General features: G+C 51.5%; 50 protein-coding genes and 1 tRNA gene (1 of these 51 running past the window's edge). 12 read left to right on the forward strand and 39 right to left on the reverse strand.

The features are described 5' to 3' along the window. Window positions 1–151 precede the first annotated feature (151 nt). The 13 genes from T504_RS0108250 to T504_RS0108310 all read right to left on the reverse strand — a co-directional run bounded on the left by T504_RS0108250 (window position 152) and on the right by T504_RS0108310 (window position 14977). Window positions 152–228: transfer RNA gene (locus T504_RS0108250), tRNA-Arg, on the reverse strand. Window positions 229–363: 135 nt separating this feature from the next. Next, window positions 364–2043: a carbon starvation CstA family protein gene (locus tag T504_RS0108255; RefSeq protein WP_033170605.1), complete on the reverse strand. Its 1680-nt coding sequence runs from the start codon at window positions 2041–2043 to the stop codon at window positions 364–366. Between the two features lie 220 nt (window positions 2044–2263). Beyond that, window positions 2264–3367: an NADH:flavin oxidoreductase gene (locus T504_RS0108260; RefSeq protein ID WP_033170606.1), complete on the reverse strand. Its 1104-nt coding sequence runs from the start codon at window positions 3365–3367 to the stop codon at window positions 2264–2266. Window positions 3368–3471: 104 nt separating this feature from the next. Beyond that, window positions 3472–4737, reverse strand: coding sequence for a UDP-N-acetylglucosamine 1-carboxyvinyltransferase (gene murA / locus T504_RS0108265; protein WP_033170607.1), 1266 nt, complete (start codon window positions 4735–4737; stop codon window positions 3472–3474). A gap of 89 nt (window positions 4738–4826) precedes the next feature. Further along, complete coding sequence (locus tag T504_RS0108270; RefSeq protein WP_231473882.1) at window positions 4827–6797, reverse strand: SpoIVB peptidase S55 domain-containing protein; 1971 nt, start codon at window positions 6795–6797, stop codon at window positions 4827–4829. 783 nt (window positions 6798–7580) lie between these two features. Then, window positions 7581–9056 carry a phosphodiester glycosidase family protein gene (locus tag T504_RS0108275; protein WP_033170609.1) on the reverse strand — a complete coding sequence of 492 codons (1476 nt, stop codon included), beginning with the start codon at window positions 9054–9056 and terminating at the stop codon, window positions 7581–7583. Window positions 9057–9110: 54 nt separating this feature from the next. Continuing rightward, the gene (locus T504_RS0108280; RefSeq protein WP_081823410.1) at window positions 9111–9596 is read right to left on the reverse strand and encodes a rod-binding protein; all 486 of its coding nucleotides are present in this window, start codon (window positions 9594–9596) and stop codon (window positions 9111–9113) included. Between the two features lie 16 nt (window positions 9597–9612). Then, window positions 9613–10725 (reverse strand): flagellar basal body P-ring protein FlgI, encoded by a 1113-nt coding sequence (locus T504_RS0108285; RefSeq protein ID WP_033170610.1) that lies wholly within the window; start codon window positions 10723–10725, stop codon window positions 9613–9615. 15 nt (window positions 10726–10740) lie between these two features. Next, on the reverse strand, window positions 10741–11349 hold the full coding sequence (locus tag T504_RS0108290; RefSeq protein ID WP_033170611.1) for a flagellar basal body L-ring protein FlgH: 609 nt from the start codon (window positions 11347–11349) through the stop codon (window positions 10741–10743). A 14-nt stretch (window positions 11350–11363) separates the two neighbouring features. Beyond that, window positions 11364–12110: a flagellar basal body P-ring formation chaperone FlgA gene (flgA, locus tag T504_RS0108295; protein WP_173664172.1), complete on the reverse strand. Its 747-nt coding sequence runs from the start codon at window positions 12108–12110 to the stop codon at window positions 11364–11366. A 5-nt stretch (window positions 12111–12115) separates the two neighbouring features. Continuing rightward, window positions 12116–12907, reverse strand: a complete 792-nt coding sequence (gene flgG, locus T504_RS0108300; RefSeq protein ID WP_033170613.1) for a flagellar basal-body rod protein FlgG — start codon at window positions 12905–12907, stop codon at window positions 12116–12118. A gap of 125 nt (window positions 12908–13032) precedes the next feature. Next, window positions 13033–13833, reverse strand: coding sequence for a flagellar hook-basal body protein (locus T504_RS0108305; RefSeq protein ID WP_033170614.1), 801 nt, complete (start codon window positions 13831–13833; stop codon window positions 13033–13035). 121 nt (window positions 13834–13954) lie between these two features. Then, window positions 13955–14977 (reverse strand): rod shape-determining protein, encoded by a 1023-nt coding sequence (locus tag T504_RS0108310; RefSeq protein WP_033170615.1) that lies wholly within the window; start codon window positions 14975–14977, stop codon window positions 13955–13957. A 336-nt stretch (window positions 14978–15313) separates the two neighbouring features. Between T504_RS0108310 and T504_RS0108315 the strand changes: the two genes are divergently transcribed. Then, a complete protein-coding gene (locus tag T504_RS0108315; protein ID WP_033170616.1) occupies window positions 15314–16270 on the forward strand; it encodes an L-lactate dehydrogenase in 957 nt (318 codons plus the stop codon). A 77-nt stretch (window positions 16271–16347) separates the two neighbouring features. Here T504_RS0108315 and T504_RS0108320 read toward each other — a convergent pair whose 3' ends face one another. Both T504_RS0108320 and T504_RS0108325 read right to left on the reverse strand, forming a co-directional pair. Then, complete coding sequence (locus tag T504_RS0108320) at window positions 16348–17667, reverse strand: sensor histidine kinase (protein WP_033170617.1); 1320 nt, start codon at window positions 17665–17667, stop codon at window positions 16348–16350. Between the two features lie 8 nt (window positions 17668–17675). Further along, window positions 17676–18401 carry a LytR/AlgR family response regulator transcription factor gene (locus tag T504_RS0108325; protein ID WP_033170618.1) on the reverse strand — a complete coding sequence of 242 codons (726 nt, stop codon included), beginning with the start codon at window positions 18399–18401 and terminating at the stop codon, window positions 17676–17678. Between the two features lie 188 nt (window positions 18402–18589). Between T504_RS0108325 and T504_RS0108335 the strand changes: the two genes are divergently transcribed. From T504_RS0108335 to T504_RS13875, 3 genes are read left to right on the forward strand one after another with little or no spacing between them, the layout of a single operon-like run. Beyond that, window positions 18590–19645: an HD domain-containing phosphohydrolase gene (locus T504_RS0108335; RefSeq protein WP_033170620.1), complete on the forward strand. Its 1056-nt coding sequence runs from the start codon at window positions 18590–18592 to the stop codon at window positions 19643–19645. Beyond that, complete coding sequence (locus tag T504_RS0108340; RefSeq protein WP_051635277.1) at window positions 19642–20760, forward strand: BMP family ABC transporter substrate-binding protein; 1119 nt, start codon at window positions 19642–19644, stop codon at window positions 20758–20760. The genes T504_RS0108335 and T504_RS0108340 overlap by 4 nt, the downstream gene beginning before the upstream one ends. Next, window positions 20753–23263, forward strand: a complete 2511-nt coding sequence (locus tag T504_RS13875; RefSeq protein WP_051635278.1) for an ATP-binding protein — start codon at window positions 20753–20755, stop codon at window positions 23261–23263. Before T504_RS0108340 ends, T504_RS13875 begins: the two co-directional genes overlap by 8 nt. Before the next feature lie 684 nt (window positions 23264–23947). Here the strand turns inward: T504_RS13875 and sucD are convergent. Genes sucD through T504_RS0108365 form a run of 4 tightly spaced genes read right to left on the reverse strand, consistent with a single transcriptional unit; the run spans window position 23948 to window position 28297 of the window. Further along, window positions 23948–24853 (reverse strand): succinate--CoA ligase subunit alpha, encoded by a 906-nt coding sequence (gene sucD / locus T504_RS0108350; protein ID WP_033170621.1) that lies wholly within the window; start codon window positions 24851–24853, stop codon window positions 23948–23950. 3 nt (window positions 24854–24856) lie between these two features. Further along, on the reverse strand, window positions 24857–26047 hold the full coding sequence (gene sucC / locus T504_RS0108355; RefSeq protein ID WP_033170622.1) for an ADP-forming succinate--CoA ligase subunit beta: 1191 nt from the start codon (window positions 26045–26047) through the stop codon (window positions 24857–24859). Window positions 26048–26074: 27 nt separating this feature from the next. Then, a complete protein-coding gene (locus T504_RS0108360; RefSeq protein ID WP_231473883.1) occupies window positions 26075–27139 on the reverse strand; it encodes an iron-containing alcohol dehydrogenase family protein in 1065 nt (354 codons plus the stop codon). A 30-nt stretch (window positions 27140–27169) separates the two neighbouring features. Further along, window positions 27170–28297, reverse strand: a complete 1128-nt coding sequence (locus T504_RS0108365) for an aldose epimerase family protein (RefSeq protein ID WP_033170624.1) — start codon at window positions 28295–28297, stop codon at window positions 27170–27172. Between the two features lie 249 nt (window positions 28298–28546). On the opposite strand from T504_RS0108365, the gene T504_RS0108370 reads away from it, so the two are divergent. Continuing rightward, entirely contained in the window at window positions 28547–28819 is a 273-nt protein-coding gene (locus tag T504_RS0108370; protein ID WP_033170625.1) for a hypothetical protein, read from the forward strand. Between the two features lie 169 nt (window positions 28820–28988). Here the strand turns inward: T504_RS0108370 and T504_RS0108375 are convergent, their stop codons facing one another. The 3 genes from T504_RS0108375 to T504_RS0108385 form a co-directional block, all read right to left on the reverse strand. Next, entirely contained in the window at window positions 28989–29642 is a 654-nt protein-coding gene (locus tag T504_RS0108375) for an HAD family hydrolase (RefSeq protein ID WP_255327121.1), read from the reverse strand. 12 nt (window positions 29643–29654) lie between these two features. Beyond that, the gene (locus T504_RS0108380; RefSeq protein ID WP_033170626.1) at window positions 29655–31361 is read right to left on the reverse strand and encodes a two-component system response regulator; all 1707 of its coding nucleotides are present in this window, start codon (window positions 31359–31361) and stop codon (window positions 29655–29657) included. Between the two features lie 215 nt (window positions 31362–31576). Next, window positions 31577–32857 (reverse strand): NCS2 family permease, encoded by a 1281-nt coding sequence (locus tag T504_RS0108385; RefSeq protein ID WP_033170627.1) that lies wholly within the window; start codon window positions 32855–32857, stop codon window positions 31577–31579. A gap of 214 nt (window positions 32858–33071) precedes the next feature. On the opposite strand from T504_RS0108385, the gene T504_RS0108390 reads away from it, so the two are divergent. Further along, window positions 33072–33728: a Crp/Fnr family transcriptional regulator gene (locus T504_RS0108390; protein ID WP_033170628.1), complete on the forward strand. Its 657-nt coding sequence runs from the start codon at window positions 33072–33074 to the stop codon at window positions 33726–33728. Window positions 33729–33755: 27 nt separating this feature from the next. Continuing rightward, window positions 33756–34235, forward strand: a complete 480-nt coding sequence (locus T504_RS0108395) for a hypothetical protein (RefSeq protein ID WP_033170629.1) — start codon at window positions 33756–33758, stop codon at window positions 34233–34235. 45 nt (window positions 34236–34280) lie between these two features. Here T504_RS0108395 and alr read toward each other — a convergent pair whose 3' ends face one another. Beyond that, a complete protein-coding gene (gene alr / locus T504_RS0108400) occupies window positions 34281–35390 on the reverse strand; it encodes an alanine racemase (protein ID WP_033170630.1) in 1110 nt (369 codons plus the stop codon). Window positions 35391–35480: 90 nt separating this feature from the next. Here alr and T504_RS0108405 point away from each other — a divergent pair, with 90 nt between their 5' ends. Both T504_RS0108405 and T504_RS0108410 read left to right on the forward strand, forming a co-directional pair. Beyond that, entirely contained in the window at window positions 35481–35855 is a 375-nt protein-coding gene (locus T504_RS0108405) for a NusG domain II-containing protein (RefSeq protein ID WP_173663719.1), read from the forward strand. 12 nt (window positions 35856–35867) lie between these two features. Continuing rightward, window positions 35868–36356 carry a Gx transporter family protein gene (locus T504_RS0108410; RefSeq protein ID WP_033170632.1) on the forward strand — a complete coding sequence of 163 codons (489 nt, stop codon included), beginning with the start codon at window positions 35868–35870 and terminating at the stop codon, window positions 36354–36356. A 16-nt stretch (window positions 36357–36372) separates the two neighbouring features. On the opposite strand, the gene T504_RS13880 is transcribed toward T504_RS0108410, so the two are convergent. The 11 genes from T504_RS13880 to T504_RS0108465 form a co-directional block, all read right to left on the reverse strand. Continuing rightward, window positions 36373–38511, reverse strand: a complete 2139-nt coding sequence (locus tag T504_RS13880; protein WP_051635279.1) for a SpoIIE family protein phosphatase — start codon at window positions 38509–38511, stop codon at window positions 36373–36375. Between the two features lie 96 nt (window positions 38512–38607). Continuing rightward, entirely contained in the window at window positions 38608–40194 is a 1587-nt protein-coding gene (locus T504_RS0108420) for a dicarboxylate/amino acid:cation symporter (RefSeq protein WP_033170633.1), read from the reverse strand. Window positions 40195–40230: 36 nt separating this feature from the next. Beyond that, on the reverse strand, window positions 40231–41838 hold the full coding sequence (locus tag T504_RS0108425) for a dicarboxylate/amino acid:cation symporter (RefSeq protein WP_033170634.1): 1608 nt from the start codon (window positions 41836–41838) through the stop codon (window positions 40231–40233). A gap of 24 nt (window positions 41839–41862) precedes the next feature. Then, window positions 41863–42318, reverse strand: coding sequence for an ATP-binding protein (locus tag T504_RS0108430; protein ID WP_033170635.1), 456 nt, complete (start codon window positions 42316–42318; stop codon window positions 41863–41865). Next, window positions 42318–42650 (reverse strand): STAS domain-containing protein, encoded by a 333-nt coding sequence (locus T504_RS13885; protein ID WP_156033504.1) that lies wholly within the window; start codon window positions 42648–42650, stop codon window positions 42318–42320. Before T504_RS13885 ends, T504_RS0108430 begins: the two co-directional genes overlap by 1 nt. 223 nt (window positions 42651–42873) lie before the next feature. Next, window positions 42874–44199: an S-layer homology domain-containing protein gene (locus T504_RS0108440; protein WP_033170636.1), complete on the reverse strand. Its 1326-nt coding sequence runs from the start codon at window positions 44197–44199 to the stop codon at window positions 42874–42876. 299 nt (window positions 44200–44498) lie between these two features. After that, the gene (locus T504_RS0108445; RefSeq protein ID WP_033170637.1) at window positions 44499–45845 is read right to left on the reverse strand and encodes an S-layer homology domain-containing protein; all 1347 of its coding nucleotides are present in this window, start codon (window positions 45843–45845) and stop codon (window positions 44499–44501) included. Between the two features lie 278 nt (window positions 45846–46123). Beyond that, window positions 46124–47401: a putative porin gene (locus T504_RS0108450; RefSeq protein ID WP_033170638.1), complete on the reverse strand. Its 1278-nt coding sequence runs from the start codon at window positions 47399–47401 to the stop codon at window positions 46124–46126. Window positions 47402–47681: 280 nt separating this feature from the next. Then, window positions 47682–48995 carry an S-layer homology domain-containing protein gene (locus T504_RS0108455; protein WP_033170639.1) on the reverse strand — a complete coding sequence of 438 codons (1314 nt, stop codon included), beginning with the start codon at window positions 48993–48995 and terminating at the stop codon, window positions 47682–47684. Between the two features lie 364 nt (window positions 48996–49359). Further along, window positions 49360–50658 (reverse strand): S-layer homology domain-containing protein, encoded by a 1299-nt coding sequence (locus T504_RS0108460; protein ID WP_033170640.1) that lies wholly within the window; start codon window positions 50656–50658, stop codon window positions 49360–49362. A 297-nt stretch (window positions 50659–50955) separates the two neighbouring features. After that, window positions 50956–51159, reverse strand: coding sequence for a DUF951 domain-containing protein (locus T504_RS0108465; RefSeq protein ID WP_033170641.1), 204 nt, complete (start codon window positions 51157–51159; stop codon window positions 50956–50958). A gap of 31 nt (window positions 51160–51190) precedes the next feature. On the opposite strand from T504_RS0108465, the gene T504_RS0108470 reads away from it, so the two are divergent. Next, window positions 51191–51988 (forward strand): carbon-nitrogen family hydrolase, encoded by a 798-nt coding sequence (locus T504_RS0108470; RefSeq protein WP_033170642.1) that lies wholly within the window; start codon window positions 51191–51193, stop codon window positions 51986–51988. 91 nt (window positions 51989–52079) lie between these two features. Here the strand turns inward: T504_RS0108470 and T504_RS0108475 are convergent, their stop codons facing one another. The 3 genes from T504_RS0108475 to T504_RS0108485 form a co-directional block, all read right to left on the reverse strand. Further along, window positions 52080–52676 carry a TorD/DmsD family molecular chaperone gene (locus T504_RS0108475; protein ID WP_197018698.1) on the reverse strand — a complete coding sequence of 199 codons (597 nt, stop codon included), beginning with the start codon at window positions 52674–52676 and terminating at the stop codon, window positions 52080–52082. Window positions 52677–52820: 144 nt separating this feature from the next. Then, window positions 52821–54005 (reverse strand): PucR family transcriptional regulator, encoded by a 1185-nt coding sequence (locus T504_RS0108480; protein ID WP_033170644.1) that lies wholly within the window; start codon window positions 54003–54005, stop codon window positions 52821–52823. Next, complete coding sequence (locus T504_RS0108485; protein ID WP_033170645.1) at window positions 53995–54555, reverse strand: 4Fe-4S dicluster domain-containing protein; 561 nt, start codon at window positions 54553–54555, stop codon at window positions 53995–53997. The genes T504_RS0108480 and T504_RS0108485 overlap by 11 nt, the downstream gene beginning before the upstream one ends. 105 nt (window positions 54556–54660) lie before the next feature. On the opposite strand from T504_RS0108485, the gene T504_RS0108490 reads away from it, so the two are divergent. Further along, window positions 54661–56625 (forward strand): molybdopterin-dependent oxidoreductase, encoded by a 1965-nt coding sequence (locus T504_RS0108490; protein WP_072022722.1) that lies wholly within the window; start codon window positions 54661–54663, stop codon window positions 56623–56625. Window positions 56626–56691: 66 nt separating this feature from the next. Here the strand turns inward: T504_RS0108490 and T504_RS14795 are convergent, their stop codons facing one another. Together T504_RS14795 and T504_RS14800 are read right to left on the reverse strand one after the other, a co-directional pair. Further along, window positions 56692–56964: a hypothetical protein gene (locus T504_RS14795; RefSeq protein WP_197018699.1), complete on the reverse strand. Its 273-nt coding sequence runs from the start codon at window positions 56962–56964 to the stop codon at window positions 56692–56694. Window positions 56965–57088: 124 nt separating this feature from the next. After that, complete coding sequence (locus tag T504_RS14800) at window positions 57089–57397, reverse strand: hypothetical protein (protein WP_051635284.1); 309 nt, start codon at window positions 57395–57397, stop codon at window positions 57089–57091. A gap of 141 nt (window positions 57398–57538) precedes the next feature. Here T504_RS14800 and T504_RS0108500 point away from each other — a divergent pair. Then, window positions 57539–57671 carry part of the coding region annotated (locus tag T504_RS0108500; RefSeq protein WP_033170188.1) for a helix-turn-helix domain-containing protein on the forward strand (this coding region is incomplete at its 3' end). Its footprint extends 142 nt past the window's final position, so 133 of the 275 annotated nt are shown.

A 57671-nucleotide genomic window follows, 5' to 3' on the forward strand; every position in this document is an offset into this window, starting at 1 on the left:
GGTACTACTCCCCTACAAACTGTAATTTGTAAAAAATACGTGGATAAATTCGTAGAAGCCTCCATAAGTTCGATTAATCCATCTAACTTATAGAGGCTTCTATATCTGTGTCAATATAAAGGGAATTTCACAGTCCCAATAACATGCGATATGGTGCGATTGGTGAGAGTCGAACTCACGACCTGCCGCTTAGGAGGCGGACGCTCTATCCATCTGAGCTACAACCGCAACAATATAATTTTAGCAGACCAAAGCCATATATGCAAGCTGTCCCCAGCGCAAACAAAAAATCCTCGAAGGACGCCTCGCAAACGTCCTCGAGGATTTCACTTAGGGAATAAACAACAGGGTTAACAAAATCAATTACCACTCCGTTTGTGGCGACTGTTCCTTGCCACAGATGAGCTCTTTGCCGCAATGCTTGACCACCAGCACGGCAAGCGTCATAAGTGCCAACGCCAATACCAGCTGCAGTCCATCGACCATAACGACAAAAGTACCTGCCTGAAGCTTCGTGACAATGCCCACCACGCTCATGACCAGCGCCGTCATGGTGACAATGAACATAAACGTCATCGGCACATAAAGCATCCAGCCTTTGCGGCCAGTGGTACGTAAAAATACAGCCAACGAGATAAGCACCAGCGCGGAAAGCAGCTGATTGCCAGCGCCAAACAGCGGCCAAATATTCATATAGCCGGCCTTACAGAGAAGGAAAGCCAACACCAGGGTAATTGTTGTAGAAAAATACGTATTCATGCAAAGGGAAGCTGCCGGCCCCGCGGTCTCCCCTTCACTGGGGGTAAAGAGCTCCTGAAACGACATGCGGCCAATGCGCGCTACCGAATCAATCGTCGTCATCGCCAGCGCGGACACGCACATCGTAACCACACAGGTCGAAACCGATACCGGCAGGCCAAACATCTGGAAAAAGCCGCCGACCGCATTGCCAAAGATCTGGAACGGTGTCCCCTTAGGCAGAACGCCATTTGACGCAGCAGCACAGGCAATGACCAACGCCACCACGCCCAGCAGCGACTCTACCAACATAGCACCATAACCTACGCAAAGCATATCGCGCTCGCTTTCCACCGCCTTGGATGAAGTTCCCGACGAGACCAAGCTATGGAAGCCCGATACCGCACCACAAGCAATCGTGATAAACAGGATGGGGAACATCGATTGCCCATTGACTTCAAAACCGACAAAAGCCGGCATGTTAAGGGTTGGATTGGCCACCAGCACACCAACTACGCCACCAAACACCATCCCCAGCAAGAGGAACGAAGACAGATAGTCGCGTGGCTCCATCAGCAGCCACATCGGCAATACCGAAGCGATAAAACAATACCCAAAGGTCACATAGCGCCAGGTATCCGCATCAAAGTAAAGCGGGCACTGCATGCCTGCGGCAAACATCGCTACCACCAATACAATCGCCACTGCGAACTTTACCGCCCCAGTCGGCTTAAAACGGCGAATATACTCGCCGAATCCCATAGCCACGACGATATAAAGCATGGATATCGAAGCGGCCTGTGCACCAGCGACATTGAGGTCCCCGGTTTTCGTCATCCCCTGGAACGTATTGGCCAGAATATCCGCAAACGCAGCGAGGACCAATAACGTAAAGAGCCAACAGAAGAGCAGGAACAGGCGGCGTCCCGTCTTGCCGACATACTGCTCAATCAGCATCCCCATGGATTTGCCTTTATTCTTGACCGAAGCGTAAAGGGCGGTAAAATCCTGAACCGCACCGAAGAACACTCCGCCGACCAGCAGCCACAATAGCGCCGGCGCCCAGCCGAACATTGCCGCGATAATCGGGCCGGTCACCGGGCCTGCACCAGTAATCGACGAAAACTGATGCGAAAATACCGTAAACCGGGAAGCCGGCGCGTAATCCTGACCATCTTCGTACTGTACCGCCGGTGTCTTGGCCTTCGGATCGATTCCCCAAGTCTTGACCAGCCAACGTCCATAACCAGCATAAGCTGCCACAAATACGACGATGGCAATCCCCACCAGAGTCAAACCATTCATCATAATCCCTCTTTCTATAACACACAAATAAATCCCGTCCGCATCGCAAGATGCAGACGGGATACATTTGTATTTCGGTCAAGATACAAAATCACAATCCACGTTCATTGCGCCATTGCAATCGGACATTTCTTATGAAATGTATCTTAACACCATCTATTTTATGTGTCAACTTGTAAACCTTAAGAAGTAATTTTCTAAATAGTATTAACTTTTGTCCTTACTCCGCAGACTTTTCTTTTTGCTCACGCTGGCGGGCCTTAGCCGCTTTCCATGCCCAAACACAGCGAATGCCCGGATGCATGTGGGGCAGAACAAAACAACGACTGCAGGACACACAGATTGATTTTTCTGCGCCGGCCAAGGACTTCGTCAAGAAATCCGGCTCAGCAATCAGGGCCCGCCCCAGCGATACGGCATCCAAACCACTTGCCAGAACCTTTTCCATGTCCGCCAGCGAACGAACGCCACCGACTAAACTCATGGGCTGCTGCGGAACTAACTTCTTAAGGCAGGCTGCCTCTTCCAGATAGTAGAGCGTCGCCGTCTTCGGCTGATTGATAAAGTCTACCCCGGAGAGTTCTACCAGTTCCACGCCCAGCTCCTGACAGCGATTCAAGATCCAGACCATGTCGTCATGATAGCCTGCCGCATCCTCATGCTTCGTATCGAGGTTGATTTTTATCAGCACAGGGAAAGACTCCCCACAAACCTCCTTGATGCCGCGAATGATGTTTTCCGTCATGCGGAAGCGATTTTCAACACTGCCGCCATACGCATCCGTGCGCTGATTAAACGTCGGGTCAATAAAACGCGACAAGAGATAGGAATGGGCCGCATGAAGCTGGACGCCATCCACGCCTGCAGACTGCAGGCGTCTAGCCGCATCCACAAAACACTGCTCGATATGATGGATTTCCTCAACGGTCAGTGCTCTAGCCTGCCGGTCTTTTTTCAACGGCCGAGCTACAACATCTGCCAAATCCTCATTATCGATGGCCCGGGGGCCAGCATGCGAAATCTGGGGGATGAATTTTGCCCCTTCGCGATGCGCAATTTCCACCGCCCGACGGAATTGGTCCGTATAACAATCCTCATAGATGTTTACCTGCTCAGGATTAGCCCTGCCCAGCTCATCCACACAACAGTGTCCCGTGATAATCGTGCCCACATGATTCTTGGCCAAAGTATCGTACATCGCATACTCGGCTTCCGTCATATACCCCTCAGGACTAGCCAGGAAACTGTGCACAGCCGAACGAATTACCCGGTTCTTTAGCTGAATATTCGCGAGTTCCAGTGGAACTTCAAATCTGGTACTCATAAAATGCCTCCTGTAATACACAATTACATAAGTTTTTTCTAAACGCAAAAGTATAAAAATAGTGTTGGATGCCAAGCATCCAACACTTGATAACCAAAGATAACTTACTGATCGACGCGGCAGATATCTGCGCCAAGCCCTACGAGCTTTTCTACGAGATTATCATAGCCGCGGTCAATATGGTGGATATACCCCACCTGCGTCTCGCCTTCAGCAACGAGACCCGCTAATACCATAGCGGCACCAGCACGCAAATCGGTTGCCTTCACCTGGCACCCCATCAGCGTTTCCACCCCTTCGACAACCGACGTACGGCCATCGATCTTGATGTTTGCGCCCATGCGTTTGAGCTCGTCCACATGCATGAAACGGTTCTCAAAGACCGTTTCCGTCACCAGACCAGAACCTTCCGATACGGTGAGCAATGCCATGAACTGTGCCTGCATATCCGTCGGGAATCCCGGATACGGCATCGTCTTGATATCCACTGCCTTCGTACGCTTATCGCAGGCTACCCGGATGCCATTGACATCCTCTTCAATCGTTACGCCAGCTTCTTTGAGCTTCGCGATAACCGGCTTTAAATGCTCACTGATGGCATTTTCAATATAGACATCGCCCTTCGTCATCGCCGCGGCAACCATGTAGGTACCAGCCTCGATGCGGTCTGGGATAATGGTATAATCACATCCCATGAGTTTTGGCACACCGTCAATCTTAATGACGTTGGTTCCTGCGCCACGGATTTTTGCCCCCATGACGTTAAGGTAATTGGCCAAATCCACGATTTCCGGCTCTTGCGCCGGGTTCTCCAAGATGGTCTGGCCTTCCGCCATCGAAGCGGCCATCAAGATATTTTCCGTAGCACCAACACTGGGGAAATCCAGATAGATTTTTGCGCCCTTGAGGCCTTCCGGTGCCTTAGCTTCAATAAAGCCATGACCGATATTGATTTCCGCTCCGAGCGCCTCAAACCCCTTGAGATGCAGATCGATGGGGCGCGTGCCAATAGCACAGCCGCCCGGCAGTGAAATCTTCGCCTGACCGCAGCGCGCCAAGAGCGGCCCCATAATCAGGAACGAGGCCCGCATCTTGCGCACCAAGTCATAGGGAGCCTCGCAGCTGCCAATAACGGTACTATCAACTTTCAACTGATGTTTGGACGAATCGAATTCCGCTTTGACACCAAGTTTTTTCAATACTTCCGTAATCGTATGAACATCTTCCAGTGCCGGCACTTCATCGAGCAGGCTTGGGGAATCCTGACCAAGCAGTGTCGCCGCAATAATCGGCAGGACAGCATTTTTGGCTCCGCTGATTTTAACCCGGCCTTCCAGTCGGTTACCCCCATGTATAATCAACTTTTCCATTAAGTTCGTTATCCTCCTATAGTCATGCTTTTTTTAAAGCATCAACACATAGTTTACCATCATATCGGCTCTATGACAATAGTATCGCGTTACTTTCTCTCAATTTGAAGCGTCGAATGCACGACATTTTCGATAATATACTTCGTCGCATATCTCGCCTTGCCCGTCTGGCGTTTTGCCCGCTCTCCTAAAAGATCTACTTTGTGTTCCTTATTCTTCATGCGCTCCTGGGTCTCGCGCAGGATGCGGCGCTGCTCACGCGGCGTCAATTGTTTCTGCACCTGGCTCGGCGAAATAATGATTTCATTGTTGCGGCCGCTCTCCTGCAGCTTCTTCAGCTTGTCCGCAGTAGTCTGTTTCGCTTCCTCTTCGTTGACGACATCCACCCCGGACTGCTGGAGCACCATCAGGGCCGTTGCCGGGACCAGTCCACCACCGCGGATATCGAGGTTTAACGTCCCCGAATGCTGGTTTTCCGGAATCGTATACGGGATGACCACGGTTTCCTTCGGACGGCGGTACGGCTTGATGGTCGTAGTAAAACGTACCGTCTCGCCCGGTTTTACCGTCTTTTTATCCGGGACGGCCGAAATCAGCGAAGCTGTCCGACGCTCAGCTTCCACATCGATATTTACCTGCACGTCGAGAATATCCGATTCCTGTTCCTTATTGGCCGTAATGATATTCATCGCCTGCATGAGCTCAGCCATTGAAATCTGCCCTACATCCGTTGCATTGTAGAACATGTTCTTGCGCTCGATTTTCCCCTCTGGCACGGCATTGGTGCGGATGGTAAATCCGACCTCAGCCGTGCCAGCGCTGACATCATCGGCCGTCTTGCTAAGAGCTGCATAGGCAATGCCGCCACTTACCTGGGACAGGAAATCCTCGTCATAGGCGATACGGGCACCATATTCATCCACGCGTCCCAGCGATTTATCGGTAACCTTAACCTTAATGGGCACCACCATGGGGAAAGATCCCAGGACACCGCCGATTCCCGTTGCTCGGTCCTGATTGATACGGCCGATGATATTGCCGATATTGGCAATCTTCATGCCGTTGCTCTGTCCGCTGATGGTTCCCACTACCTTGGCATCAGTCATAAAATAATTGACATTGCCGCGATGGAGGAACGGATGCCCAAAGCCCAGCACTTTTTTTCCATCGACAGCCGTTACCGTCCCCGTTGCCCCAATGGCAAAATCACCATAAGCCACAGCAACGCCGACAGCCTGACCAGGTTTCAACGTCGCGTCATATACTGTCTTATGAGCCTCGGCAGCCGAAGGCGCTCCCATAGGCAAAAATTCCATCGTGCCCTTCGGGTCTAACTGCTGTTTGAGGAAATCCAAGCTCGCCTGGTTGAATCCAGCAAAATACATGACGGTTTTGGGTACCGCTTTATCGGCTGCATCCTTAGCCACTGGCTTACTTTCCTCTTTGGGCTTTTCGGCCTTTTCTTTATCGGCCTTTACCGCTTCGATGGCACGGGCAATGAGTTCATCGCCATAAACCTTGCCGTCCTTCTTCGCAGCCCGCTCCTTGGCCAGCTTTTCTTTCTCCGCCTTTTTCTTAGCGGCCAACTCTGCCGCCTTCTTGAGATCAATCGAATGCAGACGAGTCTTGTTTTTGCGATCCGGCATCTTCCAAATCGGTGTCATCCGATCAATCGGCGTGATAAAGAACGTATACGGCGTCATTTCCTTAATGCCTGCCGCTACTGCGCCGATTAGATAGCCGTCAACATACACGGGGCTTCCGCTCATTCCCTGTAAAATACCACCGGTCTGAGCAACGACCGGGCCCGACGCCTTAGCCATAATCATCGGCTCAGAGCCCTTGCCATTATCTACCGTGCCAACGATATCGACTTGAAAGTCCCGAAGCTGCCCCGAACTGTCGATAACGGTATACGCCGTACCCGTCATCCCCTCTTTGACCTGATCATGCGTCATAATAGGGTCCATCGCCATACTGGGCGCAATCTGAGCCGACCAAAACGTCATGGCCAAACCCGCTGCCACCAGCTTCTTTATATAAGTGCGCAAAAGTTTCACCTCATTTTACCATCTAAAAATCCGTTATCTATTTATTATAACGCCATTATTCTATATTTGCCATAGGCAAATTTCCGGCAACAATGGCCGCAGTACCAACGATCCGCACGGCAATATTTCGATTGACATAAACGATAGAAGCCTCCATAAGATTGATTCATCTACCTTATGGAGGCTTCTATGAATTTATCCACGCACTTTTTACAAATTACAGTTTGCAGGGAAGTAGCGAGTTTGTATTCGAGGCAAATCGCCGGCGGCGGGGGCCCCAGTACCAACGCTCCACCGGTGACAACCCGCTACAAGAAATTTTTGCCTTTTAATCAAGAGTTGGAAAACAGTTAAACGCGCTTCGCTTGGACGAAACTGCTTTTCCAACGAGAACGCAGGCAAAAATTTCTTGCTTCACGCGGAACGTCAAGGCTACGCTTATGGTACTGGGGCCCCCGCCGCCTCGGTTAGAGCCGGCACGAATTACTGCGCCCTCGGAGGGGGGAGCCCTGCGAAACTTGCCACAGACTCAGCCGCCGCTAGGGGCAGTGCCATAAACGAAGCGTTTGATGTTTTTCGTGAAGAACGAAATTTTTATCCTCACCGTTCGTCGAAAAATTGCTACCGTTCAAGCGAAGCGCGTTTTGCAACTTTTTCGATGCTTAATTAAAGATAAAAATTTCGTTTAGAAAAACATCTCCCGCGTAGTGTTGGCACTGCCCCTAGCGGCGGCGAAGAGCTGCTTCGAATGAGACCTGCAAACTGTAATTTCATAGCCCCTTCTTTACGCTTTTATTTATGTTGAAGGATAAGCGCACTCCCCACATAGCGCTCACTGCCATCGGACGGCGAATTCTGTACCACACCACCGACGACCAGTTCGCTGGAACCACCGCCATCCAAATTGATGGCATCGCGGGCCCCCATCTTCACCAAAAGCTTCGCCCAATCCGTCAGCGTAAGCCCATGACTGCTGGCCTGACGGCCATCCACCACGCCAAAGAGGTAGTTGCCATTCTTGAGCACGGCCACGGCACTGCGCGGAGCACGGCCATAGCGGATATCGCCGGGGAACTCCTCCTCACCAGCAGTCACATTGACCTGTCCGTTTGCCACCAGTCGTGGGCCAGCCCCCATGATTTGCGCAGCCTGATTCCATTTGGCTCCCAAATCCTCTTTGACCACGGCCCGGTCACCGACCTGTGCCCCTTCAAAAGCATCCGCTGCCGTTCCATGAACGGAAATCACATACCCATTTTTCGGGATGATAGAATTTCCCGTCTGGATGTGCGTAATGCGGCCATCCTGCACGGTGTATTCCTTGCCATACTCATTCGTACGCGTGCGGCTGCCATACCATTTGTTGTAGATAATGAGATTATTGGCTCCACGTTCGGCATCCACTCCAGATACCGGCTGCGTCACATCTCCCAGCGTCACCATCCCACTGTAAGACACCTTGCCAAAAAATGGCGTTCCGTTTGGCAGGATACCGATTGCGGAACGATCGAAATACGTAGTCCCTGCCACTACCCCATCGATTTTAACAATGCCGATCATATCGCCATTGCCAGCAAAATAGGTAGCATTTACCGCCGCTACGGCATCCGTCATATCCGACATGCCGCTAGTCCGCTGCAGCCCCGGCACCTGCCCTTTCGCAAGCACGGGTTTCATCGTATAGAGGTCCTTATCCGCCTCCACAAAATACGCCGTCACCTTGCCGACATCATCCCAATAGATATACTGCCGCTTGGCTATTCCGGGTGCGGCCAGCTCCGTATAGAGACCGTCAAAATTCAGCGGCAAAATATTGCCATTACCGCTGCCGGCCGGCTTTGTCTGTTCCTTATTGCTTTTCGCCGCCGGTTTCTTTACGGCATTCTTCGGCAGGAAATCCACATAGACTCTGGCTGGATTATCGAGTTTCCCCACCTTATAGGCCAGTCCTTCTTTAAAGCGCACCTTGACCAAAACGTGACCGTTAAGCGTCGTGTACTTCACAGACTCGATGCGGCTACTGTGGAAAGGCTTTTTCACAAACCCCTTTTCCGTTGCATCATGGAAATCAAACGTGATTTCACGGCCATCTTCTGCCGCCTTCACGGTGTAATTGGGCATCGCAGACCAATCAAACACCACGCGATCATGTTCTTCACCGCTGTGATAGCGCACCGATGTCAAATCCGCCGCTGCGGCCATCGTTACAGCCTGCAGGGAAAATACTGCTGTCAGCAGTGTCGTCGAAATCTTTCGTTTTAAATCCATAATGAATAAACCTCCCAAAAAAGCCTTCCTCAAAGAGGAAGGCTTTGTCCGATTTTACTTACGATGTACCTGCGCCGCAGCTTCCTGGGCTTTTAACATCCCCTGCTGACGTGCCTGTTCCTGCAGCTTGATCTGCGGGGACAGCTGACGATACATCATATCCGCCAGCCCTACGCCGCCGGACTCTGCTACCGTCTTCATCAGTTCATTATCGCGCATATCCTTGAAAATATTCTGGGCATTGGATTCGCCAAACAACGTGTCCTTGGGAACCGTTGCCCGCATCTGCTTATACATCATCGACAAGAACATCCCCTCGAACCCCTTGCAGGCATCCTTGAGCGCCTTGTCCTGCTTCGAGGAGGCCGCTTCGTTGACGATGTGATTCGCCGAAGTGGCACCCGCAGCTTTTTCTTTAAGATCCTTGAGCATGGCGGCGAACTGGGATGACTCAGCCGCAGCCTGCGCGGAATTATAAGTGGTATTCGGCGTAAGGGACTGATTCGTAAGCCCCATGGCCGACAAAGGAGCAATCTGCATATGCGTCCTTCCCTTCTTACATAATCTGCAGCTCAGCATGCAAGGCACCAGATGCCTTGATGGCCTGCAGGATGGAAATCGTATCGCGCGGCGTCGCGCCAACGGCATTTAACGCACCGACGATATCACTGACATTAGCCGTAGCGGGCAGCACAATGGTGCTGGCCTTATCCTCTTTCACCTGTACATCCGTATTGCGCGTGACAATCGTCGTACCATAGCTGAATGGATCCGGCTGATTGGCATTCTTGTTCTTCTGCACTTTGATGGACAGACCGCCCTGCGTGATTGCGACCTCATCCACCGATACATCACCGCCCATGACGATGGTGCCCGTGCGCTCGTTGACAACAATCTTGGCCGAATTATCCGGCATAACCGCCAGTTCCTCAATATTGGCGATAAAAGCTACTACATTGTTGCGGTAATAAGCCGGCACGCTGATATCGATACGTCCGGGATTGGCCGCCTTGGCCACGCTGCCGAATTGGGAATTGATTGCCTGCGCCACGCGGCTTGCCGTCGTAAAATCCGGCTGGGACAGCGACAGGGAAATGTTGCCATCCGTTCCGATATCGGCCTCAACGCTGCGCTCAACAATGGCGCCATTCGGCGTCGTACCAACGGTCGGGAAGTTCTTCGTAGCCGTGTTGCTGCCACGGCCGGCCATAAAACCGCCCGTAGAGACAGCACCCTGTGCTACTGCATAAACATTGCCATTGCCAGCCCGCAGCGGCGTCTGCAAAAGCGTACCGCCCTGAATGCTCTTAGCATCACCAATCGACGATACCGTTACGTCGATATTGTCGCCCTCCCGGACAAACGGAGGCAGCGTTGCCGTTACCACTACAGCCGCTACGTTCTTTGCCTTGAGGGTCGACTGGTTGACCGATACGCCAAAGCTTTTCAGCATATTGACGATAGACTGAATCGTCTCCGTTGACTTATTGCCATCGCCGGTGCCATCAAGACCGACCACCAATCCGTAGCCCATGAGCTGATTGGCGCGCACGCCCTGTACCTTGGAGATATCCTTGATGCGCGTGACAGCACTATCTGCCGAAGCTGTCCCCGGCATAAGACCGATGGCAAAAACCCCGGCCATAAGTAATGCGAGTATTTTCTTCATAATGTCCTCCGCTCCTTAGAACAGGAAGTTAAAGATCTGAGTCAGGATGCCCTGGCGCTGTTTCGAATTAAGCGGGCCCTTGCCATCGAATTTGACCGTGGCATCAGCGATTTTTGTCGACATGATGGTATTGTTGGCCGAGACATCATCCTGACGGCACACCCCACGGAACGTAATCTTATGTTCGTTGCGGTTCTGCCAGATGGACTGCGTACCTTCAACCGTCATATTGCCATTCGGCTGCACATCGACAACGGTTACCGTTACATTACCGCTCGTAGTATTCTTCGACGTTGCCGAGCCATTGGCCTTAAACGAATCCGAGCCGCTGGCCGAAGCTGCCTTCAAAAAATCAAAGATACCAACACCGGCTGACAGGGAAACATTGCCGCTCTTGCTATTCGAACTGGCCTTTGTTGCCGACAGGCTCGTAGACTCGCTGATTACAATCGTCAGGATATCGCCTACCTGACGCGCTTTGCGGTCAGCAAACACATTATAACTAGAACCATTATCCGACCAAAGCGACTGAGCAGAAGCTGCCGGCACAGCGATTGCTGACACGGTAAAAGCCATTGCCAACGCCGCGGACAATTTCTTATAGTGCTTGACGTTATTCCTCATTGGTACACCTGCTTTCAACTTATGATTTCAACCGTCTTCGCATCGATTACTCTACCGCGGAGGATTTTGCCTGAGCGCACATTGCGCACCCGTATCTCACCGCCGATGCGGCCCCGTTGCATGGCCAAACCATCAGTCTTCACCTCGACCCCATGGTAATTGGCAATAATCGTCAGCGGGGCTCCGACATTAAACACAATTGGATTTTGCAGCATAGCTGACTCCACCGCGCTGCCCGCGTGAATAATTCTGGCAGGGACACGCCCGGCCAAATCATCCACCTTGGTGAGATACCGCCCATTTCCGCTCTCTACCCGACGCTCCTCCAGCCGCACATCGGCGGACTGTATAGGTTTTTCGAGCAATAAATCATGCTCGGCAACGAGGATTTTCTCATAGACCGCTACTTCATAATAGCAGACTGTCCTCCGGTAAAATTTGCCATTGACAAACACCCGGATATGGACCGGCACATTGCCGCTGTACTTCACGGCCTGCGGCAATTCCACCTCGCAAATAATCGAACCAGCCGGCAATTTCATAGGCTGCGGCGCGCGGATGAGCAAGAGCTCATGGCGCCGTGTCTCCCCCATCTCGCGGAGCTGAGCCTCCACCTTCTGGCGGGCCAGTTCTACGAACCGCTCAGACGAAATGGTCTGGGGATAAGCCGAAGCCGCAAAAGCCGTGGGAGCAGCCGGCATAAAGAGACAGAAGAAGCCACTCCATAAAAAACACAGAATGGCTAAAGAAATCTTCTTCAATTCAATCAACGCTTGAGGCCATTGGCAATCTCCAACATGGAGTCGGATGTGGTGACTGCCTTCGAGTTGGACTCGTATGCACGCTGAGAAATAATCATGTTGACCATTTCCTCAACAATCTGAACGTTACTCATTTCAAGGGTCCCCTGGGTCAGCGTACCGGCGCCTTCCTCACCCGGGTTGCTCTCAATCGCCTCACCCGAAGCCTCAGAAACGACAAAAAGGTTCTTGCCGATAGCGGTAAGGCCTGCCGGATTGACGAAACGTGCCAGGGTAATCTGACCGACATTCTGCTGCGTACCACCAGCTGGCGTGCAGGAAACCTGGCCATCGCCGGCAATGACGATTGAATCGCTCGGAGCGTTCTGATCGATCGTGATATCATCGGCCAACGGATAACCATCCGTCGTTACCATACGGCGCTGCGAGTCGAGTTTGAACGAACCATCGCGCGTATAGCCAATGGTACCGTCCGGCAGCGTAATGCGGAAAAAGCCCTCACCCTGGATACCGATATCCGTCGGATTGTCCGTCGTCTGCAACGAGCCCTGCGTGAAAACGCGGTTCGTTGCGGCTACTCTGGTACCCAAACCAATCTGCATGCCCGTCGGATACTGCGAATCAGCACCACTCTGAGCTCCAGCATCGCGAATCGTCTGATAGACGAGGTCCTGGAATTCCGCACGGACCTTCTTGCCACCGTAAGTGTTGACATTCGCAATGTTATTGGAAATGACATCCATATTTGTCTGCTGGCCCTTCATGCCGGAAGCTGCGGACCAAAGTGCTCTCATCATAGTTAGGTTTCCTCCCTCATTTCCCCAATACTATCGATAAGTATAACGGCATATCTTCTCATCTACTTAATATTATCGATAAAAAACGCCTTGTGCTTAAATTAAAAATCCATCCGATTCAAAGATCAGACACGACCCACTTCGTTGACCGATTTATCCAACAGCGTATCCTGGGTCGTTACTGCCTTCGAGCCAGCCTCATAGATACGGTAATTATTGATGAGATTTACCATCTCCGATACGACATTGGTATTGGAGTTCTCCAGCATTCCCTGGAAAATCTCACCACCTGCCGCCTGAGGCTGTGCGCCTTCCTGCGGGTAGTAAAGGCTGTCTCCCTGTTTGAGTACCGCCCGGCGGTCGCCGCCGAACTGCACGAACTGCAGCTGGGCAATCTCGTCATTGCCTGCGTAAATCTCCCCCTTGGGGCCTACCGTAATACTCGTCGCCTCTGGCGGAATCACGATTGGCTGGTTCTGCGTATCCAAAACAGCCTGCCCATTCACCGTCTGAATCTGACCAGTTGCCGACTTGTAGAAATTGCCATCACGGGTATAGCGAACCCCCTGCGGCGTCTGAATCGCGAAATAACCGTCTCCAGAAATCGCCAAATCCAGCGGATTGCCCGTCGTCTGGAATCCACCCTGACTATGATCCGTGGCAATTTCATTGACATACGAACCCAAGCCCAGCGTACCAACCGTCGGCGCATTCCCGCCGATGCTGAACCCCTTGAAGGACGTAACATCGTTGTAATCCTTGCCATCATTAATGCGTTTTAACAACATCGGGGCAAACTCTGCGCTGATGGTTTCATCCCGTTTGAATCCCGTGGTATTGGCGTTTGCCAAATTGTTGGCAATCGTATCCGTGCGCTTGGTCTCCGTAATCATACCTGCGCCCGCCGTGTAAAGCCCACGCCACATTGCTCTTCACTCCCTTATCAAAGTCATCCCGAAAATGACTCTCCATTTCCATAATAAACCTTACTTCTTTTATTCGCGAAATCAGGCGAAACTCCTTGTAGTTCCGCCTGATTCCTAAAAATTATTTTCCCGTTTTAAAATTCATAGCCTTGCCATCAAACTTCGAGAACGTATCGAGGGCCTTGCCGCAGCCAAGAGCTACGCAGGAAAGCGCATCCTCAGCCAAAGCCGTCGGGATAAACGTCTCACGGCGGATAAGCTCATCGAGACCATAGAGCATAGCACCGCCACCGGTGAGCACGATACCGCGGTCCATGATATCAGCCGACAGCTCTGGCGGCGTATCCTCCAGAACCTTCTTGACGCAATCGACGATACGCGTTACCGACTGATGCATTGCCTCGGACGCCTGACGCGTATTGATTTCCACATTCTTCGGCAAACCAGACAGCAGATCGCGGCCGCGGATATCCATAACCTCATTGCGAGCATCAGCAAAAGCAGCACCGACACGCATCTTGATATTCTCCGCCGTACGCTCACCAATCATGATGTTGAATTCACGTTTGACATACGCGATGATGTCTTCATCGAACTTATCGCCAGCGATGCGCAGGGAAGCGCTGTTGACGATACCACCCAGCGAGATGACAGCAATATCCGTCGTACCACCACCGATATCGACAACCATCGAACCACACGGCTCAACGATATCAAGGCCGGCACCAAGAGCTGCCGCCAGCGGCTCTTCGATGAGCTGCGTATGACGGGCACCAGCCTGCTCCGCAGCCTCCTGAACGGCACGCTGCTCCACCATCGTAACGCCCGAAGGAATGCAGATCATGATGCGCGGACGGAATACGAAGCTGCGGCCTACAACCTTTTCAATGAAGTGGCGCAGCATGCTCTCCGTGATATCATAGTCCGCGATAACACCCTCGCGCAACGGACGAATTGCTACGATATTTCCCGGCGTACGACCAATCATCTGGCGCGCCTCTTCACCAATAGCCAGTACACGGTTCGAATCGCGGTCAACAGCGACAACCGACGGCTCGCGCAAAACAATGCCCTTGCCTTTTACATAAACGAGTACGTTTGCCGTACCCAGATCAATACCAATATCCATAGACATGCCAAACATGTTCTTTCCCCTTCCAAACTATAACACAATCAGATTACCTTATATCTATTATATAAATTACACTGAAAAATCTATGGAATCATACCGGAAACGGTATAGATTCTCCAAAGACACATCTTATAATATATAATAAATAATCTAGAAATACAATAATACAAATAAATTTATTCATTTTCACGTTATTTAAGACAATTTATACTAATTTTATGAAAAATTTCGCTTTTATTTCTTTTTTCAACGCATTGACAACCCCTATGCAGAATGATACCATTAGCTTGACTTAGGGATATTTTTCACATTAATATCTTTCATAAAAAAACAGGGGGTTTATACAACATGAACAACAGAAGAAAAATCGTCGTCATCGGTGCCAGCAACGTCGGCTCTGCCGTTGCTAACAAAATCGCTGACTTCCAGCTCGCAACGGAAGTCGCTCTGATTGACTTGAATGAGGACAAAGCTTGGGGCGAGGCTAAAGACTCCAGCCATGCTACTTCCTGCATTTACAGCACCAACATCAAATTCCACCTCGGCGACTATGATGACTGCAAAGATGCTAACATCATCGTCATCACGGCTGGCCCGTCCATCCGCCCGGGTGAGACGCCGGACCGCCTGAAACTGGCTGGCACGAACGCTAAAATCATGCAGTCCGTTTTCGGCGAAATCGTAAAACGCACGAAGTCCGCTATGATCATCATGATCACGAACCCGCTCGACGTTGCTACTTATGTTGTATCCACCCAGTTCGATTATCCGCGCAACCTCATTCTCGGCACTGGTACGATGCTTGAGACGTATCGTTTCCGTCGTATCCTGGCTGACAAATACCAGGTTGATCCGAAGAACATCAACGGTTATGTTCTCGGTGAGCACGGCAACGCTGCATTCGTTGCTTGGTCCACGACGGGCTGCGCAGGCTTCCCGATTGATGACCTCGATGAGTACTTCCACAAGACGGACAAACTCAGCCACGAGGCTGTTGAGCAGGAGCTCGTTCAGGTTGCTTACGATGTTATCAACCGCAAAGGCTTCACCAACACGGGTATCGCTATGGCAGCTTGCCGCTTCATCAAAGCGGTTCTGTACGATGAGCACACGATTCTCCCGTGCTCCGCAGTTCTCGAAGGCGAGTATGGCCTCAAAGACGTCGCTCTTTCCATTCCGCGTATGGTTTGCGCTGACGGTATCATGCGTTCCTTCGAAGTACATCTTACGGATGACGAGCTCGAGAAAATGCACAAAGCTGCTCAGAGCGTTCGCAGCGCTCTCGATGGTGCTGGCATCAAATAATTGCCTGCGTCATACGCATAACGCAAATACAAAAGGAGACTTCCAGAAGGAAGTCTCCTTTTTCGTATGCAATTTTTTCAATCTGCGCCATGCCAGTAAAGCATCACGGTAACCCAGCCATCCTGCTGACGGAAGTCACACTGCGCAGCATACTTGCGGATGAAGGACCGCAGGGATATCATCCCGGTTCCATGTCCAGGTTTTTCACTATAGGGAAGTCCCTCCTGGTCAAAGAGCAGCGGTTCTTCAAAGCGATTGGCCACCGACAGCACAAACTGACCATCCGCATACTGTGCCGATACTTTGATTTCCCGATTGGTAACCGGCTGCTTCAAGCTCGCATGCAAGGCATTTTCAAGCAGATTCGAAAGCAGGATTGCCACATCGGTATCCATCCCGGTCATTTCCCGAGGCAGATTGACTTTCTGCTGCAGCGGAATCTCCAGCTTTCCCAAGTGATACACGTAAATCGACAACGTGGCATTGATGAGGTCATTGGCACAAAATTCCTGCCATGACGTATGCTCAAGTTCCGCCCCCTGTTTGTCGATGAGCTGCCGGGCCTCGTCGATTCGCCCAGCTTCAAGCAGCGTTCCCAGCAGGCGGTTGTAATGGCGCATATCATGGCGAAGGATGCGCAAAGCCTGCCGTTTTTCTTCGGTGAGACGCGTGTACTCCCGCAAGGAATAAAGCTGCTGGGCCAGCAAATTGTTGCGATTGACTTCGGCCGTGTGCTCCGACATCTGATGACCTGCCATCAGGACGAGCCGGAACATCAAGAAGAAAAAAATCGGCAGTGCCAACCGGCCCACGCGTTCGGGGAGGCTGTGATAAAGCTGTCCATCCAGCATTGGCAGCGCATAGGCGAACAATACCACCAGCGGCATCAACGCGATATAGAGTCCCAACGGCTGATATTGAAAGAATTTCTGCGTGGGAATCAAGCGGCCAAACAGCCTCCGTTCGAGCGGAATCAGCAGGACAAACAACAGCAAATAACACCCCAGCAACACCTGCATATGCAAGATATAACCATAGTCAACGGGCAATATCATCCCGACAATAAAGCCGCTGATGGTATGGAGCAGCAAAGAAAACAAGCTGTGCATCCCCAGGACAAACAAATGCTGCACAAAACCACGCGGAATGCAGTAATACGCAATCAGGAAAAACGGAATCCAGCCAAAAGCCACGAGCAGCTTGAACCGTAAGACATCCCCGTCATACCAGTTAAGCACTGCCGTATAACCCAAAACCGCCACAACGCTCCAGCCGGCCGACAGCCATTGCAGCTGACGCCGCTGTGACGCCAACACCGTTTTGGCAAAAGGCAGATAGCGAAGCCAAACTCCTGAGAGTTGCAAACCAACCAATGCAAACGCCAATAAAACCACCATTATCAGCCTCACTTTCTGAGCAGATACTCCATGTAGTCATGTGATGTCTCGCGGTAAAGCCGTCGGCTTATTGGCACCCGCTCCCCATTCTTCAATTCAAACCCATCTGCCAGCAATTGTTCCACAGCGGCAAAATGGACCAGCAGATGATTATAACATTCCACAAAATCCGCGGAGCGCAGCGCAGCAGCCACCTCCGGATAAGAGCTATCCACCGCCAGCTCCCTGCCTGTCAACAAATGGACAACGCAGCCCCGGCGGCCGCCGACCCGGCGATTCCCCTTGACGTCGACATAGGCAATGCGTGCCCTCGCGATCTGCAGCGCACGGCCGTTCAGCTGAACGGTCAACACGGACGAAGCCTCCGGCAAACACCGCTGCAAAATATCCAAAAGCTGCGCCCTCACCTTTCCGACGGGTTTCAGCAAATAACCAGCCGGAAACACCTGATAGCCCTCCAAGGCGTAATCGGCGCTGCTGGTCAAAAAAACGATTGGCAGCTGGGCTGCCTGCTTTCGGATCAACCGGGCCGTCTCGATACCGTTTATCCCCTGCATACGGATATCGAGAAACACCAGCTGAAACGAATCCGGCCGAAAGCCTGCCAGAAATTCTTCGCCACTGGCAAAGGGATACAGCTCCGCCTGCTCCACCAGTTCCAGCCCACAACTGTGCAGCACCAGCTGCAACTCCTTACGAGCCTCAGCCTCATCATCGACAATAGCAATTTTCACAATAATCCCCCACAAAAAATCAGAAAATCACCTCTATGATTTCATTATACAGGATTTTTCCCTCGCGGCCAGCCAAAATTACCACTTTTGGCAAAAATCTGCCACTTTTGGCACCCGCATAGATTTTAATCATCCGTTTCGCTAAAATTAAACTGAAAGGATTTATGCAGTAGCTAAAGGAGGTTTTTATGAACGTTTCGCCGGTCAACCGTCACCACATACTGGCTGTCGATGACGATTCCATGAACCGGATGATGCTCGACGCCATTTTAAGCACCGATTATGACTTTACCGCCGCCACCAGCGGTCCCGAGGCACTAACCCTGCTGACTGAACCGGACGGACAGGCCGTGGACCTTGTCCTGCTCGATATCAATATGCCCGAGATGAACGGCTTCGAAGTCCTCGCTGCCCTGCAGCAAAACCCACAGACAAAAGAAATCCCTGTCATCATGCTCACCGGCGACCTCGACCAGGAAACTGAGGTTCGTGGCATTCAGGCAGGGGCCTTCGATTTCGTTCATAAACCCTTTATCCCCACACTCATCCTGCGGCGCATCGAACGGACGCTGGAACTAAAGGCCCTGCAGCATCACATGCAGCAGGAAATCGACCGACAGACAGCCCTCGCCCAAGCCCAGCTGGCATCCACGCAGCGCCTGTTTCGGGAAATGATTGAAACCTTGGCGGACACCATCGATGCCAAAGACACCTACACCCACGGACATTCCCATCGCGTAGCGGAATACGCGCAGGAAATCGCCCGCCGGGCAGGAAAATCCGCCGAATACCAGCGATCTGTCTACTACATGGCCCAGCTGCACGACATCGGCAAAATCGGCATCCCCTCCAGTCTCATCAACAAAAAGGGAAAACTCACCGATGACGAATACGCCGCGATTCAGCAACATACGGTAATCGGCGGCGATATTCTCGCGCATGTAGCCGAAATGCCCGAACTATCCGGAGCATCCCGCAGCCATCACGAACGCTACGACGGCACCGGCTATCCCGACGGGCTCGCCGGTACGCAGATTCCCGAAAAAGTCCGCATCATCGCCGTGGCAGATACCTACGACGCGATGACTTCCAAGCGAAGCTACCGTGACATTCTGCCCCAAGCAGTGGTCCGGCAGGAAATAATAAAAGCCCGTGGCACACAACTTGACCCGGAATTTGACGACATCATGCTGCAAATGATTGACGAAGATACCCACTACGAGCTTCAGGAGGGACGGCCATGAAGGAAAAACCATCGCGCAGTTTATCCCAATGGGGAACCACGCTCATCATCAGCTTCATCCTGATTGTCCTGGCGGGTGCCTGCTGGATTTTTTCCAGCAGCACCTTTGACCAGCCTCAACCCAAAGCCGGCATCATCCTGCTCGGAGGCATCGACGAAGAAGGCTGGAATGCGCCTCAGTACCGCGGCATCCGCCGAGCCTGCGACAAGATGCACATCGAACTGCTGACCAAAGAGCGAATCACCAATAAAGGCGCCTGCACCAAAGCCGTCCAAGAACTGGCCAATGACGGCGCCGGCATGATTTTTCTGGCCAGTTATTCCTATTCGGAAGAAGCCCGGCAATTCGTGCACGAATATCCGCAAATAGCCTTTGGCACCAACTCGGCCGAATGCCACGCGCGCAATATGACCTCTTATTTCATCCGCATGTATCAAGGGCGCTACCTGGCCGGTGCCCTGGCCGGCCTGCGCACAAAAAGCAATGTCATCGGCTATGTTGCCGCGATGCAGAACTCCGAAGTCAACCGCGGCATCAACGCCTTCGCCCTTGGCGTGCAACAAACCAACCCCAACGCCCGTGTCGTCGTCATGTGGACCGGCAGCTGGCAGGATGAAGAAAAAGAAGCCGCAGAAGCCCGCCGGCTGATACAGGAAGCCGGGGCCGATATTCTAACCTATCATCAGGATGAGCCAGCCGCTGCCGATGTCGCCGAAGAACTCGGCATCGACTACATCGGCTATTACGAAGACCTCGGCAAGCATCCCTGGCGCTCTGACCACGCCCTTACCTCCGTGGTCTGCAATTGGGACCGCTACTACGAGGATATCATCCGCCGCTATCTGAAAGGCGAATTAAACTACGTAGACAAACAATGGGTGGGCATGGAAGCCGGCTTCGTCGAGTTATGCGGCTTCTCGGCGGCCGTCACCACTGCTGAGAAAGATCGACTTGCCCAACTCAAACAATCCATGCTTGCCGGCCATTTTGTCTTTGCCGGCGAAATCCACGACCAGCAAGGAAACCTGCGCTGCCGTGCCGATGAATCCATCCGCGACGACCGTCTGCTCCAACATATGGACTGGCTGGTAAAGGGGGTAGACGTCCTTGAATAACCGCAAAAAAATGCTTTTGACCATCGTGATGATGGTGCTGCTGCTCGTGCTGTCAGGAATCTTCATCCAGCAAAAAATCGTCATCCTGCTAAACACTGCCGCCGAACACTCCGTAGCCCGGCAGACCGAAGACATCTCCCTGCTGGCCGGCGAGCGCTTCCGCCGCTTCCTGACCCCGCTGCAGACTGCAGCCACGCATCTTAGTGCCCACGAAGGGGATAAACAAGAGGTCCTCCGCATGCTGACCATGCAGACGCCTGAAGGACAGGCCGGCCTAATCGACTTCCAGCGCCACACGCTGGGCCGTCCCGTATCCAGCGATTCCTTTCCACGCCTGCAGCTGGCCTTCCATGGCAACACGGTCATCGACTACAATCCTGACATCGGCATTCTGCTCGCCACGCCAGTCATCTATGACGATAACGTCCGCTATGTTCTCTATCAAATCTATCCGACGGACTCCCTGCCACACCTGTTTGCCCTCTCGGACTATGACGCCTTTACCCATGTCATTATCCAATACCATGACGGCAGTCTGGCCGTCCCCTACGAAAACTACTCCACCGAAGATGCCCGTTTCTGGGGCGACGATGCCATCCAGGCCGGCATGCAGGAAGTCCACCGGCGCCTTTTGCGCAGCAAAGCTGCCGCTGTCTATACCGAAGGCGCTGAGGGAAAATACTTCGTCTTTGGTGCCGACCTGCCACAAACCGACTTTTCGATGATTGGCTATATGCCCTGGTCCGCGGTTGCCGGACAAATCATCAGCGTTTACCAACGCGTCTTCTTCCTATTCACGCTGATGCTCGTACTGTTCGCCTGCCTGAGCATTTACCTGTTAATGGCCCAGACGCGCGTAGCCGAAAACGAAGAACTGCGCAAAGCCCGCGCCGCCGCGGATGCCGCCAACCAGGCCAAGAGCCAATTTCTCGCCAACATGAGTCACGAAATCCGCACCCCGCTGAATGCCATCAGCGGCATGAACGAAATGATTCTGCGCCAGGCCTCCTCGGGAGAAATCCAGCATTACGCCCGCAATATCCAATCGGCCTCCAGTGCGCTCTTAAGCCTCATCAACGAAATCCTCGATTTTTCCAAAATCGAATCCGGCCATATGGAAATCGTCCCCGCCGATTATCAGCTGACCAATACCCTGCGTGAAGTCTGCACATTAGTCGGCGTACGCGCCCAGGCCAAAGATCTGCAATTCAAAATCCACGTTGATCCTTATCTGCCCAACGGCCTCTACGGGGACGCCGGCCGCCTGCGCCAAATCCTCATAAACCTCCTCAACAACGCCATCAAATACACCCCGGCGGGTTCCGTCACCCTCGACATCAGCGGCCATCGCCACGAAAGCACGCTCTATCTGCGCGCCGCCATAACCGATACCGGCATCGGTATCCGCGAAGAAGATAAAAATCGCCTGTTTCACGTCTTCGAACGCCTCGACATCAAACGAAACTGCAAGATTGAGGGCACCGGACTCGGTCTTGCCATCACCCACCGTCTGCTGACCATGATGGGCGGTACCATAAAGGTTACCAGCACCTACGGAAAAGGCAGTACCTTTACGATTGAACTTCCGCAAGAGGTTCATTCCTTTGACCCAGTCGGTGTATTCAGTCTGACAGCACCAACCGAATCAGCGGATGACAAACTTCATCGAACCAGCTTCATTGCCCCCCAAGCTCGGGTGCTCATCGTCGACGACAACGATATGAACTGCTTCGTCGCCGACAGCCTGCTGCAGGAAACACAGGTGCAGACCGTCATCGCCCACAGCGGCACCGAAGCGCTAAAAGCCCTGCAGGAGCAGCACTTTGATGTCGTATTGCTCGACTACATGATGCCGGGAATGGACGGAGTCGAAACCCTGCACCGGGCCAAAGAACTCCCAGACAGCGAAAGCACGCATTTCATCGCTCTGACAGCTACCGCTATCTCCGGTTCACGGGAAAAATTCCTGCAAGAAGGCTTTGACAACTATCTAAGCAAGCCCATGACCGGCGATGAACTGACCGCTATGCTGCATCGTTATCTGCCGCCTGCCCTGCTGGAAGAACCACCTAGCGACTCTTTGCCACTGGCACCAGACGAAAAAAGCCCTCCAGCCGCCCCGAGCACCGACGATCAGCCACTGATTGACCGCCAAGTCGGATTAAAATACTGCAACAACATGCAGGTCTTATACGACAAAGTACTGGCTATGTTCAGCGAGCAAGCCGCCACCAAAATCGCCCAGCTTGACCACGACCTATCCACGGCCAACTGGCAGGACTACCGCATCAACATCCATGCACTGAAATCCGCGGCACTAACCATCGGCTGCCGCTCCCTCAACGAAAAAGCCAAGGCACAGGAACAGGCCGCCAAAGACTACCTAGCCGACGGCGCCACGCCAAACCAACAAAAACAAGCGGTGACCTACCTCAAACAACATCACGCCGACATCATAACCCTCTACCAAGAAGCCGCCGAACTAGCCAGCGGCCATACCTAAAAAATCGCACCACAAAGGGCTGTAAAATTACCGTTTGCAGGGGAGTAGTACCCAGTTCGTGTTCGAGATAAGTCGCCGGCGGCGGGGGCCCCAGTACCAACGCTCCACCGGTGACAACCCGCTACAAGAAATTTTTGCCTTTTAATTAAGAGTTGGAAAACAGTTAAACGCGCTTCGCTTGGACGAAACTGCTTTTCCAACGAGAACGCAGGCAAAAATTTCTTGCTTCACGCGGAACGTCAAGGCTCCGCTTATGGTACTGGGGCCCCCGCCGCCTCGGTTAGAGCCGGCACGAATTGCTGCGCCCTCGGAGGGTAGCCCTGCGAAACTTGCCACAGACTCAGCCACCGCTAGGGGCAGTGCCATAAACGAAGCGTTTGATGTTTTTCGTGAAGAACGAAATTTTTATCCTCACCATTCGTCGAAAAATTGCTACCGTTCAAGCGAAGCGCGTTTTGCAACTTTTTCGATGCTTAATTAAAGATAAAAATTTCGTTTAGAAAAACATCTCCCGCGTAGTGTTGGCACTGCCCCTAGCGGTGGCGAAGAATTGCTTCGAATAAGATTCTTGTAACCTACAAACTGTAATTTGTAAAAAATTCGTGGATAAATTCATAGAAGCCTCCATAAGTTAGAGAAATCCCTCTAACTTATGGAGGCTTCTATTCCCCACTAACTATTCTTTCAGCACGTATGGCATTCCTCATAAATGCCCGCTTTTTTCAGCGTCGCTACCACGGTTTCCCCAATATGAGCCACCGTATCAGCCACCTCGATGCCAACGGCATTGAGCGCCTTGATTTTATCGGCAGCGGTTCCCTTGCCGCCACTGATGATTGCGCCCGCATGCCCCATGCGTTTGCCCGGAGGCGCCTGACGCCCTGAAATAAACGCCGCCACCGGTTTATCCGGCATATTTTCCTGAATCCACTTCGCGGCATCCTCCTCTGCCGTGCCGCCGATTTCGCCAATCATAAGCACAGCTTTGGTGTCCGGATCATCCTTAAAGAGCTTCAGGGCATCGATAAAGTCCGTTCCCTTTACCGGGTCGCCGCCAATACCAATAGCCGTAGTCTGCCCGATTCCTGCAGCCGTAAGCTGGAACGATGCCTCATACGTAAGCGTTCCCGACCGGGAAATAACCCCTACATGGCCTTTTTTGTAAATATAGCCAGGGATAATGCCCAGCTTTGCCTCGTCCGCCGTAAGGATTCCGGGGCAGTTAGGGCCGATAAGGCGCGTCTTTTTGCCTTCCATATAGCGGCGAACCTTTACCATATCCTGCACGGGAATATGCTCCGTTATGCAGACGGCCAGATCCAGCCCGGCGTCAACGGCCTCCATGATAGAATCGGCCGCAAACCGTGCCGGCACATAGATAACCGATGCCGTTGCCCCAGTTACCGCCACTGCCTCTTTGACCGTATTGAACACCGGAACGCCCTCAACCTGCTGACCCGCCTTGCCCGGCGTAACCCCAGCGACAATCTTCGTCCCGTAATCCAGCATCTGTTTCGTATGGAACGCTGCGGCCTTGCCCGTAATTCCCTGAACGATTACCTTCGTATCTTTATTGACCAAAACGCCCATGATTCACGCCTCCGCTTCTTTTACCAATCTGACAATCTCCTCAGCGCCACCCTCCATAGTAGGCGCCATGATGACATTTTTAATCGGCGTGTTCTTCAGGATTTCGCGGCCACGCTCGACATTCGTTCCTTCCAAGCGAACGACTACCGGCACTGGCAGGCTCTTGCCATCCGGCGAGATAATCTTCGCCGCTTCCACAATGCCCTCAGCTACGAGGTCGCACTTGTTAATGCCGCCAAAGATATTGACGAAAATTCCCTTGGCCTGACCGCCTTCGAGCATGATATTAAAGGCCTCGGCAATCTTTTCCGGCGTGCTATCACCGCCGACATCCAGGAAGTTGGCTGGCTCACCGCCATAGTATTTGATGATATCCACCGTAGCCATGGCCAGGCCTGCGCCGTTTACCATGCAGGCTACATCGCCGCCCAGGTTGACGTAGTTGAGGCCCGCTTCTGCTGCCCGGCGCTCCTTGGCATCCTCCTCGCTTTCATCCCGCAGGGCCTCCACATCGGGATGTCGGAAAAGCGCACTGTCATCAAAATTGAGCTTGGCATCGAGCGCGACGACATCATCATCAGCAGTCACCACCAGCGGATTGATTTCCGCCAGACTGCAATCTTTGCCGACAAAAGCCTGATAGAGACAGCCCATAAGTTTTGTCACCTTGCGGATTGCCGGCTGGGGGAAGTGCATCGCATAAGCCATGCGGCTGGCCTGGAACGGCATCAGCCCCACCGCGGGGTCAATGTACTCCTTGAAAATCTTATCTGGCATCTCCGCCGCCACCTTCTCGATTTCCATGCCGCCCTCTTCCGAGCCCATCATGACAACACGCGCCGTCTGGCGATCAATGACAAAGGAGAGGTAGTATTCCTTCTTGATGTTCGAACCTTCCTCGATAAGCAGGCGGTTTACCTTCTTGCCCTCAGGGCCCGTCTGTTTCGTTACCAGCGTTTTCCCGAGGATTTCCCCGGCGTACTGTTTGACCTCTTCGAGGTTTTTGGCAATCTTCACGCCACCAGCCTTGCCACGGCCGCCAGCATGAATCTGCGCCTTGACTACCACCACCGGAGTACTCAGCTGTTTGGCATTTTCCACTGCCTCCTCCACGCTGAATGCCGGCATTCCATTAGGTACGTTAACCCCATAGGATTTGAGGATTGCTTTGCTTTGATACTCATGGATATTCATAGTCTTACCCCCTAAAGCTGGTTCTCCTTATTCCGTTCTCATCTGTTCCAGTTTGTCTGCGGCAACGTGCAACATATCCTGGGTGATTTTATACGGCATAATGCCCACTTCCTGCTTGGCCTCGGTCGCCTTGAACACCCGGCGGATATCCTCCTCACTGGCACAGATATCCTGGCGGCTGGTCGGCAGTCCGATTTTCCTGCAGAATTCATAAAAACGCGAAAACTCCTCCTGCTGGCCATCACACAACAGCAACAGCAAAATACCATAAGCAGCCAGACCGCTGTGCTTTTCGCAGCCATTCTCGCCTGCCGAAATATTCGTAAGTTCCGTAAACAACGTGTGGGCTATATGACCGTTATATTCTGGTGCCGCAAAATTTGACACCATGCCACTGGTCATGACAATAGAGAGCACCACTTCCTCAAAGGCCGCCGTAGCTTTATGGGCCTTATTGTCAGCCACCGCTTGTTCTCCATAGGCATAGAGCGGGTCCAAGCACATTCGGGAAAGGGCGATTCCCATGCCATCCCGATGCCCCAGTGTCTTGCCGCGGGAGGCAATCTGTGCCTCATAGTATTTGGCCATCGTGTCGCTGATGCCCCGCAGCAAAAACTCCACCGGTGCCTGCGCCAGCATTCTGGTGCAGAGGAACACATGAACCGGCGGCTCATTGGAATAGGCATACTCCCGGAAGGTTCCATCTTCGTTGTAGATGGTGGCGATGCTATCCGCCGCCGCACAGCTCCCGGCCACCGTGGGGAACGTAAAGAAAGGCTTGTGCTGCGTATGCGCCGCCTGCTTGGCCGTATCAATGGCCTTGCCGCCACCCACGGCAAAAATCATATCCGCATCGATAAAAGCCTGGTCATTGCAGATTTTCTCCACATTCTCATAGGAGGATTCCTTCCCCGCCAGCAAAAAGCCCGTAAATTCCAGGCCAACACCTTCTACGGCCTTAGTCATTTTCTCCTGCGCCGCCTCGATGCCCTTGCGGCCGCCGATTACGACCACGGTCTTGCCATAGCGTGGGCACACCTCACGGATTTTTTCATACGCTTCCACCCCGATGGTATAATCAGGAAACGTCATCGTGTATCTTCCTTGCATCTTCGCCACCCCTTAATCTTTCGGCCAAAGGACATATACGGTCTGCGCCTTAAAAGTCTCCCCCTTCTTGAGGACTGGCTGGGGGAATGAAGGATTGGCCGGCGAGTTGGGATAGAACTGCGTCTCGAGGCAGAACCCCGAGCGACGGGGGAACTCCACGCCATTTTTCCCCTTGATGCCGCCGCAAAGGAAATTGCCCGTATAGAACTGAACCCCTGGCTGAGTCGTATAGCACGTCAACGTGAGACCGGTCTTATCCGACTCGGCATAAGCCGCTTTCTTGAGGCCGCCCTTCAGATAATCCAGCGGGCAATGCGGATCATAGCCGAACATTCCCGGCTTCATCTCCACCACCGGCTTCTCGTCGCGGATAATCCAATTGTGGTCATAGCCCTTGCCCATCTGGAGTTCGTCAAAATCATCATCGATATGCGCACCGATTCGCGTAGGCTGGCGCAGGTCCATCGGCGTTCCCGCCACCTCCATGATGCGCCCATCGGGCAGGGATTCTTCATCAGCCCAGGTATAGGTGTCGGCAAAAAGCTGTATCTTCTGGTCCAAAATCGACGGCGATTCAAAGCCATCGAGATTAAAATAGGTATGATTCGTCAAATTGCAAATCGTGTCCTGATCACAGGTTGCTTCATAGCTAATAGAAAGCTCGTTGTCGTTCGACAGGGAATAAAGCACCGACACCGTCATATTGCCAGGGTAGCCGCCCTCGCCATCCTTGGCATGATAGGTCAGCTTGACGCCCTCATAGACTTCTTCCGCCGTCCACAGCTGGTCATGAAACCCTTGAAAGCCTCCATGGATATGATTCTGCATCTTAGAACCCGTATTGAGATCGAGCTGGTACTCCTTGCCATTCAAAACGACCTTACCACCGGCAATGCGATTGGCATGACGCCCAACAATGCCGCCCATGCTGGTATCGTCCTTCTCATAAGCTGCCGCATCGGCATACCCTAGCACCACATCGACGAATTTCGCCTGCGGTCCCATGACGCGCCAGCTCACCAGCCGTGCCCCATACGTCGTTATCTTGGCTTCGGTGCCCTTCGTATTGCGCAGCGTGTAAAGCTCCACTGCCCGTCCATCACTGAGTTTGCCGAATGCTTCTTTTTTGATCATAGCCATGACATATCCCTCCAGGACTTCAGTTTTTGAATTGCTGTTTATTTCAAACAATTATAAACAATTCTGTACAATTGTTACTTTACTCTATTCATTTTTATTTGTCAAACCCTTTGTATGGTCTTGTTTCATCTTATTATACAATTTTACACACCCTTAACCTTCCGAGTTATCATTCGGCAAAAATTGTGATATAATGTCAGCATATCCAAAAACTTTCCGAAAGTATTTGGCTGAAAAGGGGGATTCTATATGAAAGAGAAAAAAGCCTTTATCTTCTTCAACTGCGATGAAGATAAAAGCCAGAAATCCATGAATGTGTTCTACAATCAGGAAATCTACCGTGATCTCAAAGTCGCCCGTAAAGCACTGCTGACCAAGGTAGAGGAAGAACAAGCCGAAGGCCGCATCCACATCGCCGAGGACAACGTGGAAGTTGTTCGTCAGGCAATCCTAGAAGGCGACCCCACCGATGCCACGCCATTCATCCAGTATGGCGCCATCGAAAGCTTCGCTATCGTGTAATCCATCGTCGCAGCAATATACGAACTCAAATCCTATCATTTTATAAAGCAAAAACTGTCATTACGAGTTAAAGCATACTCATAATGACAGTTTTTTATTTTAACGTCGGTGTTCTAGTTTTGCTACACGCAAAACTTCCTCTTGGCGTTTCAACGAGGTAGATTCCGAGTTATAACGTATCAAGTTTTATTTCAGCGATATCTTCCACAATGCGGTCGGCAAGGCTTAAATCCTGCTTTCCCGAATTCGGGTTGCGATAGGCGATGCAGTACATGCCGGCTCCTTTGGCCGCCAGGATGCCATTTCGCGTATCCTCCAGCACGACGCAGTCTGCCGGACTTACGCCTAGGCGCTGGGCCGTTATCTGGTAGATTGCCGGGTCCGGTTTGCTGGCGGGCAGCTCACTGCCGGACAGCACGGACCTAAAATACGGCCGAATGCCAAATCCATCCAGCACGGCATCCACCACCACTGGCCACGACGAAGTTGCCAGGGCAATCGGAATCCCTGCCGCATAAAGCTCCTTTATGAGTTCCACCGTGCCCTTGACCGGCTCGATTTCGCCGCTTTTGAGCACTTCCAGATAGTGCTTATGCTTGTAGTCCGTCAGTTCCTCTGGCGTGAGGTCCCTGCGCCCAGCGCTATCGATGACCTCTTGGAACATTTCGCCACTGGTACGTCCCATATAATGAATGAGGTCCGCCTCGTCAAAGGGAAGTCCGAAATGACGAAACGTATCCATCTTAACGCGGGAATGGATGGGTTCACTGTCGATGATGACACCATCCATATCAAAGATAAAAGCTCCGATATTGTGATTCAAAAAAATTCTCCTTTATTCTGCCGCCTGCTCACGAAGCATCCGCACCAAAAAATCAGCCTCAGGAAGCGGACGCGAGAAATAATACCCCTGTATCGTCTCGCAGCCGATACCAGCGAGATATTCCACCTGGTCTTTCGTCTCGACGCCTTCCACAATGATATCCATATCCAGCTTCTTGGCCATGGCCACCACCGTTTCCATGATGACCCCTGCCCGCTCGGAACGCTCGACTTCCTGAAGCAAAGACATATCGATTTTCAGCGCATCGACGGCGAGATCTTTTAGCAGATTCAGCGAGGAATACCCCTGACCGAAATCATCCATGATAACCACGAACCCACTTGCCCGCAGCTTTCCGACCATTTCAATCATCTGCTGTGGATTGTCCGTATAGGCACTTTCTGTTACCTCAAGCCTGAGCATCCAAGGCTCCAATTCGTATTTTTTCAGCAACCCCTGCAGGAAATCCAACAACCCTAAGTTGTAGAAATCCAGCCGGGACACATTGACCGCTACCGGCACCACCTTGCCGCCGCGCTCCCGCTGGAGACTCAAGAACCGGCAGGCCTCCTCCCAGATGAACCGGTCCAGCCGGCCGATAAAGCCGCTGCGCTCAAACACCGGGATAAACCGCGCTGGCGAAATGAGGCCGTTATGCGGATGATTCCAGCGCGCCAAGGCCTCCACCGAAACGATTTCGTTGGTTTTGATATTGCAGACTGGCTGCAGATAGATGCAGAACTGACGCCCCACCAGCGCAAACTCCATATCGCGGACAATCATCTGCTCCTCAATCATCAGATCCCGCATACCTTGGTCGTAATAAGCATACCGCGCCTTATAATCGCCCTTGATGCGGCTAAGCGCCATATAGGCCCGGCCGCACATCTGGTCAATGGGCAGGAAGGCATTATCCACCGGATATACCCCCGCATGAAAAACGATATTATGGCTGATTCCCAGTGAGGCAATCGTGCGGTCGAGACCTTCCATGATGCCATCCATATCCACCTGGGAAGCCGGCAGGCAAAGGGCAAAATGATCTGCTTCGATGCGGCCGCAGATTCCCGTATCCCCAGCCACTACCTGGAAATACACCGCCGCCGTTTTGAGGACCAGATTTCCCGTATCGATGCGGAACATATCATTGATTGCCTTAAAGCTGCTGATATCGAGATACACGATATTATACGAAACACCGCGATTGGCCTGCATCAAAGCCGCCGCCTTGCGGTAGAAGGTTTCCCGGTTGTAGATTCCAGTCAGCGAATCTTTCTCGATATAGCCATGCATAAGCGCCAGCTGCTGATCCTTAGCCACCTGTTCCACTTTGCGCCATTCGTTCTCCTGGCGCGCCATGACATTCTTGACACGACAGCGCACAATCGTAGGATTGTACGGTTTCACGATATAATCGGCAGCCCCCATTTCCATGGCCCGTGCCTCGCTGGAGCCATCGCTGCGGGCCGTCATGACTATAACAGGGATCTGTGCATACTGGTCATGATGTTTAATATACGACAACACTTCAAAGCCATCCATGACCGGCATGACCAGATCAACCAGTACAATGCTCACGGATTGGCTCTCGATAACCTTCAGGGCTTCCTGCCCATTTACTGCCTCAATGATGGTGTATTCATCCTGAAAAAACTGGGCCAGCACAACCCGGTTGATTTCTACATCATCAACAATCAGCATCACTGGTTTTTCATCCACAATATCGCCTTCTTTGCACGAAACTTTAGTGTATAGCTACTACCATTATACCGCCAATGTGCCAGTTTTGCCATAGGTAAAACTTCCTCTTACCGTTTTCCACCGGCGACTAATTTTACATCGCCGCGAGCAAAAAATGCATGACAAAAGGCTTCGGATGACTTTGTAGGGAATCATCCGAAGCCTTTTATCAAAAGCTTTATGTAAATTCTTTATTAGAACCCTGCCTGGAAAACAAGGTTCAAGAGGAAAAGAAAGCCAAGCCCGTACCCCAGTACGTGAACTTCCTGCCGTCGCCCATTCATGAGTTTCAGCAGGGGATATGCCGTAAACCCAAAGGCGAGACCAGTAGAAATACTACCGGACCAAGGAATCAGCACGACAACCAGAAAGGCGGGGAACCATTCCGAGAAATCGTTGAATTCCACATACTGGAGCTGCTGCATCATCATCGCACCCGTAATGATAATAACCGGTGCAATCGCAGCCTGGGGCACAAATGAAAGAAGAGGGATAAAGAAAAGAGATAGGGCAAACAGTACAGCTGCCGTGAGAGCCATAAGACCCGTGCGGCCGCCGCTGGCGATGCCGGCTGCGCTTTCCGCAGCGGCTACCGTCGGACTGGTACCCAACAACCCCGAGAACATCGTCGTAAACGCCGATCCCTCGAAGGTTTTTTTGAATTTACGCTGGTCCGGAAGAATTCCTTCCAGCAGGCCCATGGTCTCAAAAATCATGATCATGGACATCGAGAATACCGACAGTAAAAACGGTATGCTCGTCATATTACTGAAATCTGCCTTCAACAAAAGCTGAGGGTAGAGAGCGAGATTTGCAAAATTCAAATCCATCGGTGCCGCATCGCGGATTCCCACGAAGTAGCCCACCACACTCGTCACGAGAATGGCAATAAAGAAGCCGCCCATGACCTTGCGGAAATAAAGCAGCAAACTCAGCACGAGTCCGAACAGCGCCAACAACGCCACGGGATTCGTCAGGCTGCCAAGCTCCACCATGGAATTCGCTCCCCGCTGGATGAGCTGGGCCTTTTCCAGACCGATCTCCACCAGATACAGACCGATGCCAGCCGTAATCGCCGATTTCAGCGACCCCGGTACCGCCTGACTGAGACGCGTACACCACTTAGTACAAGCCACAAACACGAAGATAAGTCCCGATATGAGGGAGATGGCAATCGCCTCATGCCAATGAAGCCCCATATTGACGCAAATCGTATAGGTAAAGAACGCGTTGATGCCCATGCCCGGGGTCAGCACAATCGGTGCATTCGACCAGAATGCCATGAGCAAGCAACCGATAACCGACGAAAAAATCGTCGCAAAGACCGAAAGCTCCGCAGGAATCCCTGCATCGGCCAGTATCATCGGATTGACGATAATAATATAGGAAATCGCAAAGAAGGCTGTGATGCCCGCAATCACTTCGCGCTGCAGACTCTTCCGCTGCTGTAATGCGCCGTCAAATAATTTTTTCATGGGGCGCGTTCTCCTTCCTGTTTTGTATCACTTGATTCCATTACCTAGTTTACACATTCGGAAAACAATAAAAAAGGACATTTGTCTTTAATGTCCTAAAAATTTTCATTTGTTATTATTCTGAATATTCTTGGCGCCGAATTGGTCAGTATTTGCCTAATGCCAAAAATATTATATAATAGTGAAGATAACAATGTATAGAAAGGAACTTGCTATGAAGCTTGAATATATGCTTGACCATATGCCAGAAGGCATCAAACGCCAGACGACTCATAAGGTTTTTCTGCCGGGTGAATCGGTTGTCCGCAAGGGCGAACGCGCCGACCACGTCTATCTTTTGACCCGTGGCAGCACCCGCGTCAGCAACGAATTTGCCAGCGGTCAGCGCTATACCTTCGCTTCCCTTGAAGTCCCCGATTTGATTGGCGACCTCGAAGTCCTGGCCGGACAGGAAGCCTATGCCGCTTCCAACGAGGCCGTCACCACCTGCGAAGTGCTGGCCATGAGCGCCGAAACCTTCCTGCTGTGGATGCGCACCGACAACGAATTTGCGCTCGCTGTCGCCCAGCTGTTAGCTGCCAAGATGTATCCGACCTCCAACGAGGCCGGCCGCGTCAAATTCCTGCCCAGCCTCGAACGCCTCCACAGCTATCTCATAAAACGTCTGGGAACCATCGAAACGGATATGTTCATCCTGCACACGAGCCGTCAGCAGATTGCCGACGACATCGGCACCAGCGTCAAAACCGTCAACCGTGGCGTCACGAAGCTCAAGGAAGCGGGTCTCATCAGCCTGTTGCACGGCAAAATCACCATCAACAAGGAACAGCAGGCCGCCCTGCATAAAGCCTTTGATGAAATCATCGAGTAATCTTTTCCGAAAGGGTAGCCATTTATTATGTTTTTTTCGCTGAAAAAGCTTCTATTCTTCGGCGGCATCGGCCTGATGCTGCTCGGCGTCTTTGGTCTCTCCTTTGTCTGGAGCCTTGACCACCGCAGTGCCGACAGCCTCTCCTCCTACTGCCGCATCGATTTCCAAAGCTCCCGCACCGAAACGGGCTCCTTGGAAGGCGCCGTACTGACCATCTGGGATTGGCGCTATGACAGCTCAAAACTCAAACCGGAGGCCATCCTCTACACCGACGGCGATGCCTGGGAAATGAAGGCCGCCGTCAAACAGGAACCGGCTGGTACGAGCAAAGACCATCCCTATCAGAACGAAAACAAACTGTTCGTAGAACTGCCACGGGCCAGCCTGCCTGCCATCCGCAAGGCCGACAGCGTCCGCTTCCGCTTCTACTACGACAACGGCCAGACCATCGACCTGCCCCTCAACGCTCCGGATCTGGAGTATTGGAAACGACAGGTTGCCGAATAACTGCGCCAATAAAAATACCGCTGACTCCATGAGTCAGCGGCTTTTTTATTTCACATATACGCGCGGCACCCGCGGGGAAATCAGGCAGGGCACCTCATAATTTATCGTCCCGAGCCAAGCGGCTGCATCGTCAATCGTAAGCGTCTCACTGCCAAACAGCGTCGCCACATCGCCGATTTTCACCTCGGGAATATCCGTCACATCCACCATGACCTGGTCCATGCAGACGCGGCCGGCAAGTTTCGCCCGCTGTCCATGAATCTCGACATACGCCTGCGGGCTGTAGGCGCGGATATAGCCGTCAGCATAACCAATCGGCAGCGTTGCAATGCGGCACTCGCGCTCTGCGACAAAGGCACGCCCATAGCCGATGCTCTCCCCCTTGTGCAGGGTTTTCAGCCAAACGACTTTTGCCTGTAATTTCATCAGTGGCTGCAATTCAATCGGATGCGTGACTTCCTTCGACGGCCAAAGACCATATTGGATAACACCGGCACGAACCATATCAAAATGCGCCTTGGGAATCTCCAGGATAGCTGCCGACTCGGCAATATGACGGATGGCAAGCTTCACGCCCTGTTTTTCCACTTCGGCAATTGCCTGACGGAACTTATCGAGCTGCATCTTCGTATAAGCTTTGTCCTTGCAATCGGCCATCGCAAAATGGGAGAACATGCCCTCGATTTCAATGCCCGGCAGCTTCGCAATCTCTGCCGCCAATGCCCCGATTTCCTCTGGACGCACCCCGATGCGCCCCATGCCGGTATCGACCTTCAAGTGAACCTTGACGGTCTTGTGCTGACGGCAAGCCTCTGCCGACAGCGCCTTGGCCAATTCCAGCTCACAGACCACCTGGGTGATGTCGTAATCCACGACTTCCTTAGCATCCTCCGGCATCACGAGGCCCAACAGCAGAATCGGCGTCGTAAATCCTGCCTGGCGCAGCTCAATACCCTCGGAAAGCGTTGCCACCGCCAGATAAGACGCGCCAGCCTGAACCGCCACCTGAGCCACCGGCACCGCACCATGACCATAGGCATCTGCCTTGACCACGGCACAGAGCTTCACACCAGGTTTCAACTGTTTCTTGATTTCTTCATAATTCTGGGATAGCTTCCCTAAATCTACCTCGGCCCAGGCTGGACGATTCGGCATACTGCTCGCGCTCCTTTATCGATAACATTATACAATTGTAAAGTATAGCAAACTAACTTGGGAAAGTCTATAATAGAAAATATGAAGAAAATGCTAAATAGAGCGGATATCCTGCTCATAATCCTACTATTATTTATATCGCTTATGCCATTGCTGTTTTTGACCAGTCAAAAACAGGCCCGGGTCTATGCCGATATCACCATCGACGGAAAACTAAGCCGCCGCATCCCCCTATCCGGTCACACCGGCCGCGATACCTTTGTCATCAGCCACGACGGTCATAGCAACACCATCGTAGTCGAAGATGACACCATCGCCGTGACCGAAGCCGACTGCCCCGATAGGCTCTGTATCCTGCAAGGCCCCGCCCAAAAGCCCGGTGACATCATCGCCTGCCTGCCCCATAAACTGCTTATCGAAGTAAAGGGCGAACAGCCCGAGGCAGACCTCATTCCCATGCGCTAATCAGGAGGTCTTATGAATCCAACCAAAAAACTTGTCTACCTGGCGCTGCTTACTGGTCAATCCCTGGCGTTGTTCCTGCTTGAAGGACTTATCCCCCTGCCATTCCTGGCGCCGGGAGCAAAACTAGGACTGGCCAATCTCATAACCCTCATCGCCCTCTACACGCTGCCACGCTGGCAGGACGCAGCAATCATGCTGACCCTGCGCATCGCGCTGTCCTCACTACTCGGCGGCGGCCCGACGATTTTCCTTTATAGTCTTTCTGGCGGCCTCATGAGTTTTGCCGCTATGCTCCTTCTCCAAAAAAGCGGCCGCTTCTCCCCCATAGGCGTAAGCTGTGCCGGCGGCTTTTGCCATCACATCGGACAGCTGATAACAGCCAGCCTTATCATCGGCAGTCCTCACTTGTTCCTTTACCTGCCTATCCTCGGCCCCTGCGGCCTCATCACCGGCTTCCTGCTCGGCTGGACCGCAGCGAAACTGCTTGTCTATATAAAATGACATCCCTCCGTTTGGCTTATTTATAACCACAATACTTCAATCCCAGCATGGTAATATCATCGGATTGCTCCGCCTCGCCCGCATACGCGCCCACATCTTTGCGCACAGCGGCGAGGATTTTTCTTACATCTTTTTCCCCCTGTCCGTTCAGCGTTGCCCGGAGGCGGTCCTCCGAATACATATCTCCGGCCTCATTCATGGCCTCCGTCACGCCATCCGTATAGAGGAAAATCATCTCACCCGGCTGCAGGACAAGATGGTGCGACTCATACACTTCCTCCTCATTCACGCCCAGCATGGCGTGTTTCTTTTTATCCCGCAGATAGCGGAACCGCCCCTTTTCCTGCACCAAGGGCGGATTGTGCCCGCCATTGACGTAGATCAGTTCCCCTGTTGCCAGATTGAGCTGGGCGAGAAAGACCGTGACGAACATCATTTCCTCGTTTTCACGGCAAAGCTCTTGATTGGCCAGCATCATGACGGCAGCAAAATCATCGGGGTCCTTTGCCATCAACACCAGATTTTTCAGCGCGGTTTTGGCACGCATCATGAACAGCGCCGCCGGGATTCCCTTGCCGGACACATCCGCGATAGTGATGACCAGATGCTTTTCATCCGTCTGGTAAAAATCGTAAAAATCACCGCCTACGCCCTTGGCAGCATCCATCGAAGCGTAGATTTGGAATTCCTGGCAGCCCGTCAGGAATTCCTGCGGCAGTGCTCCCAGCTGGATATTTTTCGCTACGGAAAGCTCGGCTGCCGCTTTCTCCCGCTCTGCCATTACCTGGGACAGGTTGTCGATATACGCTTTCAGATCCTCCGTCATGGCATTGAAGCAGACGGCCAAATGCTCGATCTCATCGCCAGTCTTGATATCCAGTTTCTTATCGAGATTCCCGCCGGCAATCTCCCGCACGCCCTCGGCCATCTGCCGGATGGGCTTGACGAATCGGTCTGACAGCCGTTCCGACAGGAAAAACATAATGGCAATCATGATAAAAAGTACCAGCAGGGACATCTTCAGCAGGAACAAGTACTCATTCTGCAAATCCGCCTTGAACTGATCCATCTGCCCCATAAAATAATTCTGGCTTTCCTGAATAGAAGATGTCATATCATCCTGCGATACCAGGATGCCCAGGCTCCACCCCATGATGGATATCGGAGAAAAAGCCAGCATATACTTCCCGCCGTCTATCTCGACAGGCATCATGCCGCTTTCGCCCTCGGCCATCTGCCTTGCCGCCTGGGCCAGCTCCGGCACATCACTATCCCGCAGATCCTTGGGCGCATCGCTCTCTGCCAGCACACCTTCCTGCACAGTGGAGAAAACGACCCTGCCGGTATCTGACATGATAAAATTCATGCCCTTTTCCCCTATGACACTATCGCGAAGGTACCCCCGCAACGGTTCGGTCGCCATATCCAGACTGGCTACGCCGGCAATCCCGTCCGCATCGTAATAAGGCGCCGAGCAGCTTATTACCTCGACATTGTTATGCTCCTCTGTCAAAATCGTACGATAGGGCAAGGAAAACACCGCTTTATTGGCTTTGATGGCATTTTCATACCAGGGACGAATCCGCGGATCATAATCCAGTGCCGGATCGTCCGACATCGGACTGTACGCATCGCCGGGGAACACACTGCTGCAAATCAAAAAACCATATTTGCTGCCACAATACGTTGCCGAATAACTGGAATCGCCATACGTTTTTTCCATCGGGGCAAGCGTTCCCGAGATATTGGCCGTAAGCGCCACTTCCCGCTGTACCGTTTCGATGCCACGCTGGCGCACATCGGGACTATAAATGACACAAGGCACGGTCGGCGGAACTTTGCCATTATGCGGGTCAGGGATACTTCCCGGAAGATAATGGTCTGGATGACACTGTATCCATGTCAAAGCATCGGACAAGATACGCACATCATGCTGCAGCTTGGCCATCTCATGATCGAGATAACCGGCTTCCGCCTTAACAAGACCAGCTAACGTATCCTTGCTGGTCTTGTTGATATACTGCTTCGTATACTCAGCCCCTGACTCTGAGAGCTGGTTTCCCATATCCGCTATATCACGGCTGACAAACGTAATGCCATAAAAGGATAGTCCGGCAAACACCAGCGCCGACAGCAGGCTGCTTGCAACCAACAAGCGCAACAGTCTCCCCCGGATGCTTGCCTGTCCGCACACCATATTTCGTAATATCCGCAAGAAATCGCCCCTAACCATAACTTCTCCTTTACCGATTTACCTTCTTTTCCCGATTTCCCCGGCAATGTCCAGCAATTCACAGTCCCGTATCAGCATCGACATAACCGAGGATATATTCACCACAAAAACAGCCGAAACCATCAGCATGCCGATAGAGTCCAATGGCAGCGCCAGCTGGTTAAAGATAATGGCATATATGGCCATAATGCCGCCAGGTACCGGCGGCGTGGCAATGCTCAGCTGCAAAGCCAGGATAATAGTTATGACCAAAGAGAACAAGGAGAGCTCCAGCCGGGCATTGTAGGCCGTATAAAATACGCCGGCCACCAACGCCGCCGCTGCCGAAGGGGAAAACATCGCATGGGACAGGGGCAGCCAAAAATCACAAAACTTGCCCTCGATCTTCAACTCTTCTTTGGCAAAAATCATATTCGCTGACATGGCCGCCGTATTGCTGGCGGTGGAAAAAGAAATCAGGAATACCTTGGCTCCCTTACGCAGGAACGCCCCTATGTTCAGCTTGTATTTATAGGCAATGTGCAGGAGCATGAGCAAACCAAAGCCTGTGCAGAATACATAATTGGCGGCAATGATTCGCCACACGGCAAAAATCGTATCCAGGCTGCTGCCTGCGATTACCTTGAACACGTTCAGGAAAATTGCGGCATAAATGACCTTGGACACGATATCCATCATCTTGAAAATCAGCTTATTCAACTCATCGATGAGGGTTTTCACGTTCGGAATCACGTTGGTCAAGGTAAGGACACTGATGCCTGTCAGGATAGCGATGCAAACGATTTGCAGGATATTCCCTTCCACGAACGGCGCCACCAGATTATGCGGCAAAATGCCCAGCAGAAGCCGGATCAACTCAGCAGGCGCCAGCTGGCTTCCTCCGCTAAGGGCCAGGACAGGAAAAAACAGCTGGCATACAGCCGCCGCAAACAGGGCCATCAGCAGCATCACAGCAAAAAAGCGGCGTATGACCCGAAGCCCTACGCTGCTGAAGGTAGCTACATCTTCCATCAGGCAGATGCCATTCACAATGGATAGGAAGACAAAGGGCCCCGTAACGGCAACGATCAGCCCCATCAAGGTCTTTAGCAACGGCTCGACCGCATCCTGCAGGATAGCGGTCTGCCATCCCGCAGGCAGCATAGCATGGATAGCAGCACACACCACGGCCAGCAGCGCCGCGATCGTGATGGAGCCTCCCGGTATTTTTACGGGCTTCCACTCTTTCCTGGCATACGTGCTGATCTCATTGCAGCCATTCCGGTAAGCATAGACCGTTTCCGCATGTTCGTAACTCATCAGCCCTTTTAAGATATCCGCCGACAGGATTTCCTCGTCCTCATCATCCGTATAGAACGGATCGAAGGGCTCTCCCTTTATCCTTATGATGACTTTCGGCACCCCAAACCACTTTTGGATTTTAAGACTGTATTTATGCTCACTGCCAAAATGCTGCTGACAGCGAAGCATAGCTTCTTCCAGCAGCAAACAGATTTTTAAACAGTCACGCTTCGACACCGCCGAATTTTCAAAAACGACACGAACATTCTCAATTGTTTTTTCAAGATCTTCATTGCTAAACTTCATTTTCGTATCCGCTAACATTCCCTACATCCTTTGTTCAACCCATCGTTTTGCTCCTTACGGGCTTTTGCGATAAACATCCACATCCACCTGCTTTTCTCTCACTGCTAACAACATAGTAGAAGTGATATTGCCCACCACGCTCTGGGCGGTTCCCGGCATGTCCATAAGTGGCTCGATTCCGATAAAATGCATGACTGCTGTTCCCGGAATCCCCATATTTTCCAATATGGACGGCATGACCAAAAGCCCAATCCCAGTCAGTGCCATCAAGAACTCCACAAAAAAGAGCGAGACCAAAAAATCTGCATCCAGGCTTACCTGAAAGGTACACGCCAACATCATGGACACCACGGAAACATAGTAAGCGGTACCGTCCATGTTAAACTGCATGCCGACAGGAATGGCAAATTTGCTCATTCGTTCCGAAATCCCCATTTTCTTGGTACAAAAGGAAAGTGTCGCCGGTAAACAGGCATTGGAACTGCTGGTAGAAAAAGGAAGCACACTGAACGGTATGGCTTTTTGCAGGAAGGGCAGAGGGGAGAGTCTGGCGGTCAAGGCAATCAAGATGGCGGATACGATAAAACAAAGCGGCAGCCCCAAGGCTACCCCCATCAGCAATCTTCCATAAGCCACTAACCCCCAAAGGCCCACATGCAGAATCATCTTGGCCGTAGAAATCCCGACCATGAAGGGCAGCAAACGGCTCATAGCACTGACAATCTCCATGGTAAATCTGCTCAAGAACTCTACGCCCTCCCTAGCCCAGGCCAGTTCTCCCTCCATACGGTTCAAGATCATACCCGATAAACAGGCCAGGAAAAGGGTCTGCATGATATTATTGCCAGCAAAAGGCGAGATAAAATCGCCAGGCACAATACCGATAAGCAGGGCACGAATGCTGATTCCAGCCGCTTGCGGGGCCGGATCGCCATCCATGATGGTAGAAAGCATCTCCGTCATTCCGCCTACGCAATAACCAACAAAAAGCCCTGCTACCACATAAAAAGCCAGCTTGCCCAGCGACCACATAACCAGGCGCCAGCCAATCCGTCCTAAGCTGGCCGAATCCGACATACTGATGATTCCCGCTATGACCGAGAAAAAAATCATGGGCGCCACAGCCATCATCAAGGCACTTACAAATACAGACTGCACACTATCAATAAGGTTGCTGTCAATCCACTGATTGGTTTCCGGGCTGACAAATGCATTCATCAAGAGTCCCCCCAAAGCTCCTGCCAGCAAGCCCAAGAGTATGTTGCGCACTTCCTTGCCAATCGGGTCACAGGGCTGAATGGATACCACATTCTCCCGTTCCGACCACCTTCGGGTATACCGCAGCTGTTTCAGGTGAGACCGCAAAAGCGCATACCCCAGGATATCTTCTTCCTCGTCTTCCGACCAAGGCACCAGTGGATTGCATTCGTCCCCTTCCACCACAAAGAGCAGCCTCACATGGGAAAAACGCTTTCTAAGGAAAAGGCGTGCACAAAAATTGTCCGGATTGTCCGCACGTCGGGAGAACCGAAGGAAAAGTTCTTCCACCAGCATCTGGGTTACATATATTTCTTTCTCCTTGAGGTTCTCCCGGGCAAGATTCGCCGCAATCCAGTCCATAACCTCCGCGATACTTTCCCGGGTTATTACCAAACTATCCATTTCTTATCGATCCTTACCGATTCCCTATGTTAGTTTCAGCCAAAGGGAAAGTATATTGGCTTTTCCCCCTTGAAAGTCTTCGTATGCATACGCTATCCTGTCAAAGCTTTTGCGCACGAGATGAATCCCTAAGCCGCCTTCCTCCCAATCCTCCACAGTCCGGCCTTTCGAATGGCACCGCTCTTCTGTCAGCGGGTTGAATGGCCGGCCATGATCGGCAAAATCCAGTCGGAAAAAATCCCCTTCCCTCCGTGCCCGGATCCAGACAGGCCCAGGTGCATCGTAGGCATAGGTTATGATATTTATCAGCATTTCCTCTATGCCAAGCTCCAACGTGAATTCCTTCCTCTCAGGAATCCCTGCCGCTTGGGCATTTGCCAGGATGTCCTCCCGCATGGTATCATACATTTCCCTGGTGGCAGGATAATCCTGCCACGCCGATAAATCCTTCATGTCTTCATCCCTCCGGCCTGCTGCCATCACAACTCATCCAAGGATTTCCGCATATTAAGGAGCGTATCCATATTGCTGTCTGTCAACACGGTCTCTACCACCCCGCCAGCGCCAGCCACCGTGAACTCACGGCCTTCCTTCTTGGCCTTTTTCAACAGGCGCAGCAGGACGCGGAGACCGGCACTGGAAATGTAGGTCACTTTGCTCATATCCAGGACCGTTTTCTCTTCACGCCCCACGATTTCTTCCCCGCTTTGGTACACCAAATCCGCCGTGGAAATGTCGATGCGGCCTTCCACACTCCATACCAGCCAGCCATTTTCCCATTTTGTTTCCTTCTGCACAACTTCATTTGCCATAATATCAGCACCTCGCAATGCAAAACCATACGGTTTCGATAAATCTGCTATCCATTTTACTTTACTAAGTAATTCGACAAAGACCAATACATTCCTGCCATCGTCCCGCAGGCCAAGGCCCGCAGGCGCCCAGCGCCGTCATGCGCGGTAAAAAATGCATACAAAAAAGCCTCCGCAGTGCGGAGGCTTTTCCATTCCGTAAAACTTCTGTCAATCGCAGGGATTAGAACAGGAAGTTAACCTGACCGAAGATGCGGTCGGATTTAACATCCGTGTGGAGATCCTTGTTCTTGCCATAACGAGCTACTGCTACGACGTTCTTGAACGGCGTGTAGTTAGCACCGAGCTCCCAGCCCTTCTGGCCAGCTTCGATTGCATCGTAGGTGTTGAACAGGTCAACGTTGTTGCCGAGGTGACGGTAAGCTACCCAAGCACCCCAAGTGCCTTTGTTCTCATCCTGAGCGCCTTTGTAGTCGAGCTCAGCAGCAGCTGCTTTCTTGTAATAGTCAGCATCATGGTTCTCAGCATAGTAGCCGTTTACAGCCCAGTTCTTGTCGAAGGTGTAAGCGCCTTTTGCCATCCAGATGTTAGCTTCATCCGTATTCGGATTGTTGGAATAAGCAACATAATTACCATCAGAATCTTTAGCCGTGTAAGCACCACCATCCTTCGTGTTCAGATGATGATAGTCAGCACCGAGGGACAGTTTGCCGAAGTCATAGCCAAGGCCAGCATACTGATAATTAGCAGTATCATCAGCAGCATTTTCAGGATCAGCATCCTTGATGCGGCCAGCACCAGCCGTTACTTTCAGAGCTTTGCCGAAGGAAACCTCAGCACCGGAGAACGTCGTATCGAAAATGCTGTCATCATCGATCGGAGCGAATTTACCGAGCTTCGTGGAGAAGTTCGTGTAGTCGCCCTGTGCCCAGATACGTTTCAGTTTAACGCTGCCGCCATTGTCATCATATTCCTTGGTTTTATCATTCCAAACATGGTCAGCGTCTCTATTAAGCGTATTTACCGTAGCATCGAGACGAGCCTTTACATGCCAGTTGCTGTTGACCTCAGCGGACGGCTCGAGACGGAACAGAACTTTGTTCAGATCGTCATGACGGTCTTTAGCTTCGCTCTGGCCTTTCGTGTTCGTGCGAGCGAAATCGTACTCAGCTTTGCCGTTCCATTTTACTTTGTCAGCGTTTTTCTCGAGGTTAGCAACGCGAACGCCGAGGTTGTTGAGCTCATCGCCGAACTCAGCTGCCAGTTTGTCCAGCAGAGCTTTGTCGTTGCCGGAAACCGTTACGTTCTGGCTCTTAGCCATAGCGCGGGCAACCATTACAGCCATCTCATAACGAGTGATCTGTTTCTGGCCTTTGTACGTGCCATCGCTATAACCCGTGATAACGCCATCCTGAGCGAGCTGTGCTACAGCATCATATGCCCAGTGGTCTGCCGGTACATCTTCGAACGGGTTTGCTGCTGCAAACGTCGTGCTAGCTGCGCCAACAACGAGAGCCGTCGTCAGTGCGGATACAAGAGTCTTTTTCATAAAAGAACCCCTCCTCTTAAATTAATAATATACCCTTAATGTTCCAGGGAAAGATTAGGAATTCTTGTGAGTGTCCATGTTTCCTCGACAATTTTCTTAATAGTTCCTCAGAACAGCCTTAATATTATCATAAATATTTTGCAAAAGCAAGCAATTTCACGATAATAATTCTCAAGTTCGCGTTAAAGTTTCTTTAAAGAATTAAAAAACGGATAGAATTTCTTTTGTTTCTTCGCAAAAGAAATTCTATCCGTCAGATTTCTATCTATTTCCGCTTACTCGCAACTGCTTCGGTTCGATTAGAACAGGAAGTTTACACGACCGAAGAGGTTCTGAACGTCTTTGTCCGTCTGGAGGTCTTTGCCTTTACCATAGCGGAGCGTCAGGATCGTGTTTTTGAACATCGCGTAGTTGCCGCCAACTTCGAAGCCCTTCTGGCCATGGTTATCGATGTTGATAACATCCCACGGGCTGGCAACGAAAGCGTTACGGCCGAGGTGACGATATGCTACCCAAACACCATAGGTGCCTTTGTTCTCAGCCTGTGCACCCTTATAATCGAGCTCTGCACTGCCAGCTTTGTTGAAGTAATCTGCATCATGGTTCTGAGCATAGAAGCCTTTGAAAGCTACATTCTTGCTGAAGCGGTAAGCACCTTTCGCGAGAATGATGTTAGCCTCATCCGTCTTGGAGTTGGAATAAGCGTTCTTCACACCGTCCTTATTGAAACCAGCTGCATTCAGATGATGCCAACGAACAGCTCCCGTGAGTTTGCCCTTGTCGAGACCAAGGCCGACATACTGATAGTTAGCGGCCAAATCATCATCCTCAGGGAGGACACCGCTCGAGTAATTATATTCACCCGAAGCTTGCAGAGTAGCTTCATGATTCAAAGCAGCCGGGCTGTTGACACGGCCAGCACCAGCGATGAAGTTTACACCATCACCAGCCGGGTTGTAGCCGACCTCAACACCGGAGAACGGCGTATCGGTAATCGTATCATCATCCGGAGCAGCGAATTTACCGGCTTTGTAAGTCATGCTGCCGTAGTTACCCTCAGCCCAAACACGTTTGAGTGATACTTTATCATGGTCAGCATCATTTGCTTTATCCGTATCCAGATCCGTATCAGCATCGAGACGAGCCTTTACATGCCAATGATTGTTGACTTCAGCGCTCGGCTCGAGACGGAACAGCACGTTGTTGCGGCTGTCTTTTTCGTCGATAGCCTGACCTTCCGTCATATAGTGCTGGAACGTATACTCTGCCGTGCCATGCCATGCGACTTTATCCGCATTTTTCTCGAGATTAGCAACGCGAACGCCAAGGTTGTTGAGCTCATCACCGAACTCAGCTGCCAGTTTGTCCAGCAGTGCTTTGTCGTTGCCAGAAACATTTACCCCATTGCTATTTGCCATAGCACGAGCAACCATTACTGCCATCTCATAGCGCGTAATCTGTTTGTCCCCTTTGTACGTGCCATCACTATAACCCGTTACCACACCGTCTTTAGCCAGCTGAGCTACGGCATCGTATGCCCAGTGGTCTGCTGGAACATCCGTGAACGGATTCTGAGCAGCGAACGTAGTGCTGGCAGCACCAACTACGAGTGCCGTCGTCAAAGCAGATACCAGAGTCTTTTTCATAGTGAAACTCCCCCTAAATATAGAATATATAACCCCTCGTCCCTAAGAGCAGTATACCAGGTTCGTTTCCCCACGAGTATCCTTGTTTCCTCGTACCCCTGGTACCTTTCCCTCGGACGATTCTTATAATATCATAAATGGCGTTTTTTGACAACGGTTCCACACGATTTTTTCGCGATTTTTCGCATTTTTTCATGTTTTTCTAAACAACTACACGAAAAAGCCTTCCCCCGAAAGGGAAGGCTTTCGATTCGAATCAATAATTCGCTACTATTTTTTTAGAATTTGAACTCAACGCGACCGAAGAGTTTCTCAGCATCTTTACCGCTGTCGATTTTCTCACCGTTGAAGTATTTGAGCGTTGCTACCGTGTTCTTAGCGAGCGTGTAGTTCGTGCCTACTTCCCAGCCTTTCGTGCCAGCCCATGCACCATCATAAGACGGGTCAAAGGCTACGTTCTGGCCGAGATGACGGTATGCAGCGTATGCACCCCAGGTACCCTTGTTGGCATCCTGTGCCCCTTTATAGTCGAGCTCTACGGAACCAGCTTTCTTGTAGTTGTCAGCCTTAGCGTTTTCGGCATAAGTACCAGCGAGGGCTACATTCTTATCAAAGGCATAGCGGGCATTTGCCGACCAGATCTGAGCCTTATCGCTGGCCTCGCCATTGCGGTAGTTTGCCATGTTCTTGAAGTTATCGCTCTCGAGATTGTGGTAAGCAGCACCGAGGGACAGTTTGTCCTTGCCATACTGCAGGCCAACGCTCTGCATGCTAGCCGTATCGTTGATGTATTTGCCAGCAGCATCTTTGACTTTGACTGCCTTATTGTTCGTGTCACCCGTCAGGTCAAAGCGGCCTGCCTGCAGCGTGAGTTTGAGATCCTTGCCCGTAGTAATGCTTGCACCGGAAATCTCATCATCGAAAAGCAGGTCCTTGTCAAGCTGCATCGGCAGTTTACCGAGTTTGATGTTCGTGTTGCCATACTGGCCATCAGCCCAGATGCGTTTCAGTTCGACATCCGATTTGCTCTGGTCGCTCTTGAGATCCGTAGCGGCATCGAGACGGGCATTTACATGCCAGTTGTCATTGATTTCAGCGCTCGGCTCCAAACGCAGGAGCAGGTCGTTGTCATTTACTTTGTCTTTAGCTGCGCTCTTGTCACGCGTGCTCGTATAAGTGTAACGAGCCTCGCCGTTCCATTTTACTTTGTCGGCATTTTTCTCGAGGTTGCTTACGCGAACGCCCAGGTTGTTGAGCTCATCGGCGAACTCTGCGGACAATTTGTCCAAGAGAGCCTTGTCGTTGCCGCTGACATTCTGTTTTGCCATTGCTTTGGCAACCATCTGAGCCATCTCATAACGCGTAATCTGTTTGTCGCCTTTGAACGTGCCATCCGCATAACCTTCGATGACGCCATCGTTAGCCAACTGAGCTACTGCATCGTATGCCCAGTGGTCAGACGGTACATCCTGGAACGGGTTCGTAGCAGCAAATGTAGTGGAAGCAGCACCTACCACCAGTGCCGTAGTCAGTGCAGATACAATAGTTTTTTTCATGATAATCTCCTCCATTTCGTAAAAACGAAAAGTAAAAAATGTTGTCATCCTTCCGGTCCGGGTCGGCGGAGCATCATGAGTGTCCATGTTTCCTCAGCGCTCTTTTGCCGCCCTGTCCCTTGGGATGATTTAATTATATTACTTGACAAAGTCAATTACAATTAATGAACGATTATTCTTTCCTTATGTTTTGATTAGATGGTTTTCTAAGTCAACTATAAGAATAAGAAAAAGACCTTCCTCAAAATGAGGAAGGTCTGACCAATCGAAACAGAATCGATTAGAAGAAGAACTCAACGCGGCCGAAGAGCTTGGAAACGTCTTTCTTCGTGTTCAGGTCTTCACCGTTGAAGTATTTCACGTTAGCAACCGTGTTCTTGAACAGCGTGTAGTTGCCGCCGACTGCCCAGCCCTTGGAGTTGAGCTGTGCATCATCCTGGTTAGCATCGAGTACTGCATATTTGCCGATATGGCGGTATGCTACATAAGCACCCCAAGTGCCCTTGTTGGCTTTCTGAGCACCCTTATAGTCGAGCTGTACCATGCCAGCCTTGTTGTAGTAGTCAGCTTTCTCGTTCTTGATATAAGCGCCGCCAAGAGTTACATCTTTGCCGAGTTTATAGGAACCAGCAACCTCCCAAGCACCAAAGGTGTCTTCCTTGCCGCTCTTAGCATACGCATCCGTCTTAAGTGCATCAGAAGTTGCATTATAATAAGCAGCCGTACCGGAGAGATTGCCCGTCTTGTACGTCAGCGCAACACTCTGAAGATTTGCTGCTGAATCTTTATGATAATTAGCATCAAGCTTATCCGTCCAACCAGCAACCAAACCAGCACTATCAAGCGTAGAATCATCAGCTAAGTCAATGCGGCCAGCAAATACCGTAGCTTTGAGTTTGTTACCAACCGTTACAGCAGCACCAGAAGCCTGATCATTGAGCATCAGGGAGTTATCATAGTTCGTAGCAACGCCGAACTTACCGAGTTTAACCTGGAAGTTCTTGTAGTCGCCCTGTGCCCAGATGCGCTGCAGTTTTACATCGCCATCTTTCTTCGTATCTCTATCTTTGTTGAGATCCGTACGACCATCGAGACGGGCTTTTACATGCCAGTTGCTGTTGACTTCAGCGCTCGGCTCGAGACGGAGCAGCATCTCATCAGCGTTGGCTTTGTTTTTAACACCAGCCAGGTTCTCCGTGCGTTTGCTCGTATAGGTGTAACGAGCCTCGCCGTTCCATTTTACTTTGTCAGCGTTTTTCTCGAGGTTAGCTACGCGAACGCCCAGGTTGTTGAGCTCGTCGCCGAACTCAGCTGCCAGTTTGTCCAGCAGGGCTTTGTCGTTGCCCGTGACATTCTGTTTTGCCAGTGCACGTGCAACCATCTGAGCCATCTCATAACGCGTAATTCTGTTGTCGCCTTTGAACGTGCTGTCACCATAACCCTCGATGATACCATCGTTAGCCAGCTGTGCTACAGCATCATAAGCCCAGTGTTCAGCCGGTACATCCTGGAACGGGTTCTGAGCAGCGAACGTCGTGCTGGCAGCACCAACTACGAGTGCCGTCGTCAGTGCAGTTACAAGAGTCTTTTTCATGAGAAATTCCTCCCTTTTCAATAAAACAAAAACATCTGTCTCGAGAAGTGTTTGGTAAGGAATTCCCATGAGTTTCCATGTTTCCTCAGCGTCTTCCTTATCATTCTCTCTCGATTGATTTCATATTAGCACGCAGCACGAGCAATTGCAAACATTTTTTAACAGTCTGATAACTTGCCTCTCAGCCTCTTTTAACATCTGAAAACAAGCTGAAAGCCTGTTATATCAAGCTTGAAATCGGTTTCTCTCCCCCTGAAAAGACCACCTTTCCTTCTATAATATCCTAGAATTATATTTCGATTAAATAAGCCCCTTGACCGGTTTGAACCAGTCAAGAGGCTTATTTTACCACCGTTTTCTTCTATTAGAAGAAGAAGCTTACGCGAGCGTAAAGCGTCTCTGCTTTGTCGTTATGGTTGGCGAACTGTTTGCCGTTGAAGTAGCCAAACGTCGTCAGCGTGTTCTTCAGCGGTACATAGCTGGCCGAGAAATCCCAGCCTTTTTCGTTGAGGGCGTTGTACGGAGCAAAGAGTGCATGAGCCGTATCAAAAGTCGGCATCAGCGAAGCGTTGCTGCCCAGGTGACGGTAAGCAACGGAAGCGCCAAAGGTACCTTTGTTAGCCTTGTTAGCACCTTTGTAGTCGATCTCAGCCGTGCCGGATTTCTTGTAATCCTTGGCATCCGTGTTTTCCGCGTAAGCACCAGCTACTGCCCAGTTCTTATCGAAGGTGTAGCGGGCACCTGCCGACAGGATGTCGGCATCGTCCTTATTGGCTTTGTAGCCCGAAGCCGTCTTGAAGACTTCGCTGTTAAAGTGACGGTAGCCAAGGCCCCCCGTCAGTTTGCCCTGCTCCGCATTCAGCTGAACGCCCTGATAGCTGGCGGCATCATTTTTCGCACCATCCTTCACTGTGCCATTGGCATCCTCATTGATGTTCCAACGGCCAGCCTCAGCCGTGAGTTTTACTTTATTGCCCACCGTAGCCTGTACACCGGAGAAGAAATCATCCATGACGAGGCCATCATCGTTGGTGGAGTAGAACGGCATCTTACCAGCTTTGACGTTCAGGCTGCCGTAGTTGCCTTCCGCAAAGATATAGGACAGTTCCGTCGTGCCCGTGTTGTCCTTATTCATGAGGAAGTTGCTGGTCAGACGAGCTTTGACGGACCAGTTGTCATTGATCTCAGCCGTCGGGAAGAGACGGAAGGATACATGATCGATATTATCCTTTTTCTTATTGCCAGCAGCTTTTTCGTCGCGATAGCTCCAGTAACGGTAACGAGCCTCGCCCGTCCATTTTACCTTGTCGGCATTTTTCTCAAGATTGGCTACGCGAACGCCGAGGTTGTTGAGCTCATCGGCAAACTCAGCGGCCAATTTATCCAAGAGGGCTTTATCATTGCCGGAAACCGTTACATTCTGGCTCTTAGCCATTGCCTTGGCCACCATCTGAGCCATCTCATAGCGGGTAACCTGGCGGTCCCCTCTGAAATGAGTGCCATCATAACCATTAACAATTCCATCCTGTGCCAGCTGTGCTACTGCATCGTATGCCCAATGCTCTGCCGGTACATCCGAGAACGGGCTTGCTGCTGCAAACGTCGTGCTGGCAGCGCCAACTACGAGCGCCGTCGTCAGTGCGGATACAAGCGTCTTTTTCATAATCAAGACTCCTCCCCAAAATATATAGAAAAAACGTGCCTGTTCGCAATCAGCGGATACCTTCTGCCGGAGTTTCCTTGTTTCCTCCGCCAATGTCCTTTAATTGCGAACATGTATCCCATGATAGCATAACCATTACAAATTTACAAGTATCAATCCTGTTTCATTGCCCCACTCGTAAAAAAACGCCCATCGGCTTCGTAAACGACCGGTTAAGGCCCTCACGTGTTAACCAATGGGCATTTTTTATCTCCCGAACGGCTATTTCACGCCGCCCCGGATATGGTATAATTATTCTTAGTTTTCCAAATCTGCGTGTTTCACAATGGCACGCACCATTTTTTCGAATTTTGGCCGGGGGAGCATCACCAAATGACCGCACCCTTGGCATTTCAGACGGAAATCCATGCCGACGCGCAGGATTTCCCACTCACTGCTGCCGCAGGGATGCGGCTTCTTCATGCGAACGATATCGCCCAGGCTGTACTGTTGTTTTTCCATTTTATCTTCTCCCCTCATGAGGTGATTTACTATGAAAGTTGCCATCCTACAGATGGCAGTCGCATTCGGCGAGCCCCAAAAGAATATCGCAAACCTCTATCGCATGGCAGAAGACGCCATGAAGAGCCGCCCCGATGTCCTGCTGCTGCCGGAGCTCTGGCCGGTAGGCTTTTATCCGCAGCCAATCCGAGACTACGCCGATCCCGACGGCAGGCAGATGCGCGACACCCTAGCCAAACTTTCCAATCATTATCAGGTCAATATCGTCGGGGGTACCGTAGCCAACGCCATCGGCAAACAGGTCTTCAATACCTGCTATGTCTTTGACCGCAACGGCCAGCTGGCCGCGACCTACCATAAAGCCCACCTCTTCACCCCCAGTGGCGAAGCCGAGGATTTCGAACCGGGAAACAGTCTCGTGACGGTTACCCTCGATGGGGTAAAATGCGGCATTGCCGTCTGCTATGATATCCGTTTCCCCGAATTCACCCGCCAGCTGACCTTAGCCGGCATCAATGTACTCTTCCTGCCAGCCGCCTGGCCACAGACCCGGCTGTTCCACTGGCAGACGCTGATTCGCGCCCGCGCCATCGAAAACCAAATTTTCATCGCGGCCTGCAACGAAGCGGGACTCGGCCCTCATGACACCCCGCTAGCCGGACACTCGGCCATCATTGACCCCTGGGGGGAAATCCTCACCGAAGCCGGCGAGGAGGAATGTATCCTGCAGGGAAATCTGCGACCAGCCATCCGCACCCAGATAAAAGAATCCATGGATGTTCTTGCAGACCGCCGCGAAACATTATATCTTTCCAAGCCGAAAAAATAAGACGCAAGGAGCAGACAGCCTGCTCCTTGCGTCTTATTTTACGTTATAAAAAAGGGAACGTCAATATAGGGGAAAGCTCGTGAAGCAGGGATTACGCTTCACAAGCATCGAGGGCAATCAACTCCTGCTCCGACAGCAGGAAGGTGTTCATCGCCGCGGCAACATCTTTGCAAAAAGCCGATACACTGTAGCGGCGCACATCGCGAAGATGGTCATAAAGCCAGGCGAGAATGTGTTCTTTCAAAAACCATTGATAGGTGCAATAGAGGCCATCGGCCTCCTTGGTCTGAAGCGATGGCAGACCAGCCAAGGTCTCCAAAAGCTTGCTCACAAAGGCAAGGGAATAAAAGATATGGCCGTCCAAGGCATCATCTTCCTCCGCGGACGCCATGCCAGCCTCCACGCAAGCACTGCGCACCAGCAGATTTTCCGATTCAATCAGCTGCGGATTGACCTTATGATAAAACGCCTCAAACGGTGGTGCCAAAAGCGTGCACGGCCCAAGGAAGAGCCGATTGTAATCATAGGCACTATCGACATCGATTTTCGGCACAACGACCCGTCCCGGCAGCAGCTCACCAATATGCTGTGCTGCTGCCTTGCCCGAGCGCAGGACCCCCGAATAATACTCGGACAACTCGCGGTATATCTCTGCTTTCTGCAGCAAGGCTTCCCTGCTTCCACACATTTCCATTTCACACCTTTTCTAAAATTTTCCGCACATATCAATTTTACTATTCATTTTACTAGAACTTTTGCCCTTTGATACTGTAGATTCCTCCAAATATCTATGATAAAAAATATATATTTCCACAAAGGATTAAACTTTAATTTAATACTTCGTCCGCTTGATGATGCGAATAGCCTGACAGGCCACATAAAAACGTACGCGATCACCGGCCCGTCCGAGTTCTACTCCTAGGATCTCCTGAATCTTTTTCAAACGGTTGCGAAGCGTATTGACATGGATAAAGAGCCGCTCGCTAGCCTGCGGCAACGACTCGTTCTCCTGAAAATAAGCCTCCAAAGTATCAAGATAGCCCGTGTTATTTTCCTCGTCGTGTTCCATCAACGGCCCCAAAGTCTCCTGTACGAAATCGTCCAGCTCCTCTGTCCGGATATGGGATAAGAGCTTCAGCACGCCGAGCTCTTCATAGCAGGTAATCGCGTTTTCCGGTTGACGGAACCTTCCCAGACTGACCGCCTGTCGGGCCTCCTGCAAGCTGCGGCAAAAATCAGCGGCTAATGGATACAAGCGCCCAATGCCAATCGAAAATGCCGGCAGATGGGGATTTTTCTCCCGAATTTGCTCCATCATCGAGCGGATAATCTTGACAAAATTCCCCTGACCGCTTGATTTCTGTCCCGAATCCGTTAGCAGTATCACCAGCTGATCCCTAAGCTGCATCGTAATCGGCTGTGCGAATCGCGAAGCCAAAAAACGGCTCCAATCATGCTCAAGCTCGTCGAGAAAATACGTCTCCTGCCCCGACGGCAATGGATGATCGAAATCAATCACCACGACATGATGCGGCCGTTCCAAATTCATATTCCAGAGTTTCCCGAGCTTGATCATCTCCTTGGAAGTCTCAAAATTATGATACAGCAAATCGTACAAGAACTGCTCCCGATGACTCCGCTGTTCCCGACGAATCTCCTGTTCGTGCCAGAGCAAAAAATTCAGATGATGCACGAGCTCATCCAAAAAATTCGTTTTCTCCAGCGTCAAATCGGCCGAATCCACCTCTAGTACCAACCAGCCGAGTGACTGTGACTTCATATACAGTCCGCGAAGCGTAAGTCCCGGGAAAGATTTCTCCTTTTTCTGCAATAGTGCCTGCCGGCGGTTGCGAAGCAAGGACAAGGCCGATTGTGATAGCGCATCGGTCTTGTAGCGGACATCCCCGCTAGGCTCGATTACCGCCAGCTCCAGCTCCAGCTGCTGGCTGACTATATTCACTTTCTCTTCTATTGTATTATGACGCCAAAGCTGATTGGCATCATATTTACTTGTCATGGATTTTCTTCCCCTCTTTACGCCAGAAACAAACAGGTTCCCGCGCCTCGATAAAACGCATCGACGGACGCGTATAACGCACCAGCGGATCCCCCGGAAAGTCAATTTGCTCCGCATTTAGGGTAATCAGCTTTAATGCACCCACTGGACATAATTCGACGCATACAGGCTTTTTCCCTTCTTTTAACCGATCGAGACAAAAATCACATTTCTCGGCTTTCCCTGTCTTGGCGTTGATATGGGGGGCCTCATAAGGGCAGGCTCCCACACAGCGTCCACAGCCAACACAGCGCTCACTGTGTTGAATAACCACGCCATTGCGCAGTTTGTCGTAACAATTCTCAGGACAGACGCGGATACATTCCGGCGACGCACAGTGATTGCACCCCAACGTCAAAAAGCCCTGCGGCCGTTCGCCGCCCCCCACCCGTTCCACATGGCGGAAGCTCTTTTCTGCCTCTGGGTGCTGACGCGCGCAGGCCATTTCGCAGGCCCGGCAGCCGACACATTTGGACAAATCTACCTCAAATCCCAGTTGATGTGGGTTCATATCCGCGCCTCCTTCCTAATCTATCTATGTTATAATGATAGCACAAAAATAGTCAGAAAGGGGAGTTTCTCATTGAACCGGCAAACCTATACCATCACCCGGCACATGTGTCCACGCAACTGCTACGACTCCTGTCCCATGCTTGCCTATACCAGTCACGGGCGCATCGACCACATAACTGGCGATTCCCTGACCCCCGGTGCCGCCAAACAGCTTTGCTCCAAGAGCAATCAAATCCTCTCCACCGTCTATCACAAAGACCGGCTCCTCTATCCCATGCTCCAGCACGAACGCGGCAGCGGGCACTGGCAGCGCATCTCCTGGGACACAGCCATCGATATCATCGCCCACAAAATCCTGGATCTCAAAGAACGCTTTCATTCCACACTGCCACTCTGCCTCAACAAATACTCGGGCAATTTTGGCCTGCTTCGCAACGCCTGCGAGGGCATGTTCAACAGTCTCGGCCCAACGACCCAGACCATCGGTACGCCTTGTTTCTCCTCGGGAATTGATGCACAAAAATTGGATTTTGGCGGCAACGTCACCTCCCAGACGCAAAGCCTCGTCAACTCCAAACTCATCCTGCTATGGGGCGTCAATCCAGCCTGGACAGCCATTCATACGATGCCGGCTCTCTACGCGGCCCGCGAATGCGGCGCCAAAATCGTCGTAATCGACCCCATCCGCACCGAGACCGCCAGCAAAGCCGATTACTACATCCAGCTGCGCCCCGGAAGCGACGCCGCCCTAGCCTTGCTGCTGCTGTGCCGCCTCTATGCCCGCCACGATCTAACCACCGAATCCAATAAAATCAAAGGGCTTGAGGAATTCCTGACGGGACTTACGAAAATTGACCAGTCAAAACTACTGGCCGCTGTTGATCAAACCGATGAAACCATCGATTTTCTCGTGGAGCTCATCGCCGCCCACCATCCCATGCATATCTGGGCCGGTTTTGGCCTCCAGCGCCATTTGCAAGGCGGCCTTACCATCCGGCTTATCGACGCACTTTCCATGCTGACCAACAACATCGGCATCGCCGGCGGCGGCGTCAACTTTGCCGACCGTGAAGCCTTCCAGCTGCCATACTTCATCAAACAGTGCCGCGACGATACCCGCTTTGTCAACATCAATCAATTCTCCCATACCCTGCAAACGTTAAAAGACCCTCCTGTCCGCCTGCTTTGGATTGCCTGCCGCAATCTATGGTCGCAGGACGTCGGCCTCCAAGAACTCCACGCCCTCTGGCAAAACCTCGAGCTCATCGTCACGGCCGATAAATTCCTAACGCCAACAGCCCAAATGTCTGACATCGTCCTGCCTGTCACCACCGAATTCGAGGACCTCGATATCTACACAGGGTATTTCCAGCAGTGGCTCGGCATCAACGAACGAGCCATCCCACCCCAGGGTGAGACCAAAAGCGACCTCGAAATCGCCCGGCTGCTGACCCGCCGCCTAAACGAACTGGCTCCAGGCACCAGCACCTTCCCCGCCCATCTCACCGATGAAGAATTTCTGGACCGGGAACTCCCCGAATCACTCTGTCTCTCCATCGGCATCAAAAACTGGCGCCAGCTGCGCAAAGGCGCCATCAAAGTGCGCCCCACGCCCATTGCCTGGGAGGGCCAGCACTTTGCCACCGACGACGGCAAATTCCACTGCTGTCCCATTCCCCAAAACCTTGTCCAACTACTCCCCTCGGAGGAAATGCCCTTCTACTTCATCACGCCACATGCACAACAGAACATCAACAGCCAGATTCACACGCGGCTAAAAGAACTTTCCGAATACCCCATCGTCTACCTGCACCCCCAACCAGCCAAACAGCGTGGGCTTTCGGAATCCCAGCAGGTTATCCTCTGGAACCAATACGGAAAACTGACCGGAATCGTCTGTTTCGACAGCAGCCTGCCTCCTGACGTCATCCTCTGTTATCAAGGCAGCAGCAAGCACGGGACCGTCAACGCCCTAAACGGCGGCCGCGTCAGCGACCTTGGCAGCCTAAGCACCGGTGCCCCCGGCGTCGCTCTCTATGACGTATTAGTAAACATCCGCAGGAAATAAAATCGTGTTATAAATCCCAAAACGCCTTCCTATAGGAAGGCGTTTTTGCGTAGCAATCAATATCTATCAAATTGAAGCAATTAGGGGCAATGACTCGAGATTTAACTTAAACCTATGTGCACGATGACTTTTATCGACGCAAACATACTCCGATGGAATATTATTAATATGTGTCTTTATCGTCCGTTCATTCTTTCGCAAAGTTCCTGCAATCTCTGCTAGTGTTGCCCCATCCTCCGAAAACAAAGCAGCTTGGAGTAATACATAACAAATACTTTTATCCGTTCGATTATCAACAGCCTCAAGCCGTTCTAACAACCTGCTGTATTCTTCTAACAATCGCTCCTTCTCCTTTAAATCTTCTTTAACACGCACGATACTCTTTTCTATAATCCATAAAAAACCTGTAATGAATGGGGTTAAATCTCCCCTATTTCCATAGGAATTTGTCTCCTCAAACAATTTATAGTACATGCGAAGCGATTTTTTTATGGTTATGGACAACCGAATTGCCACTAGCGGGCTCAAAATACGCGCAAGATAAACGGTTGGCAATTTTCGTCAACTCGTTCATTTGGCTCATCAGCGAGATAGTTGTTTGCATAAGTTCTTCCGTATAATAAAAGAACGCTGGATAGTGACGCTGACTCTTCGCAGGATGAATATCGAATGCAAGTACATGCGTCAAGGGCGAATTGTACAGCGATTGGTAAAGTTCATTCCATTTGTGCTCATCAGAATGAAACAGCGCGTTTAAATGAATACTCTCCATACGAACATCCCTTCTTATGACATAATTTCAGTACCCCAACTAGGAAAGAACAGCGTTTTTTTCCTAGTTGCTAATTTATGTAGGAAAGTGTAGAGACCCCCATAAGTTAGACCAAGGAATCTAACTTATGGGGGTCTTTTTATGGCAAAATATAGTGCAGAATTTAAATGTAAGGTAGTCCAAGAGTATTTGAATGGACATATAGGATATACTGCCTTAACAAAAAAATATGACATCCCTTCCCCAAAATGCATTCAAGAGTGGGTCGGAAAAT

It is taken from the genome of Selenomonas sp. ND2010 (assembly GCF_000702005.1).
In the GTDB taxonomy this organism is placed as follows: domain Bacteria; phylum Bacillota; class Negativicutes; order Selenomonadales; family Selenomonadaceae; genus Selenomonas_A.

Bases quoted from the DNA above. Each gene is read 5' to 3' on its own strand.
- T504_RS0108255 (WP_033170605.1), bottom strand. From the start codon at position 2,043: ATGAATGGTTTGACTCTGGTGGGGATTGCCATCGTCGTATTTGTGGCA.
- T504_RS0108260 (WP_033170606.1), bottom strand. From the start codon at position 3,367: ATGAGTACCAGATTTGAAGTTCCACTGGAACTCGCGAATATTCAGCTA.
- murA (WP_033170607.1), bottom strand. From the start codon at position 4,737: ATGGAAAAGTTGATTATACATGGGGGTAACCGACTGGAAGGCCGGGTT.
- T504_RS0108275 (WP_033170609.1), bottom strand. From the start codon at position 9,056: ATGGATTTAAAACGAAAGATTTCGACGACACTGCTGACAGCAGTATTT.
- T504_RS0108280 (WP_081823410.1), bottom strand. From the start codon at position 9,596: ATGCAGATTGCTCCTTTGTCGGCCATGGGGCTTACGAATCAGTCCCTT.
- T504_RS0108285 (WP_033170610.1), bottom strand. From the start codon at position 10,725: ATGAAGAAAATACTCGCATTACTTATGGCCGGGGTTTTTGCCATCGGT.
- T504_RS0108290 (WP_033170611.1), bottom strand. From the start codon at position 11,349: ATGAGGAATAACGTCAAGCACTATAAGAAATTGTCCGCGGCGTTGGCA.
- flgG (WP_033170613.1), bottom strand. From the start codon at position 12,907: ATGATGAGAGCACTTTGGTCCGCAGCTTCCGGCATGAAGGGCCAGCAG.
- T504_RS0108305 (WP_033170614.1), bottom strand. From the start codon at position 13,833: ATGTGGCGTGGGCTTTACACGGCGGGCGCAGGTATGATTACGGAGACC.
- T504_RS0108310 (WP_033170615.1), bottom strand. From the start codon at position 14,977: ATGTTTGGCATGTCTATGGATATTGGTATTGATCTGGGTACGGCAAAC.
- T504_RS0108315 (WP_033170616.1), top strand. From the start codon at position 15,314: ATGAACAACAGAAGAAAAATCGTCGTCATCGGTGCCAGCAACGTCGGC.
- T504_RS0108320 (WP_033170617.1), bottom strand. From the start codon at position 17,667: ATGGTGGTTTTATTGGCGTTTGCATTGGTTGGTTTGCAACTCTCAGGA.
- T504_RS0108335 (WP_033170620.1), top strand. From the start codon at position 18,590: ATGAACGTTTCGCCGGTCAACCGTCACCACATACTGGCTGTCGATGAC.
- T504_RS0108340 (WP_051635277.1), top strand. From the start codon at position 19,642: ATGAAGGAAAAACCATCGCGCAGTTTATCCCAATGGGGAACCACGCTC.
- sucD (WP_033170621.1), bottom strand. From the start codon at position 24,853: ATGGGCGTTTTGGTCAATAAAGATACGAAGGTAATCGTTCAGGGAATT.
- sucC (WP_033170622.1), bottom strand. From the start codon at position 26,047: ATGAATATCCATGAGTATCAAAGCAAAGCAATCCTCAAATCCTATGGG.
- T504_RS0108360 (WP_231473883.1), bottom strand. From the start codon at position 27,139: ATGACGTTTCCTGATTATACCATCGGGGTGGAAGCGTATGAAAAAATC.
- T504_RS0108365 (WP_033170624.1), bottom strand. From the start codon at position 28,297: ATGGCTATGATCAAAAAAGAAGCATTCGGCAAACTCAGTGATGGACGG.
- T504_RS0108370 (WP_033170625.1), top strand. From the start codon at position 28,547: ATGAAAGAGAAAAAAGCCTTTATCTTCTTCAACTGCGATGAAGATAAA.
- T504_RS0108385 (WP_033170627.1), bottom strand. From the start codon at position 32,857: ATGAAAAAATTATTTGACGGCGCATTACAGCAGCGGAAGAGTCTGCAG.
- T504_RS0108390 (WP_033170628.1), top strand. From the start codon at position 33,072: ATGAAGCTTGAATATATGCTTGACCATATGCCAGAAGGCATCAAACGC.
- T504_RS0108395 (WP_033170629.1), top strand. From the start codon at position 33,756: ATGTTTTTTTCGCTGAAAAAGCTTCTATTCTTCGGCGGCATCGGCCTG.
- alr (WP_033170630.1), bottom strand. From the start codon at position 35,390: ATGCCGAATCGTCCAGCCTGGGCCGAGGTAGATTTAGGGAAGCTATCC.
- T504_RS0108405 (WP_173663719.1), top strand. From the start codon at position 35,481: ATGCTAAATAGAGCGGATATCCTGCTCATAATCCTACTATTATTTATA.
- T504_RS0108410 (WP_033170632.1), top strand. From the start codon at position 35,868: ATGAATCCAACCAAAAAACTTGTCTACCTGGCGCTGCTTACTGGTCAA.
- T504_RS0108420 (WP_033170633.1), bottom strand. From the start codon at position 40,194: ATGTTAGCGGATACGAAAATGAAGTTTAGCAATGAAGATCTTGAAAAA.
- T504_RS0108425 (WP_033170634.1), bottom strand. From the start codon at position 41,838: ATGGATAGTTTGGTAATAACCCGGGAAAGTATCGCGGAGGTTATGGAC.
- T504_RS0108430 (WP_033170635.1), bottom strand. From the start codon at position 42,318: ATGGCAGCAGGCCGGAGGGATGAAGACATGAAGGATTTATCGGCGTGG.
- T504_RS13885 (WP_156033504.1), bottom strand. From the start codon at position 42,650: ATGGCAAATGAAGTTGTGCAGAAGGAAACAAAATGGGAAAATGGCTGG.
- T504_RS0108440 (WP_033170636.1), bottom strand. From the start codon at position 44,199: ATGAAAAAGACTCTTGTATCCGCACTGACGACGGCTCTCGTTGTTGGC.
- T504_RS0108445 (WP_033170637.1), bottom strand. From the start codon at position 45,845: ATGAAAAAGACTCTGGTATCTGCTTTGACGACGGCACTCGTAGTTGGT.
- T504_RS0108450 (WP_033170638.1), bottom strand. From the start codon at position 47,401: ATGAAAAAAACTATTGTATCTGCACTGACTACGGCACTGGTGGTAGGT.
- T504_RS0108455 (WP_033170639.1), bottom strand. From the start codon at position 48,995: ATGAAAAAGACTCTTGTAACTGCACTGACGACGGCACTCGTAGTTGGT.
- T504_RS0108460 (WP_033170640.1), bottom strand. From the start codon at position 50,658: ATGAAAAAGACGCTTGTATCCGCACTGACGACGGCGCTCGTAGTTGGC.
- T504_RS0108465 (WP_033170641.1), bottom strand. From the start codon at position 51,159: ATGGAAAAACAACAGTACAGCCTGGGCGATATCGTTCGCATGAAGAAG.
- T504_RS0108470 (WP_033170642.1), top strand. From the start codon at position 51,191: ATGAAAGTTGCCATCCTACAGATGGCAGTCGCATTCGGCGAGCCCCAA.
- T504_RS0108475 (WP_197018698.1), bottom strand. From the start codon at position 52,676: ATGTGTGGAAGCAGGGAAGCCTTGCTGCAGAAAGCAGAGATATACCGC.
- T504_RS0108480 (WP_033170644.1), bottom strand. From the start codon at position 54,005: ATGACAAGTAAATATGATGCCAATCAGCTTTGGCGTCATAATACAATA.
- T504_RS0108485 (WP_033170645.1), bottom strand. From the start codon at position 54,555: ATGAACCCACATCAACTGGGATTTGAGGTAGATTTGTCCAAATGTGTC.
- T504_RS0108490 (WP_072022722.1), top strand. From the start codon at position 54,661: ATGTGTCCACGCAACTGCTACGACTCCTGTCCCATGCTTGCCTATACC.
- T504_RS14800 (WP_051635284.1), bottom strand. From the start codon at position 57,397: ATGGAGAGTATTCATTTAAACGCGCTGTTTCATTCTGATGAGCACAAA.